At 37.1% G+C, this 56,698-nt stretch carries 69 protein-coding genes and 1 riboswitch (1 of these 70 cut by a window edge); of the genes, 26 read left to right on the top strand and 43 right to left on the bottom strand.

Annotation, left to right across the window (positions count from 1 at the left end; all coding sequences use genetic code 11):
- The 3 genes from C502_RS0112925 to C502_RS18915 form a co-directional block, all read right to left on the bottom strand.
- A protein-coding gene (locus C502_RS0112925) for a phospholipase A (RefSeq protein ID WP_018679243.1) crosses the window boundary here: on the bottom strand, positions 1–48 show its start. It extends 1,116 nt beyond the left edge of the window; the window shows 48 of its 1,164 coding nt (coding positions 1–48); it begins with the start codon at positions 46–48; the stop codon falls past the left edge of the window.
- Positions 49–71: 23 nt separating this feature from the next.
- A complete protein-coding gene (locus C502_RS0112920; protein ID WP_018679242.1) occupies positions 72–3,011 on the bottom strand; it encodes an insulinase family protein in 2,940 nt (979 codons plus the stop codon).
- Positions 3,012–3,265: 254 nt separating this feature from the next.
- The gene (locus tag C502_RS18915) at positions 3,266–3,511 is read right to left on the bottom strand and encodes a GNAT family N-acetyltransferase (protein WP_228129341.1); all 246 of its coding nucleotides are present in this window, start codon (positions 3,509–3,511) and stop codon (positions 3,266–3,268) included.
- Positions 3,512–3,702: 191 nt separating this feature from the next.
- Here C502_RS18915 and C502_RS0112910 point away from each other — a divergent pair, with 191 nt between their 5' ends.
- From C502_RS0112910 to C502_RS0112875, 8 genes are all read left to right on the top strand, one after another.
- The gene (locus C502_RS0112910; RefSeq protein ID WP_018679240.1) at positions 3,703–4,716 is read left to right on the top strand and encodes an adenosine kinase; all 1,014 of its coding nucleotides are present in this window, start codon (positions 3,703–3,705) and stop codon (positions 4,714–4,716) included.
- Between the two features lie 16 nt (positions 4,717–4,732).
- A complete protein-coding gene (locus tag C502_RS0112905) occupies positions 4,733–5,038 on the top strand; it encodes a Rieske (2Fe-2S) protein (RefSeq protein WP_018679239.1) in 306 nt (101 codons plus the stop codon).
- A gap of 22 nt (positions 5,039–5,060) precedes the next feature.
- On the top strand, positions 5,061–5,672 hold the full coding sequence (locus C502_RS0112900; RefSeq protein WP_162147121.1) for an OB-fold-containig protein: 612 nt from the start codon (positions 5,061–5,063) through the stop codon (positions 5,670–5,672).
- 569 nt (positions 5,673–6,241) lie between these two features.
- Positions 6,242–6,433 carry a cytochrome oxidase putative small subunit CydP gene (gene cydP / locus C502_RS0112895; protein ID WP_018679237.1) on the top strand — a complete coding sequence of 64 codons (192 nt, stop codon included), beginning with the start codon at positions 6,242–6,244 and terminating at the stop codon, positions 6,431–6,433.
- Complete coding sequence (locus C502_RS0112890; protein WP_018679236.1) at positions 6,433–8,010, top strand: cytochrome ubiquinol oxidase subunit I; 1,578 nt, start codon at positions 6,433–6,435, stop codon at positions 8,008–8,010. The genes cydP and C502_RS0112890 overlap by 1 nt, the downstream gene beginning before the upstream one ends.
- Positions 8,007–9,152 (top strand): cytochrome d ubiquinol oxidase subunit II, encoded by a 1,146-nt coding sequence (gene cydB, locus C502_RS0112885; protein WP_018679235.1) that lies wholly within the window; start codon positions 8,007–8,009, stop codon positions 9,150–9,152. Before C502_RS0112890 ends, cydB begins: the two co-directional genes overlap by 4 nt.
- Positions 9,153–9,166: 14 nt before the next feature.
- A complete protein-coding gene (gene cydX, locus C502_RS18910; RefSeq protein WP_002120988.1) occupies positions 9,167–9,268 on the top strand; it encodes a cytochrome bd-I oxidase subunit CydX in 102 nt (33 codons plus the stop codon).
- Positions 9,269–9,272: 4 nt separating this feature from the next.
- Positions 9,273–9,569 (top strand): cyd operon YbgE family protein, encoded by a 297-nt coding sequence (locus tag C502_RS0112875; protein WP_018679234.1) that lies wholly within the window; start codon positions 9,273–9,275, stop codon positions 9,567–9,569.
- A gap of 126 nt (positions 9,570–9,695) precedes the next feature.
- On the opposite strand, the gene C502_RS0112870 is transcribed toward C502_RS0112875, so the two are convergent.
- From C502_RS0112870 to C502_RS0112840, 7 genes are all read right to left on the bottom strand, one after another.
- The gene (locus C502_RS0112870) at positions 9,696–10,112 is read right to left on the bottom strand and encodes a hypothetical protein (protein ID WP_018679233.1); all 417 of its coding nucleotides are present in this window, start codon (positions 10,110–10,112) and stop codon (positions 9,696–9,698) included.
- A 145-nt stretch (positions 10,113–10,257) separates the two neighbouring features.
- A complete protein-coding gene (locus C502_RS0112865) occupies positions 10,258–10,779 on the bottom strand; it encodes a GNAT family N-acetyltransferase (protein WP_018679232.1) in 522 nt (173 codons plus the stop codon).
- A 64-nt stretch (positions 10,780–10,843) separates the two neighbouring features.
- The gene (locus C502_RS0112860; RefSeq protein ID WP_018679231.1) at positions 10,844–11,518 is read right to left on the bottom strand and encodes a YccT family protein; all 675 of its coding nucleotides are present in this window, start codon (positions 11,516–11,518) and stop codon (positions 10,844–10,846) included.
- Positions 11,519–11,741: 223 nt separating this feature from the next.
- Positions 11,742–12,338, bottom strand: a complete 597-nt coding sequence (locus tag C502_RS0112855) for a nitroreductase family protein (protein WP_018679230.1) — start codon at positions 12,336–12,338, stop codon at positions 11,742–11,744.
- A gap of 175 nt (positions 12,339–12,513) precedes the next feature.
- Positions 12,514–13,635: a signal recognition particle-docking protein FtsY gene (gene ftsY, locus C502_RS0112850; protein WP_018679229.1), complete on the bottom strand. Its 1,122-nt coding sequence runs from the start codon at positions 13,633–13,635 to the stop codon at positions 12,514–12,516.
- Positions 13,636–13,754: 119 nt separating this feature from the next.
- Positions 13,755–14,084, bottom strand: coding sequence for a hypothetical protein (locus tag C502_RS0112845; protein ID WP_018679228.1), 330 nt, complete (start codon positions 14,082–14,084; stop codon positions 13,755–13,757).
- 109 nt (positions 14,085–14,193) lie between these two features.
- On the bottom strand, positions 14,194–14,553 hold the full coding sequence (locus C502_RS0112840) for a hypothetical protein (protein WP_018679227.1): 360 nt from the start codon (positions 14,551–14,553) through the stop codon (positions 14,194–14,196).
- Between the two features lie 233 nt (positions 14,554–14,786).
- Here C502_RS0112840 and C502_RS0112835 point away from each other — a divergent pair, with 233 nt between their 5' ends.
- The 3 genes from C502_RS0112835 to C502_RS0112825 all read left to right on the top strand — a co-directional run bounded on the left by C502_RS0112835 (position 14,787) and on the right by C502_RS0112825 (position 16,306).
- Entirely contained in the window at positions 14,787–15,020 is a 234-nt protein-coding gene (locus C502_RS0112835; protein ID WP_018679226.1) for an SEL1-like repeat protein, read from the top strand.
- A 337-nt stretch (positions 15,021–15,357) separates the two neighbouring features.
- Positions 15,358–15,735, top strand: a complete 378-nt coding sequence (locus tag C502_RS0112830) for a DUF2750 domain-containing protein (RefSeq protein WP_018679225.1) — start codon at positions 15,358–15,360, stop codon at positions 15,733–15,735.
- Positions 15,736–15,874: 139 nt separating this feature from the next.
- Positions 15,875–16,306, top strand: coding sequence for a CBS domain-containing protein (locus C502_RS0112825; protein ID WP_018679224.1), 432 nt, complete (start codon positions 15,875–15,877; stop codon positions 16,304–16,306).
- A 63-nt stretch (positions 16,307–16,369) separates the two neighbouring features.
- Here C502_RS0112825 and C502_RS0112820 read toward each other — a convergent pair whose 3' ends face one another.
- Positions 16,370–17,584: an aspartate aminotransferase family protein gene (locus C502_RS0112820; RefSeq protein ID WP_018679223.1), complete on the bottom strand. Its 1,215-nt coding sequence runs from the start codon at positions 17,582–17,584 to the stop codon at positions 16,370–16,372.
- Positions 17,585–17,747: 163 nt separating this feature from the next.
- On the opposite strand from C502_RS0112820, the gene grxD reads away from it, so the two are divergent.
- A complete protein-coding gene (grxD, locus tag C502_RS0112815) occupies positions 17,748–18,089 on the top strand; it encodes a Grx4 family monothiol glutaredoxin (RefSeq protein ID WP_018679222.1) in 342 nt (113 codons plus the stop codon).
- 54 nt (positions 18,090–18,143) lie between these two features.
- Here the strand turns inward: grxD and C502_RS0112810 are convergent, their stop codons facing one another.
- Positions 18,144–18,695, bottom strand: coding sequence for a hypothetical protein (locus C502_RS0112810; protein ID WP_018679221.1), 552 nt, complete (start codon positions 18,693–18,695; stop codon positions 18,144–18,146).
- A gap of 101 nt (positions 18,696–18,796) precedes the next feature.
- Entirely contained in the window at positions 18,797–19,120 is a 324-nt protein-coding gene (locus C502_RS0112805) for a hypothetical protein (RefSeq protein WP_018679220.1), read from the bottom strand.
- 79 nt (positions 19,121–19,199) lie between these two features.
- On the opposite strand from C502_RS0112805, the gene C502_RS0112800 reads away from it, so the two are divergent.
- Positions 19,200–19,631, top strand: coding sequence for an HD domain-containing protein (locus tag C502_RS0112800; RefSeq protein ID WP_018679219.1), 432 nt, complete (start codon positions 19,200–19,202; stop codon positions 19,629–19,631).
- Between the two features lie 50 nt (positions 19,632–19,681).
- Positions 19,682–20,605: a LysR family transcriptional regulator gene (locus tag C502_RS0112795; RefSeq protein WP_018679218.1), complete on the top strand. Its 924-nt coding sequence runs from the start codon at positions 19,682–19,684 to the stop codon at positions 20,603–20,605.
- A 55-nt stretch (positions 20,606–20,660) separates the two neighbouring features.
- Here C502_RS0112795 and map read toward each other — a convergent pair whose 3' ends face one another.
- Positions 20,661–21,458: a type I methionyl aminopeptidase gene (gene map / locus C502_RS0112790; RefSeq protein ID WP_018679217.1), complete on the bottom strand. Its 798-nt coding sequence runs from the start codon at positions 21,456–21,458 to the stop codon at positions 20,661–20,663.
- A gap of 353 nt (positions 21,459–21,811) precedes the next feature.
- Here map and brnQ point away from each other — a divergent pair, with 353 nt between their 5' ends.
- On the top strand, positions 21,812–23,116 hold the full coding sequence (brnQ, locus tag C502_RS0112785; protein ID WP_023274612.1) for a branched-chain amino acid transport system II carrier protein: 1,305 nt from the start codon (positions 21,812–21,814) through the stop codon (positions 23,114–23,116).
- 399 nt (positions 23,117–23,515) lie between these two features.
- Positions 23,516–23,749, top strand: a complete 234-nt coding sequence (locus tag C502_RS0112780; protein ID WP_018679215.1) for a hypothetical protein — start codon at positions 23,516–23,518, stop codon at positions 23,747–23,749.
- A 38-nt stretch (positions 23,750–23,787) separates the two neighbouring features.
- Here the strand turns inward: C502_RS0112780 and C502_RS0112775 are convergent, their stop codons facing one another.
- Positions 23,788–24,243 carry a hypothetical protein gene (locus C502_RS0112775; RefSeq protein ID WP_018679214.1) on the bottom strand — a complete coding sequence of 152 codons (456 nt, stop codon included), beginning with the start codon at positions 24,241–24,243 and terminating at the stop codon, positions 23,788–23,790.
- A 134-nt stretch (positions 24,244–24,377) separates the two neighbouring features.
- Here C502_RS0112775 and C502_RS0112770 point away from each other — a divergent pair, with 134 nt between their 5' ends.
- Positions 24,378–25,235, top strand: a complete 858-nt coding sequence (locus tag C502_RS0112770; protein WP_018679213.1) for an alpha/beta hydrolase family protein — start codon at positions 24,378–24,380, stop codon at positions 25,233–25,235.
- A gap of 716 nt (positions 25,236–25,951) precedes the next feature.
- Complete coding sequence (locus C502_RS0112765) at positions 25,952–26,416, top strand: MarR family winged helix-turn-helix transcriptional regulator (protein WP_018679212.1); 465 nt, start codon at positions 25,952–25,954, stop codon at positions 26,414–26,416.
- 55 nt (positions 26,417–26,471) lie between these two features.
- On the opposite strand, the gene C502_RS0112760 is transcribed toward C502_RS0112765, so the two are convergent.
- From C502_RS0112760 to C502_RS0112740, 5 genes are all read right to left on the bottom strand, one after another.
- Positions 26,472–27,140, bottom strand: coding sequence for an SOS response-associated peptidase family protein (locus C502_RS0112760; RefSeq protein WP_018679211.1), 669 nt, complete (start codon positions 27,138–27,140; stop codon positions 26,472–26,474).
- A gap of 24 nt (positions 27,141–27,164) precedes the next feature.
- The gene (locus C502_RS0112755) at positions 27,165–27,647 is read right to left on the bottom strand and encodes a hypothetical protein (protein ID WP_018679210.1); all 483 of its coding nucleotides are present in this window, start codon (positions 27,645–27,647) and stop codon (positions 27,165–27,167) included.
- 71 nt (positions 27,648–27,718) lie between these two features.
- Positions 27,719–29,881 carry a malate synthase G gene (locus C502_RS0112750; protein WP_018679209.1) on the bottom strand — a complete coding sequence of 721 codons (2,163 nt, stop codon included), beginning with the start codon at positions 29,879–29,881 and terminating at the stop codon, positions 27,719–27,721.
- Between the two features lie 290 nt (positions 29,882–30,171).
- Complete coding sequence (gene zapE / locus C502_RS0112745) at positions 30,172–31,317, bottom strand: cell division protein ZapE (protein ID WP_023274611.1); 1,146 nt, start codon at positions 31,315–31,317, stop codon at positions 30,172–30,174.
- Positions 31,318–31,434: 117 nt separating this feature from the next.
- Positions 31,435–32,454: an AraC family transcriptional regulator gene (locus C502_RS0112740; protein WP_026315801.1), complete on the bottom strand. Its 1,020-nt coding sequence runs from the start codon at positions 32,452–32,454 to the stop codon at positions 31,435–31,437.
- A gap of 156 nt (positions 32,455–32,610) precedes the next feature.
- Here C502_RS0112740 and C502_RS0112735 point away from each other — a divergent pair, with 156 nt between their 5' ends.
- Together C502_RS0112735 and C502_RS0112730 are read left to right on the top strand one after the other, a co-directional pair.
- Positions 32,611–34,125 carry a flavin-containing monooxygenase gene (locus C502_RS0112735; RefSeq protein WP_018679206.1) on the top strand — a complete coding sequence of 505 codons (1,515 nt, stop codon included), beginning with the start codon at positions 32,611–32,613 and terminating at the stop codon, positions 34,123–34,125.
- A gap of 47 nt (positions 34,126–34,172) precedes the next feature.
- A complete protein-coding gene (locus C502_RS0112730) occupies positions 34,173–35,090 on the top strand; it encodes a LysO family transporter (protein ID WP_018679205.1) in 918 nt (305 codons plus the stop codon).
- Positions 35,091–35,331: 241 nt separating this feature from the next.
- Here the strand turns inward: C502_RS0112730 and pyrF are convergent, their stop codons facing one another.
- The 17 genes from pyrF to C502_RS0112645 form a co-directional block, all read right to left on the bottom strand.
- Positions 35,332–36,012 carry an orotidine-5'-phosphate decarboxylase gene (pyrF, locus tag C502_RS0112725; protein WP_018679204.1) on the bottom strand — a complete coding sequence of 227 codons (681 nt, stop codon included), beginning with the start codon at positions 36,010–36,012 and terminating at the stop codon, positions 35,332–35,334.
- Between the two features lie 33 nt (positions 36,013–36,045).
- Positions 36,046–36,405, bottom strand: coding sequence for a lipopolysaccharide assembly protein LapA domain-containing protein (locus tag C502_RS0112720; protein WP_018679203.1), 360 nt, complete (start codon positions 36,403–36,405; stop codon positions 36,046–36,048).
- Positions 36,406–36,419: 14 nt separating this feature from the next.
- Complete coding sequence (locus C502_RS0112715; protein ID WP_018679202.1) at positions 36,420–36,722, bottom strand: integration host factor subunit beta; 303 nt, start codon at positions 36,720–36,722, stop codon at positions 36,420–36,422.
- A 156-nt stretch (positions 36,723–36,878) separates the two neighbouring features.
- On the bottom strand, positions 36,879–38,561 hold the full coding sequence (gene rpsA / locus C502_RS0112710) for a 30S ribosomal protein S1 (RefSeq protein ID WP_018679201.1): 1,683 nt from the start codon (positions 38,559–38,561) through the stop codon (positions 36,879–36,881).
- A 114-nt stretch (positions 38,562–38,675) separates the two neighbouring features.
- Positions 38,676–39,356 carry a (d)CMP kinase gene (gene cmk, locus C502_RS0112705; RefSeq protein WP_018679200.1) on the bottom strand — a complete coding sequence of 227 codons (681 nt, stop codon included), beginning with the start codon at positions 39,354–39,356 and terminating at the stop codon, positions 38,676–38,678.
- Positions 39,357–39,365: 9 nt separating this feature from the next.
- Positions 39,366–39,806: an SRPBCC family protein gene (locus C502_RS0112700; RefSeq protein ID WP_018679199.1), complete on the bottom strand. Its 441-nt coding sequence runs from the start codon at positions 39,804–39,806 to the stop codon at positions 39,366–39,368.
- A gap of 66 nt (positions 39,807–39,872) precedes the next feature.
- Positions 39,873–40,397, bottom strand: coding sequence for a tRNA adenosine(34) deaminase TadA (tadA, locus tag C502_RS0112695; RefSeq protein WP_018679198.1), 525 nt, complete (start codon positions 40,395–40,397; stop codon positions 39,873–39,875).
- Between the two features lie 5 nt (positions 40,398–40,402).
- The gene (locus tag C502_RS0112690) at positions 40,403–41,527 is read right to left on the bottom strand and encodes an enoyl-CoA hydratase/isomerase family protein (RefSeq protein ID WP_171067636.1); all 1,125 of its coding nucleotides are present in this window, start codon (positions 41,525–41,527) and stop codon (positions 40,403–40,405) included.
- Positions 41,524–42,237, bottom strand: a complete 714-nt coding sequence (ung, locus tag C502_RS0112685) for a uracil-DNA glycosylase (RefSeq protein WP_018679196.1) — start codon at positions 42,235–42,237, stop codon at positions 41,524–41,526. The genes C502_RS0112690 and ung overlap by 4 nt, the downstream gene beginning before the upstream one ends.
- 45 nt (positions 42,238–42,282) lie before the next feature.
- Positions 42,283–42,879: a 6-pyruvoyl trahydropterin synthase family protein gene (locus tag C502_RS0112680; protein ID WP_018679195.1), complete on the bottom strand. Its 597-nt coding sequence runs from the start codon at positions 42,877–42,879 to the stop codon at positions 42,283–42,285.
- Between the two features lie 109 nt (positions 42,880–42,988).
- Positions 42,989–43,942 carry a type II secretion system minor pseudopilin GspK gene (gene gspK / locus C502_RS0112675; RefSeq protein WP_018679194.1) on the bottom strand — a complete coding sequence of 318 codons (954 nt, stop codon included), beginning with the start codon at positions 43,940–43,942 and terminating at the stop codon, positions 42,989–42,991.
- Positions 43,939–44,568, bottom strand: a complete 630-nt coding sequence (locus tag C502_RS0112670) for a type II secretion system protein GspJ (protein ID WP_018679193.1) — start codon at positions 44,566–44,568, stop codon at positions 43,939–43,941. Before C502_RS0112670 ends, gspK begins: the two co-directional genes overlap by 4 nt.
- Complete coding sequence (gene gspI / locus C502_RS0112665; RefSeq protein ID WP_018679192.1) at positions 44,568–44,954, bottom strand: type II secretion system minor pseudopilin GspI; 387 nt, start codon at positions 44,952–44,954, stop codon at positions 44,568–44,570. The genes C502_RS0112670 and gspI overlap by 1 nt, the downstream gene beginning before the upstream one ends.
- Positions 44,941–45,492 carry a prepilin-type N-terminal cleavage/methylation domain-containing protein gene (locus C502_RS0112660; RefSeq protein ID WP_018679191.1) on the bottom strand — a complete coding sequence of 184 codons (552 nt, stop codon included), beginning with the start codon at positions 45,490–45,492 and terminating at the stop codon, positions 44,941–44,943. Before C502_RS0112660 ends, gspI begins: the two co-directional genes overlap by 14 nt.
- An 8-nt stretch (positions 45,493–45,500) precedes the next feature.
- Positions 45,501–46,112 carry a TetR/AcrR family transcriptional regulator gene (locus C502_RS0112655; protein WP_018679190.1) on the bottom strand — a complete coding sequence of 204 codons (612 nt, stop codon included), beginning with the start codon at positions 46,110–46,112 and terminating at the stop codon, positions 45,501–45,503.
- A 40-nt stretch (positions 46,113–46,152) separates the two neighbouring features.
- Complete coding sequence (locus C502_RS0112650; protein ID WP_018679189.1) at positions 46,153–46,926, bottom strand: TatD family hydrolase; 774 nt, start codon at positions 46,924–46,926, stop codon at positions 46,153–46,155.
- Between the two features lie 16 nt (positions 46,927–46,942).
- Positions 46,943–47,287, bottom strand: a complete 345-nt coding sequence (locus C502_RS0112645) for a PilZ domain-containing protein (protein ID WP_018679188.1) — start codon at positions 47,285–47,287, stop codon at positions 46,943–46,945.
- Between the two features lie 474 nt (positions 47,288–47,761).
- Between C502_RS0112645 and C502_RS0112640 the strand changes: the two genes are divergently transcribed.
- Positions 47,762–48,286, top strand: coding sequence for a protein tyrosine phosphatase family protein (locus C502_RS0112640; RefSeq protein WP_018679187.1), 525 nt, complete (start codon positions 47,762–47,764; stop codon positions 48,284–48,286).
- Here C502_RS0112640 and ispF read toward each other — a convergent pair.
- Positions 48,274–48,765, bottom strand: a complete 492-nt coding sequence (ispF, locus tag C502_RS0112635; RefSeq protein ID WP_018679186.1) for a 2-C-methyl-D-erythritol 2,4-cyclodiphosphate synthase — start codon at positions 48,763–48,765, stop codon at positions 48,274–48,276. The two genes, C502_RS0112640 and ispF, sit on opposite strands and share 13 nt — an antisense overlap.
- A gap of 98 nt (positions 48,766–48,863) precedes the next feature.
- Here ispF and C502_RS0112630 point away from each other — a divergent pair, with 98 nt between their 5' ends.
- A complete protein-coding gene (locus C502_RS0112630) occupies positions 48,864–49,511 on the top strand; it encodes an A1S_1983 family putative colistin resistance protein (protein ID WP_018679185.1) in 648 nt (215 codons plus the stop codon).
- A gap of 39 nt (positions 49,512–49,550) precedes the next feature.
- Here the strand turns inward: C502_RS0112630 and C502_RS0112625 are convergent, their stop codons facing one another.
- From C502_RS0112625 to C502_RS0112610, 4 genes are all read right to left on the bottom strand, one after another.
- A complete protein-coding gene (locus tag C502_RS0112625; RefSeq protein WP_018679184.1) occupies positions 49,551–50,795 on the bottom strand; it encodes a D-amino acid dehydrogenase in 1,245 nt (414 codons plus the stop codon).
- 183 nt (positions 50,796–50,978) lie between these two features.
- Positions 50,979–51,068, bottom strand: a riboswitch (glycine riboswitch).
- Between the two features lie 139 nt (positions 51,069–51,207).
- Complete coding sequence (locus C502_RS0112620; RefSeq protein ID WP_162147120.1) at positions 51,208–51,699, bottom strand: hypothetical protein; 492 nt, start codon at positions 51,697–51,699, stop codon at positions 51,208–51,210.
- Between the two features lie 115 nt (positions 51,700–51,814).
- Positions 51,815–53,209 (bottom strand): class II fumarate hydratase, encoded by a 1,395-nt coding sequence (fumC, locus tag C502_RS0112615; RefSeq protein ID WP_018679182.1) that lies wholly within the window; start codon positions 53,207–53,209, stop codon positions 51,815–51,817.
- Positions 53,210–53,353: 144 nt separating this feature from the next.
- On the bottom strand, positions 53,354–54,361 hold the full coding sequence (locus tag C502_RS0112610; RefSeq protein ID WP_026315800.1) for an SDR family NAD(P)-dependent oxidoreductase: 1,008 nt from the start codon (positions 54,359–54,361) through the stop codon (positions 53,354–53,356).
- Between the two features lie 64 nt (positions 54,362–54,425).
- Here C502_RS0112610 and tusD point away from each other — a divergent pair, with 64 nt between their 5' ends.
- From tusD to C502_RS0112590, 4 genes are read left to right on the top strand one after another with little or no spacing between them, the layout of a single operon-like run.
- Entirely contained in the window at positions 54,426–54,794 is a 369-nt protein-coding gene (gene tusD, locus C502_RS0112605; protein WP_026315799.1) for a sulfurtransferase complex subunit TusD, read from the top strand.
- Between the two features lie 43 nt (positions 54,795–54,837).
- Positions 54,838–55,188, top strand: a complete 351-nt coding sequence (locus tag C502_RS0112600; RefSeq protein ID WP_018679179.1) for a hypothetical protein — start codon at positions 54,838–54,840, stop codon at positions 55,186–55,188.
- A gap of 11 nt (positions 55,189–55,199) precedes the next feature.
- On the top strand, positions 55,200–55,484 hold the full coding sequence (locus tag C502_RS0112595; protein ID WP_018679178.1) for a hypothetical protein: 285 nt from the start codon (positions 55,200–55,202) through the stop codon (positions 55,482–55,484).
- 37 nt (positions 55,485–55,521) lie between these two features.
- Positions 55,522–55,833, top strand: a complete 312-nt coding sequence (locus C502_RS0112590) for a TusE/DsrC/DsvC family sulfur relay protein (protein ID WP_018679177.1) — start codon at positions 55,522–55,524, stop codon at positions 55,831–55,833.
- 51 nt (positions 55,834–55,884) lie between these two features.
- Here C502_RS0112590 and C502_RS18325 read toward each other — a convergent pair.
- Positions 55,885–56,698: calcium-binding protein (locus tag C502_RS18325; protein WP_018679176.1), on the bottom strand; the 814-nt coding region annotated here is incomplete at its 5' end.

Below are 56,698 nucleotides of genomic sequence, written 5' to 3'. Positions count from 1 at the left end.
AAACACACCAAGTTCTAAATAAGTATACTCCAAAGATTTAAACATCATATATAGTCTCCCACCGCTCTATTTTAGTTGGCTTGTTGAATACTAAATCCGAGAGCCTGCAATTCTTCGCGTTTTGCAAATGGTGCAACCACTGCTTTCACAGGTTTTTGCTCCAGTAGATACTGTTTTGCAACACGTTTTAAATCATCCAAACTCACATTCAATAAACGTTCACGTAAAACTCTACGGAATTTAGGTGTACGTGCATGCAATAAAGCATAACAAGCGGTAATCGCTTCTCCAGCAGGTGAACCAGGTTTATCCATACCGGCAACCAAGCCTAAAATCGCCTCTTCAAGCTGGTAGGCTTGCTGTTCTACATTAAATAACCATTGCACACTTGCTTCAAAATCATTAAATGTTTCAAGCAAACGCGGGTCACGATAGCTATAAAAACGGAATGAACAGGCATTACCATCGTAGCTTGCCCCACCACCATAAGCACCGCCCTTTTCACGGATCGCGCTATGTAAGAAACCATTACGCAGATACGCAGCCAATACCATCAATGGTGCTGCATCTGCATGTGCAACATCGACGGCTTGATAAGCAGAGCAGCAGAATTGAACATTCGTCTGAATGAGCCAAGCTTCATCATTTTCTGTATTGATTTGCTCAACTTGGGTTAAGCTTACAGGTGATTTATCGACAGCCAATTTATCCCAAACGTTTTGAATCTCTTCAACTAAACGATCCGATTGATGCTCTTCACAGACCAACAAGAATTGTTTAGGTGCTTGTAATAACTTGCGATGAATCGCCTGTAATTCCGTAATCAAGGCTTGATAAGCCTCATCATCTTGGTCAATCTTATTGACAAGATCACTCAACCAGTTCAATGCACCTAAACCTGTGTTGTGATAATCACGGCGAGCTAAAGCACTCATCTGACGTGATGCAGCCTGCATCGCATAGCTATGCCCAGAACCAGACAAACGTGACTGCCAACGGGTTTTACGTTGCTGCAATAATTCGATGATACGGTCTTTTTCATCAAAACGGAGCTGTTCAAATGCAAGTTTCAATAATTGGATTGAATCTAACTTTTGAGTCAATGATTTAGTCGTCAACGTCAACCAAGCACTGATACGATCTTTATTATCTACTTTGCTGCGTAAAGATGCCCCCATGCCTAGACCACCACTCACCGCAGTTTGGATCTGCTGTAGTTCAAGGTAACCATATTCACCTGCACCAACTTCTCCCATCAAAATAGAAAGTAAATTGAAGTAAGGTGATTGTACGATTTCATCAGGAATTTGAATCAATACTTGTTGATAATAAATACCGTTTGTACCTGCATGGTAAAGGTTTAAAGGCGTGTCTAAACCATTACTAATAATTTCACGAAGTTGCCCTTGCACAATTTGTAAATCTGCAGGTACATCCTCCAAACCAACTTTCGGCAATAACTCAAGATCATCAGGTGTATCTTGACGTTGTTTCAGCGCTTCCGTTTTTTCCTGAATTTCGACTTTCTGCGCATCGGTTAAATTCGCCGTAATTTCAGCCAATCGTGCTTGCTCAGCTTGCTGCTCTTTGACCGATTTAGTTGCATCAGGCACTAAAGTCATTTGCACACGATGTGGATTATCTAACAAATGAATTTGAATCAAGTTAGACAACCACATTGGGTCTTTCAGTTCTTCTTTGACTTGCTCAATCGCAGCATCCACATCCCAGACATGGATTGGATCATTATGATGAATTGCACTGCCTAAACCATTTAAAATGAGGCTTAAACCATATGGCGTACCATCACCATTGATTTCACGTTGATGCAGTTCAATTTGATGCAAAATCGCATCGACCAAATCAGTATCAATCGGTTTTGATGCTGCTTCTTTCAGAATATCTAAAACACCGTTTTTAAATGTTTCAGCATGTTCTTCATTCGAACCTTGTACACCACAATAGAATGTCATTTCAAAGTTACTATCATCAACGCCCATCAATGGGCCAGTTGATTGTGCATAACCACACGTTTCCAAATAATGACGCAATGGTGAAGCCGAATTTTCTAATAGAATTCCTTCAACCAAACGCATTCCTAAACGTAATTTAATATCGCTTGTTTCAGGCAATAACCATGACATTACATGATAGGTTTTATCTTTAAGCTCTTCACTATCTACGGCATAGCTTTCAGTAACTTCAATCGCTGCTGCTAGACGTTTTTCAGGTTTTGAATACAGTGTTGTACCCTGAGAAAACTTATGCAAAGCGAGCTTTTCAAACTGCTCTTGTAAGTCATAGGCAGTTTGATTACCAAAGGTCATAAAAACTGCATTACTTGGGTGATAATGGACTTTATAGAAATCGACCAGTTGTTCATACGTTAAATCAGGAATATCTTTTGGATCACCACCCGAATTATAATGATAAGTCGTTTCAGGAAATAAATGATGCGCCAACTGATGATAAAGTTGATCTGTTGGTGAACTCATAGCCCCTTTCATTTCATTGAAAACGACACCTTTATAAACCGCTTGATCATTTTCCAACTCAATGCGGATGCCTTCTTGAGCAAAATCTAAAGGATTCAAATTTGCAGCAAACGCAGCATCCAAATATACAGATAATAAATTTTGAAAATCTTTTTTATTTTGAGTCGCGAAAGGATATGCCGTCCAATCTGCTGCAGTGAACGCATTCATAAAGGTATTTAGTGAACGACGAATCATTAAAAAGAATGGATCACGTACAGGAAACTTTTCTGAACCACATAAAGCGGTATGCTCTAAAATATGCGCAGCGCCTTTTGAGTCCATTGGTTGCGTTCTAAAAGCCACTAAAAACACATTTTCATCATGGTTCGTAGCTAAATGATAGTGAACTGCACCAGTAATTTTGTGCTTATATTCTGAAACTTGAATATCGAGTGCTTCTACATGGTGTTGACGTAATAGCTGAAACGCAGGGTGAATCGGTTGAGTAATGCTTTCAGAAACATCGACCGTCATGTGATCTCCAATTTATCTATTTAAATAATTACAATTGATGGTAGAGAGTCTACCGAAGAATACGTGAGGATATCCATGTAAATTACTATGTTTTTGTAGGAAAATGCAGCGAGCAATCAAAGATGATTTCTTAAAATCTTTCAGAAATTAGTCTTTAGCAATGCTATGGACTAACAATCATTGCTTTGAGAAAAACAAGCAGCATGGCATGTATCGCTAAACAAATGCAGCTCACAAAAATAGAATTTTGCATATTATTCAATATATTCAAGCAAATAAGCTCCAATTCCTTTTCTACGATATTGAGGATGAATATAGAAACGGCATAAACGACCAATTTTTTCTTGTGCCTCATGATATGGATCATGATTCAATCCACCAATTGCAATCAAATGCTTTTGTTCATAGACAACAAATAGAGCCTCACCGAACTGATTAAAACAATTTTCACCTTTTTTTAAATCTTGTTCTAAGCGATGTAGAAAATGAAAGCCTTTAATCTGTGAAAACGCTATTCGTCAATCTAATTTCTAAGATAAACCTACGACTTTTTCTATTCTAAAATGATTCAATGACAAGATATTCCTCAAAAATATTACCCTATACCGCACCTGAATTCTTTTCAACAAACTACTGTAATCCTGAGCATTAGTGTAAACTTTGCTTTTTGATTTTTAATGTGATGACAAACATGGCAACTGTTGATCTTTTTGCAATTGGTAATGCGCTGATTGACCAAGAATTTAAAGTCTCAAATGAGTTTTTAACACAACAAGCGTTGCAAAAAGGCACAATGCAGTTGACTGATGGCGACACTCAAGCGGCTTTATATCAACAATTACAAGATACGCAAAGCTATAAAGGTCAAGCAAGTGGCGGTTCTGCTGCAAATACAACGGTTGCCTTTGGTGCTTTAGGCGGTACAGCTTTTTATGGATGCCGTGTAGGTAATGATGACCTCGGTGCAATCTATTTAAATGGCTTAAATGCGGCAGGCATTCAAACAACAACGCAATCTATCAGTGAAGGCGTAACAGGTACATGTATGGTTCTGATCAGTCCTGATTCAGAACGTACCATGCACACATATCTTGGTATCACGGCGGAACTCACAGCAGAACAAATCGACTTTGAACCATTAAAAACCGCAAAATGGCTCTACATCGAAGGTTATTTATCAACGAGTGATACTGCACGTGTCGCAGTTAAACAAGCTCGTGAACTTGCCAAAGCACATGGCGTTAAAATTGCCCTCTCACTGTCTGATCCTGCAATGGTGCAATATGCGCGTCAAGGTCTAGAAGAACTCTTAGATGATGGCGTTGACTTATTGTTCTGTAATGAACAAGAAGCGTTGATGTTTACCAACACAGAAAATCTTGATGCTGCAATTGAAATCTTAAAATTAAAAAATCAACATATTGTCATCACCCAAGGCGCAAATGGTGCAGTCATCATTGATCCAGCTCAGCAATTTAATGTTGCTGGTCGTCATGTCGATGCCGTAGATACCAATGGTGCTGGTGATGCCTTTGCTGGTGCATTCTTATATGCAGTCAATGCAGGTCTCAATTTAGAAACTGCTGCTCAACTTGCAATTTTGATCTCAAGTGAGGTTGTAGCACAGTTCGGTCCACGCTTAGCGATCGAAAGCTACACTGAACTATTTGAACAATTTAAAAATGCTCAACAGGAATGTGCTTAAAATGGAAAAAATTTGCATGACAGAGGAAGTTCCTGATCGCGAGTCTCGTGCATACGACACCATGAAAGGAACAACAATTTTCGTTACTCAAAAAGATGGCAGCTTTTATGCTTATCAAAATGTTTGCCCACATTTGCAAACAGAACTTGAGTATTTAGAAAATCAATTTTTAGATCAGGATCGCGAATATATCCAATGCTCTACTCATGGCGCATTGTTCTCTGTGGAAACAGGTGAATGTGTTTCAGGGCCTTGCTTAGGTGAATTCCTCGAAAAAGTAAATTTGGAAGTCCACTCCGATGGTGGTATTTATATTGATTAGTGCCTAAACCATGAATTCTGCAATGACTGAGTTTTTCTTAAATTATTACCTAATGCCATTTCACATGAGTGTAGTTGCATTGATTTTGCTCAGCATTGCAGAAACGATCGGTATTTTTATCGGCTTACGCCCCAGTCACCTTGTGAAAAGAATGACACCTGAATGGTTATTAAACTCGCCACTCTTGGACGTAAAATTTTCTAAATACCTCATTTTTGTATTTTTACTCATCAATTTTAGTTTTGCAGGTTATTTCTTAGAGCTTTCTTTTTTTGCCTTACAGCATTATTTCATCTCACCTTACTACTTATTTGTTCCAGCCCTAATCATCGACATCTTTTTTACCGTGTTTATGATCCATTGCTTAGACCAAGTGATTAGACCCAAAGTCACGCACACTCACATTAACTTAGTGGGTCGTTTAGCAACAATCTCAACAGGAAATGCACGTCCAGGCTTCTCTGCACAAGCACGTGTTCGTAATGAATTTGGTCAACTGTATTATGTACAAGTAGAGCCAGAATATGGTGAACTAGAGTTACAATCCCAAGTGTTGTTAATCAGTCAGAAATCCAATTCATACTATATTGCTAAAAAAATCTCTATTTCAAATAAACTATTTACCGCAGACTGAACGCAAAATCTGTTGAAATCTAATTGAAGCGATTAGGATTTTTTTCATTCATCATTAAAATTACAATTTGTTACATAAAAAAAAAGTAAAAAACGTGTAATCACCTCTTCCATTTCTATCAACTTATTGATCTAACGATCTATCAAAAATGAATTGTGATATTTCACATATTTTTCACACGAAACTCTACTAATACACTAGGTTTTACCCAAAATTCATTATAAAAATTACTTAATTATGTAATCAGTTCTTTAAATGATTGTAAATATTATGTTTTTTATATTCATACCATTTTGGTTGGTTTAATATTTTTTTAATTAATTATAAACCAAACCTTTTTAATCAGGTTTTAAAATATAAATACAACTGTTTTAATCAGCTTTTTAAGTTAATTCATATTATTTTAGTTGGATAACCACAATATTTTAATTATTTTCAATAAAAACATATAAGATATTGATATTAATCACTTATTTTACATAAAATATTTTAAAACTCTTAAAGGTTTATTTTTAATGAATTTTATTTAATAATGTTTTACATCTTTTTAAAATATGAGGCGAAGTTCTATGAACATGAGTTCTCAAGATTCAAATCGGAGATTAATCAGAGAAATTACGATTATTCTTATTATTAAAGTTGCCCTTCTCATGGTGATTAAACATATCTGGTTTGATGCCCCAACGATTCCAAAAGATTTTAACAATGAAGTTGCCGAGCGTATTGCTGGTGACATGTCCAAAACTCAGGAGACACGTTGATGATTTCTGAAAGCGTGGTCGATCTTTCGCGGTTCCAATTTGCAATGACCGCAATGTATCACTTTCTTTTCGTCCCTCTAACTTTAGGCCTCGCTTTTATTCTTGCCATTATGGAAACCACTTACGTGATTTCTGGCAAAGAAATTTATAAAGACATGACTAAATTTTGGGGGAAACTCTTCGGGATTAACTTTGCCTTAGGTGTAACCACTGGTTTAACCATGGAATTCCAGTTCGGTACAAACTGGGCATATTATTCTCACTATGTAGGCGACATCTTTGGTGCCCCGCTTGCAATTGAAGGCTTAATGGCTTTCTTCCTAGAATCGACTTTTATCGGTCTATTCTTCTTTGGCTGGGATCGCCTTTCTAAAGTTCAGCACTTAGGTGTAACTTGGTTAGTCGCGATTGGCTCAAATATGTCGGCATTATGGATTTTGATCGCCAATGGTTGGATGCAAAACCCAGTTGGTGCTGCGTTTAACTACGAAACCATGCGTATGGAGCTTGTGGACTTCGGTGCATTGATTTTTAACCCAGTCGCTCAAGTAAAATTTGTACATACCGTTTCTGCTGGTTATGTCACAGGTGCAGTTTTTGTACTCGCTATCTCAAGCTATTATATGCTAAAGAAACGTGATATGCCCTTTGCTCGTCGCTCTTTCGCGATTGCTGCAATTTTTGGTTTAGCTTCAACTTTCTGCGTCATTTTACTTGGTGATGAATCAGGTTATGAATTGGGTGATGTGCAAAGAACTAAACTCGCTGCAATTGAAGCTGAATGGCACACTGAACCCGCACCTGCCGCATTTACTTTATTTGGTATTCCTAACCAAAAAGAAATGCGTACCGATTATGCAATTAAAATTCCATATGTTATGGGAATCATTGCAACTCGCTCGACAGACAAAGAAGTTACTGGCTTACATGACTTGATGAAAGAGCATGAAATCCGTATTCGTAATGGTATGGTGGCGTATAGCGAATTAATAAAACTCCGTGCAGGCGATCAGTCCCCAGAGTTACTTGCATCATTTGAAAAAAATCAAAAAGACTTAGGCTATGGTCTGCTATTAAAGAAATATACACCGAATGTTGTTGACGCAACTGAAGAACATATCAAAGCAGCAACTAAAGATACCATTCCAAATGTCGCTGCATTGTTCTTCTCGTTCCGTGCGATGGTGGCTTCTGGTGCATTAATGTTATTACTTTTCCTACTGGCTGCGTGGTCAGTCGCTAAACGTAATGCCGAAACAAAACCGTGGTTACTTAAATTTGCTCTATTTGCTCTTCCACTACCATGGATTGCAATTCAAACAGGTTGGTATGTAGCTGAAGGTGGTCGTCAACCATGGTCTATTGGTGAAGTTTTACCAACACATCTATCTGCATCTTCTTTAAGCACAGGTGATGTATGGGGATCAATTATTGCACTTGCTGCGTTCTATACGGTACTGCTCATTATTGAAATGTACTTAATGATCAAATTTGCTCGTTTAGGTCCAAGTTCCTTGCATACTGGTAAATATCATTTTGAGAAACTAGCAGCAAAAACTGGGGAGGCTCAATCATGATCGAATATGAACTCCTAAAAATTATTTGGTGGGTATTGGTGGGTGTTTTACTCATTGGCTTTGCACTCACCGATGGTTTTGATATGGGCTCAATGGCACTGATGCCATTTGTAGGTAAAACTGACTCTGAACGCCGTGCTGCAATCAATACGATTGCACCCCACTGGGATGGCAACCAAGTTTGGTTCATTACAGCGGGTGGTGCATTATTTGCTGCATGGCCAATGGTCTATGCCGTCGCTTTCTCTGGTATGTATTGGGCATTATTACTCGTCCTCTTTGCCTTGTTCCTAAGACCTGTTGGATTTGACTATCGTTCCAAGTTAGAAAATACCCAATGGCGTACTTCTTGGGATTGGGGTCTCTGTATTGGTGGTGCTGTACCTGCACTGGTGTTTGGTGTTGCATTTGGTAACTTATTCTTGGGCGTACCATTTAGCTTAGATGACACTTTGCGTTCACAATACACAGGTAGCTTCTTTGCTTTATTGAATCCTTTTGCACTAATTTGCGGTATCGTCAGCTTATCGATGTTATCTGCTCACGGCGGTGCATGGTTAATGCTTCGTACTGATGGTAATTTACACAACCGCTCTGCAAAAGCAACGCAAATTATGGCAATAGTATTCCTTGTATGCTTCTTAGCTGCTGGTGCTTGGTTATTCTTTGGAAATATCTCAGGCTATAGCTATGCAACTGCGGTGAATACCAATGCTGCACTTAACCCACTCGCAAAAGAAGTTGTCACGAATGCTAACCATGGTTGGATGAATAATTACTCAACTTATCCAATTACTATAGCTGCACCAATTGTTGCAATCTTAGGTGCATTATTGGTGATCATTAGTGCAGGCAAACGCAAAGCTGCTGCAAGTTTTACTGGTACAAGCATGATGATTGTGGGTGCAATCTTAACCGCTGGTTTTGCATTATTCCCATTTTTATTACCATCAAGTATAGATCCAACGTCAAGCTTAACAATGTGGGATGCTGTTTCTAGTCGTAAAACCCTTGGTGTAATGACGGTTGCTGCATGTATTTTTGTTCCTCTCATTTTGATCTATACCTCTTGGTCTTATTACAAAATGTGGGGTGTCATCACTAACAAACACATTGAAGAAAATTCACATAGTTTGTACTAATGAGGAGATGTGAAATGTGGTATTTTGCATGGATTCTAGGCATTTTGATGGCATGCTTCGCAGGTGTACTCAGTGCGCTGTATATCGAACACCATCAAGATTTAGATGAGGAATAATAAAATGGCTGAAGCAATGACAACACCGAAGAATAGTAAAGCGCAAGTGCTTGCAATGACCGTTTCGTTTTTGTTGGCATTGCCGCTTGCTGCTATTTTATTGGTACACCCATCACTGATGTTAGATGCCAATGGTCACTATAACCACAGCATACTTATGCTTGTCATGATAGGTATTTCTGGCGGTTTTATTCATGGTGTTGGGTTTATACCAAGATTCTGGTTATGGAAATGGTTATTTAGTCCTTATATTGCATGGCCTCTGATGATCTTAGGTTATTACATTTGGATTGGTAATTAATCCTTAATAAATCAAATAGAAAGAGGAAGCTATGCTTCCTCTTTTTTACTTCATAAGCACATTGTCATTACAAAGTAATGATAAATTATGAATAAAATTTCTATGATTCTGGTTATTGAACATCTTTTAGTTTTTTTGGTACAAAGCTGATTGTATGGATATACACATACTCTCTGGGTTATTTACTAGAATAACTGTCAGTGGCGTAAGATAATTATTAGCAAAGAAATAAAGATAAAAAGCTTTTAAAAACCCATATGGTCTACCGCCTACCCCAATTTCATTTGCGTACGGGATATGATAAGTATAAAGTTTTCTTTGTTCATTTAAAGCATCCTTTCCGTACAAACGAATAATCTCGTGACGTGCTATATTTTTCAATCCTTCATCAGATTGATATCGATAGCAACCCTTTTCCACTTCATCCATATCAGTCAATTGATAAAAGTCTCTTTGACCCAACCATAAAAAATAATAAGCGATGAATAAAATACCAAGAGTGAAAATGACGATATATTTTCTTCTATTTTTCAAATTCCCCATGTTTGAACTCTCTATTTTTTATTTAACATTCCTAACTAGCCTAATCAGAAAATGATAAAAAATCCTAGACTATTGTGAAGTTATCTAAAAACTTGTTGAATTCCATCAAAGCCCTAGAAACAAAACACTATTGAAGACAAATTTCTTATACAATCACTTTTTCCATTTCAATCAGCTGAATTGGTACTAATGGTTGACCAACATCAGCATCTATAGGATAAGACTCTGTAAGACCTGTGATCTGATAACCACGACGTTGATAATATGCCATCAACTCAGTACGAACATCTAGAACATACATAATTAAGCGTCGAACACTCGAATAGTTCTGAGTAATATAAGTTTCAACATAATTAAGCATTTCTCTGCCATAACCTAAATTTTGAATTGTTGGATCAATCGCAAAAGTTCCAATTTCAACAGAGCTATTATCAAAAGTTAATCCAATGCAACCAACCAAAGAACCTTGTTCATTTTCACCAACAAGTAATTCAAAATTTGATTGATTTAGGTCTCTACTTAGTTGCTCTTTGGTAATACGTGTTCCATCTACAAATGCTTTTTCTGTCGTCCAACTTCGATCAGCCTGAGCCCGATAAGCCAAATTAACTAATTTAACCAATTGCTCTACATCATCAGTCTTTGCTGTTCTAATATTTAAAGACATTTCTATTTTATACATTTAATAAAAAACCGATGATAACATCGGTTTTTTAAAATGGGTGAGTTAATTAGTTGGTTTGACCAGCTAACCACGCCATAAATTTTTGACGCTCAGCTTTCGATGCTTTTTGCCACAATTCTGCTAATTGTTGATCCGTTGTTTTTACAGCACCTGATACAGTTGTTGTCGTTACTGCAACAGAAGCGGCATTTGCTGTCCCTGCTGCATAAACAGGTGCAGGTTGATTCACGGTATTGTTCTTATTTTTTTGCGTTAGATCTAGCGTACGCCCAAGTAAACTACTACCTGTAAACCAAGGCTGTACTTCATTGTTAGCACCTGTTTGCTGCACAACAAGCTGCTTGCTTTGATCATATAAAGCAACAGTTGGTTGTTCAGCATATTTTTTTGCTTCACTAAAGCTCTTTGGAGCATTTATCAATGCTAAATTATACGCTTGATTGTCTTTTAGATCTGTTGCTTGAATTGTTACAACACCTGATTTAACAATATCATGCTCACCATTTAAATGATCAAAATATTCACGATAACGCACATTGACTGTTAGATTTCCAGCATCAACCTGATAGTTATTTTTCTTAGAAGGAATTAACCCACTATTTACTTCTTGACCATTTACCGCAAGAATCACGATTTCTTCAGGTGCAGTGATTGTGACTGCTGAAAAAACTGAACTACTTAATAATAACCCTAAAGCAGCAACACCAACTCTTAAAGACATTCGACTCTTCTCGATATAAATAACGTATGAAACCGTATGCACTATGCAACGCGATTATGACTATTTTATGACAATAAGCCAAACTGTCTATTCTAACAATTTAGCTTTTTTCAGATATATACATCATTTTTAAAGATATCGTCTATAGTTCTTTAGCCAACAATCCTACTTACCAAATAAAAAAAGCACGTTAACGTGCTTTTCTACTGATACTTGTCACAACTTAGTTAAAAGTTTTAAAACGAGCCGCATCATCCATATAAGTTTTTTCGCCAGCCGCTGCTTCAATAGAACCGAATACTAACTGCGCACGTAGTTTCCAATTTGATGGAATATCAAAAGTTTCAGCCACTTCTGCATCCACGATTGGATTATAGTGCTGTAAAGATGCACCCACGCCAATTTCAGATAATGCAGTCCATGTTGCGAACTGTGCAATCGCACTTGAATGTTCAGACCAAACTGGGAAGTTATCCGCATACAGTGCGAATTGCTCTTGTAAACCTTTTACAACATCTTGATCTTCATAAAATAACGCTGTACCAAAACCTGCTGAGAAACTATCAATTTTCGCGCTAGTATTTGCAAATGCTTCTGCTGGAACCATTTTACGTAAAGTTTCGCGAACAATTTCCCAAAATTTATGGTGTGATTCACCATATAAAGTTACAACACGTGAAGTTTGTGAGTTGAATGATGATGGGCTTTGTTTTACTGCTTCGCGAATTGTTTCTTCAATCGTTGCTTGGTCAACTGAAAGGTTTTTACCAATTGCATAAATAGTACGACGTGATTTAATGCTATTTAGAAAGTTACTCATGTTGTTATTCCTACTCTACCTTTTAAGGCGTTATCTTGGATTGAATGTAGTGTATAACGATACATTTTTTAGGAATAGTCTAAAAAATATGACAGATCGTTTTATTTTTGCAACAATATTATTTTCATAGCAATAAAAAACTCCACAGAGCGTGGAGTTTTTTAACATATATTAATTACTTATCTGTTTCAAATAATGCTGCAACGAATGATTTTGCTGAGAACGGACGTAAATCATCAATTTTCTCACCGACACCAATATAACGAATTGGTACATGCGTACGACTTGCGATATTGAAGAGTACACCGCCCTTGGCAGTACCATCTAATTTCGTAATCGTAATACCTGTTAAGCCAACAGCTTCATCAAAGAGTTGCACTTGATTAATCGCATTTTGACCTGTGCCTGCATCTACAATCAACATGATTTCATGGGGTGCAGTTGCATCAATCTTCTGCATTACACGTTTAACTTTTTTAAGTTCTTCCATCAAGTTTGCTTTATTTTGCAAACGTCCTGCTGTATCAGCAATCAGGACATCAATACCCTTCGCACGCGCACTTTCAAAAGCATCAAAAATTACTGAAGCACTGTCTGCACCATGCCCCTGGGCAACCACAGGAATCCCATTACGGTCACCCCAAATTTGGAGTTGTTCAGTTGCGGCTGCACGGAAGGTATCACCAGCAGCAAGCATCACTTTCTTACCTTCGCCTTGTAAACGCTTGGCGAGTTTACCAATGGTTGTCGTTTTACCAACACCATTTACACCCACCATCAAAATGACATAAGGTGATTTATTTGGATCAATATGCAAAGGCTTGACACGTGGTGCAAGTAAAGCAACTAATTCTTCTTGTAACGCCTTATACAAAGCATGTGAATAGATTAAGTCACCACGCGCTGTTCTTTCGGTCAGATTTCCAATAATCGTCTTGGTTGCTTCAACACCAATATCAGCGACAAGTAGCTGTTCTTCAACTTCTTCTAATAACTCATCATCAATTTCTTTACCACCAATCAAGATATTGACCATACCATCAGTAAAGCTACGGCGCGTTTTGGTCAAACCATCTTTCATACGACCAAAGAAACCACCAGTCGATTTAGTTTCTTCCGTAACAACAGGGACAGATGACTCTTCTACAGACACAGGTGATGGTGTCTCAACTGTATTTTTTACGACTGGCTCAATAATGGGAATATCGACAGCAGGTAAACTTGGCAATGTGACATCATCATCGCCAATATCAGCATTTATCAAGAATTTATTTTGCATATTCGATTGCTGTTGCATGTCGATTCCTTGAGAAAAAAGCAGCTTTTTTAAAAGATCGCCAGTCTAGCATAAATTGGTTTCTTTTTCCTGACCAAGACAACGTGTTCATTTATAAATAAAAATGAGTCGCTTAAAACTTATTCATCTTCTTGTGCCATTGCTGGATATTCTTTAATACGACTAGATTCAAATTGATAGGCATTGAGAAGCTTTAGATAATCTACACGACGAATCTGGGTATGTTCTAATATACCTTCTGCCATCTGTTGTGTTTTAGGATGACTCGCTTGCTGTGAAAATTGAATCATTTGCTGATATTGCAATTCATTTACAGGACGTTGTAATGCTTTATGTGCAAGCAGAAAAATAGAAAAAATAATAATACCGACCAAAATATTATAAAACTGGTCTATCTTTAATCCTAATTTGGATTGCAGAGCTTTATGTTTAGAAATTATAGACAGCATAATCTACCTCGAATTAGATGTAGTGTATGTGTCTGACTCACCTAGAACAAGTATAACGTTCAATAAATCAAGATAACAAATTTACTGAACGCATCTTGTTAAGGTAAATCTAACTCATAAGTGTTCGTACAAAAGCAAAATATAAAATGCAGGCAATGATTACAAGTGTAATAAATACAGCAAACATCCCTACACCACTTTCAGCATCAGCAGGATGTAAATCATCATCATCTGCAATACGTTTTAACTCGCCATTATAAATGTCATAAAACCAATCTTTTTGTTCAGGAGTCAAATGACTTGCAAAGTCATACACTCGTTTACGTTGGGCTAGACAATAATCACCTAAATGAATTTCTTGATGAAAAATTGCTTCATCAAGCAATTTACGGTGATAATCTGCCAATGCAATAATTTGGCTCTCTGAAGGTGGAACATCAAAGCTTAATCCATCAATTAGATGTGACATGTTTATTCTCCTTTTCTATTTCTATTATTCTCACTTTGATTTTACTTAAAAATATTTGCCGTAAATGTTTAATCGTGTAAGCTTTTAATTACACAATGACACTCAATATATTTGACAATTCAAGCAATTTTGTCATAATAACTTCATAATTCGAAGTTAAAGTGGCTTAAATTCAAAGTAAAGTATCTTTGAATAGAATTTGCAGTAATCATAATTAAAATAAGGAGTTACATATGATTCAACAATTTACACAACATGAACTAGAACATGTATATGCAAATGCGGTAAATACAATCCAATCGCAAAAAAACTTTCTAGATGCAGTGAAAGAGCTTGAACAAGTTGCTCAAGCAGGTCATGGCAAAGCAGCGTTATTTTTAGCAGAATTGTATTATCAAGGTTTTCGAGTTGAACGTGATTCATTGAAAGCACAATATTGGCAAAAGATGGCAACATTACAAGCTTAACAAAACGTCACCTAGGTGGCGTTTTTTAATACCAGCATAAAACGAATCAACACTGTTCTTTCATATTCCTGACTTGCGCTGCACCAAAGCTTAGTCGCTTTGTCTTGCTCAGGTGGCGTTTTTTAATGCCTGTTCATCCATAAAAGCATATTCATATAGAACTACGCTCTTCGTTTATCTTCCGCTGCGTATCAAAGCCTTAGCTACCATCACGAGCTCAACTGACATTTTGAATGCCTTGAATATTTGCTTACGATTTAGATGAATTGTTTAAACATAATTGCCATATAGATTTCTTATAATAAAACATGAGTTTAAATCAAATTAGTTTACGAACATGTACCGTTTTAATCACTTCCAACCAGTCTCACGAGAATTGATGATCAAAATTTCAATTCTAAAAACAATGATGTATTGTGGCGTACTATGGGGTCTATACCATCAAGGTTGGGCGATTAAGTCTGATCATGATGGTCATGTTTTCCCATTTTGGTTAAATGGTGTACAAGCACACCGTTATGCAAAATCAAACTGGAAAAATTACAAACCACGTAAAATTACACCAAAAGATTTTCACGAATCGCTTTTACCAACTTTAACGCGTTTACAGGTAGAACCTGCTCTTTTTAATTCATCTCATCGCAAATTTAAGCTATCAACGCAGCAAATGCAGCATTTCTTCTTTATGCCGCAACAATCTACAAGGATCGCTTAATTTATTTGCCAAGCGATAATGATGACTTTTTAAACATTCATGAGAAAAAGTTATCATTGAAGCTTAATTAGGACTTTGCAATTAAAAAAAATACCGTTAAGTTAAATGAAAATGACAATACAACAGAGGTAGATAAACAATGACAATCGTTGCCCAAGTCATCAAAAATAAAACCGTACAATCAATTTTTACAATTTCACCGAATGCGACTGTACTTGAAGCAATTAAGATAATGGCAGATAAAGGCGTGGGAGCTTTGGTTGTTGCAGAAGATGAAAAACTGGTTGGTATTTTCTCTGAACGCGACTACACACGCAAAGTAACTTTGATGGAACGTTCATCAAATACAACACCAGTATCAGACATTATGACATCTAAGGTCATCACTGTTGGTTTAAATCATACGGTTGAGGAATGCTTACAATTAATGACAGATCGTCATTTACGTCATTTACCTGTTTTAGATAAAGAAAAATTAGTCGGTTTTATTTCGATTGGTGACTTGGTCAAAGCCGCAATGGAAGATCAACGCGTACTGATTGAACAACTTCAACAATATATTTCAGGCTAACTTTCTCGCTGAAATAAGAAAAGGGCAAATTAATTGCCCTTTTCTTATCGTGCGGAATAATGTTTATGCTGTTAAAAAGTTTTTAATCACAGGTACGAGACGCTGCAATAATTCATCCGCTTGAGTCTGTGTCATATTCAATGGTGGTAATAAACGCACGACTGACCCAGCTGTTACATTGATAATTAACTTATATTCATCACGTGCAATCGCAACAAGTTCAGCACAATCTTTTGGCAATTGAATACCAATCATCATACCAAAACCACGGACTTGCACATTCTGATCAATCAATTCAGCTCGTAGTTGATCAACAATATAAGCTCCAATTGTTGCTGCATTTTCAACAGCATTTTCTTTTTCCAATGTATCAAGTACTGTGTACACCACACGTGAACCAAGCACTGTGCCGCCATAAGTCGAACCGTGGCTGCCCGCACCAAGTAAGCCTACCGCTTTACCTTGAGTCATCACAGCACCAACAGGAAAACCATTCCCTAGACCTTTAGCTGTAGTCATTACATCAGGAATAATATTGGTATGTTGGTAAGCAAAGTATTTACCTGTACGCCCATTACCCGTTTGAATTTCATCAAGCATCATTAACCAATTGTGTTGGTTACATAAAGCACGTACTTCATCTAAATAACTAAAGCCTTGTGGTGCGGTATTCACTCCACCTTCGCCTTGAATCGGCTCAATCAGAATTGCAACGATGTCTGGATTGTTAATCGCTGCTTCTTGAATCGCTTCAACATCACCAAATGGGACACGAATAAAGCCTTCAACCAATGGTGCAAAACCTTCTTGAACTTTTTTATTTCCTGTCGCAGATAAAGTCGCCAAAGTACGACCGTGGAAAGATTGTTCAGCAACAATAATTTTAGGGTTACTGATGCCCTGTTGAAAGCCAAATTTACGTGCGATCTTGATCGCACCTTCATTTGATTCAGCACCACTGTTTGAGAAGAAAATTTCTTCCATTCCTGAAACTTGAGCAAGTTTCTGCGCAGCAGCCGTTTGCCAAGGAATTTCAAATAAATTACTGGTATGTACTAAAGTTGCAGCTTGCTCCGCAATCGCTTCTGCAACCACTGGATGTGCATGCCCTAAACCACAAACAGCAATCCCTGTTAAAGCATCTAAATATTCCGTACCATCTGCCGTATATAAATACGCCCCTCGTCCTCGTACAAAGCTGATCGCTTGGCGACCATAAGTTGCCATAAGATGTGATGGTTGATCAGGTTGCACAGGAGCAAGAGTGATATTAGTCATAACAAACTCAATCTATCATTAGTTGTGGTGAAAAAACTTATATAAGCAAAAACTTGCATAGATTGAAAGCTCAAACTCACATTTATATAAGAAAAATCTTTAGCAATAGCCGTTCAACGATTTTTCGGTATATAATTTAGGGAGATTAGTTGAGGATCTATCTATGACGGAACAAGCGCGTGATACAGTAGCGTTAATTCGTGATCAAATTGCGAAACACCCTGTTTTACTTTACATGAAAGGCACTCCACAATTCCCGCAATGTGGTTTTTCTGCACGTGCAGTTGAAGCACTTAGCCAAATTGGTCGTCCATTTGCCTATGTAAATATCTTGGAAAATCAAGATATTCGTACAACATTACCTCAAATTGCAAACTGGCCTACTTTCCCACAGTTATGGGTAAACGGCGAGCTTGTTGGTGGTAGCGATATCATGCTTGAAATGTTCCAAAATGGCGAGTTAAAACCATTAGTTGAACAGTATAGCCCTGCTCCTGAAGCATAAGCTATACAAGCGAAAGCCAATCACATGATTGGCTTTTTTATTGCAAGACAAACTTTATTTTAAATATAAATATTCTATACCTTTTTGTGGGGTTGCTCTGCCAATCATATTACCTTTCGAATCAAAAATATAAATCGTTCTTGGTCTAGCATTTAAACAAAAATCTGTATTAGCGATTGCTTCAATTATTTGCTGTCTTTCTGCACCTGTTTTGGGAAAACTATCATTCCAGTAATTAGGTTTAAACGTAGCAATAACAGGCTCTTTTCCTGATTTTTCCCATACAACCATTTCTAGCATTGACCAATACAATCTGTCTGTTTCTTCCTTAGACCCACATTTTTCATGCGCTTCATGGTACGGAGAAGATGCTGCTACCGAATTAGAACTATCAGAAGATGAAGGAGTATTATTTTTTAAGCCTAAAGCCTTTGAAAGAATAATAGCAACAATGTAAACCGCTAATAAAATGAGCAGCAGTTTTCCCAGTCTTCTAAAATCTGTAGGTTTTTTATGCTTTGTCGGTTTTTTTGCACCACAATTTGGACATACTTTAGCATCTTGACTTAATGGTTTTTCACAACTACGACATGGTATAAGTGACATAATTTATCCAATGAAAATTTTTTATAGCTACAAAGTTGATTTTAAAAATAAATATTTACTAAATGTATCCTTTTGATATTGATTTTGCAAACCTAACAGAATCAAAATAAGCTAAAGCCCACATAACGAAACATACCTTCTACACCTAAATCTGCTTTGTAAATTTGCATGTTTGGATAGTCTGCCTGAGTGATCGTCTCATAAATGTTCATGCTTAGGTCTTCATGAATTTCATCAACCGATTGTGGCAAAATCGCCTCAAAACGATCAGCAATAAACTCAAAACCTAAATCCATTGCCATGAATAATGTATGCTCACACGGCTGAATATATTGTTCTTGCTGCCAGTCCAAAACGGCATGTTGGCAAAAAGGACATAAAATGTTTTGAGTTGCATCGACAATGTTGATGAGTTGATATGACATAATATTACAGCGTAAAAAATTTGATTCAGTGTAAAAGAATATGATGTATGAATCTATCTTGAATAGAAGGATTTAGCTTATGGCAACACTTGAACAAGCCATTGCACTGGCAGCACAACAACACGCAGGTCAAGTTGACAAAGCCAATGCCCCTTATATATTACATCCGTTAAGAGTCATGCTGAATGTTCCAACGATTGAGCATAAAATTGTTGCTATTTTACACGATGTTTTAGAAGACACAGAAACAAGCACTGAAGATTTACGCAAGTTAGGATTTCAACAACAGATCATTGACGCTATTCTCGCACTCACTAAAAAAGCAGGCGAATCTCGATTACAAGCGGCTCAACGAACTGTACAAAACCCGATTGCCCGTGTTGTGAAATTAGCAGATATCGCTGACAATATGGACTTATCTCGAATTCAATCACCAACAATCAAAGATTTTGAACGCTTGAAAGAATATCAAAAGGTTCGAGATATATTATTATTTCAAAATGTTGAGTAATCGTATTTATACTGATTAACTTGCTCACAAAAGCTGGAGTTTATAGCGTAATGCTAACGGATTTAGATGATTTTTATTGCTTTGCGCTTGTTGTCGAGCATGGTGGTTTTAGTGCGGCTGAACGCGCAACTGATATTCCTAAATCCAAACTCAGTCGCAGAGTTTATAATCTAGAGGAACAACTCGGTGTACGTCTAATTCAGCGAAGTTCACGTCATTTTGCTGTAACAGACATTGGGATGGATGTCTATCGTCACGCACAAGTCATGATGAATGCAGCCCAAGCTGCACATGATGTCGTGAATCATTTAAGTAGCCAACCGCGTGGTGTCATCAAAGTAAGTGTGCCTGTCGACATTGCCCAAAATCAAATGGCAAAAATTCTGCCTGCTTTTTTGAAGAAGTACCCTGAGGTTCGGGTTCAGATGATGGTCAGCAATCGTAGAATAGATGTAATTAATGAAGGTATTGATCTAGCATTACGTGTTCGTTCTAAACTAGATGAAGACCCAAACCTTGTATTAAGACAATTTGAAGCAATTGAACAACGTCTTTTTGCGAGTCAAGCCTATTTAAATGAATTTGGACATTTATCAACACCTGAGCAACTCAGTGATCATCGCATCATCAGTATGGCAGAAGAACATTTAGACCAACACTTTTTATTATTTGGCCCAGAAAACCAGCAAAAGAAAATCAAAGTCAATCCTGTCATTATGGGTTCTAACTTATTAATGTTAGCTGAACTTGCGAGCCAAAATTGTGGTATTGCCCTATTACCTGACAGCATTGCACAAGACTTCATCAAATCAGGTCAATTGGTGAAAGTACTCCCTGAATGGACAGCACCACATGGTATTTTCCATGCAGTTTATCCATCACGTCGAGGTTTATTACCTGCAGTTCGTGTCTTCATTGACTATTTGGTCGAACAACTTACGCTATGCTCGACCCAAAAAAGACCTAATTTATAATCGAATTTCAGGTCTGTTGATAGTTCACAGATACTTGTGACAGCCCCTCGGATACTTATGAAATGGCAGGGTAATGCCCTGTTCCATTCGGCCAAGGTGTTAACAGCTCAAAACCATCATCGGTTACAGCAACCATATGTTCCCATTGTGCTGAAAGTGATTTATCTTGCGTCACGACAGTCCAACCATCATTTAATTCTTTTACATGCGGTTTACCCGCATTGACCATCGGCTCAATCGTAAAGACCATGCCTTTTTTCAAGACCATGCCCTGTCCTTTCTGACCATAATGCAGAATATTTGGCTGTTCATGATAAATACGCCCAATGCCATGACCGCAATATTCTCGAACAATACTATAGCCTTCACGCTGCGCAACCGATTGAATCGCATAACCAATATCACCCAATGTCGCACCAGGTTTTACAGCATGAATCCCTGCTAACATTGCAGCATAAGTCGTATCCACTAATTTTTTAGCTGCTGGATTCACTTCACCAACAAAGTACATACGACTAGTATCACCAAAGTAGCCATCTTTAATAACAGCAACATCAATATTTAAAATATCACCATCTTTCAATATTCTATGCGCAGAAGGAATTCCGTGACAGACTTCATCATTGATGGAAATACATGTCGTCTTGGTAAAACCATGATAACCAACATTGGCAGGAATCACCTGTAACGTATTTACAATATAATCATTACAGATATCATCTAAATATTCTGTCGAAACGCCAGACTTGATATAAGCACCAATCATTTCTAATACTTGTGCGGCCAAACGTCCTGAGATACGTAATTTCTCAATATCTTGTTCAGATTTAATGGTCACAGTAGAAGCTCTCATTCGAGATTTCCTTATTCAGATATTAGGTTAATGCAACATGCAGATTCATTTTTTTGTACTGCATTTAATATTTCAATAGTTGTACGCTGTAGTACACAAATCTTCAATCTTTTTAAGACTGACGATTAGTTTTTATTTTACATTTAATTTCAGCGCACAACATAAGAAAAAAGTCTAACAAGCGCATTTTATTACTTTTAAAACACTTTCAATAGATTAAGTTTACCAAAGCTAATTACATGATTTTAATAAGTTCTTTTTAGACAAAAATAAACCATTCTTCACATAAAATTAGTTTCAAATGAATACAATTTTGTTCTAGAATCCGCACTTTTATTTTATACCTCCCTTTTATGAACCATCTTCGTACAGGAGATATTATTGCTCTTGGCTTTATGACCTTTGCACTTTTCATTGGTGCAGGCAATATTATTTTCCCTCCCATTGTTGCACAACAAGCTGGTGAACATGTCTGGCTCGCCGCTTTTGGATTCTTAATTACCGCAGTCGGTCTTCCCGTGATTACGATTATGGCGTTGTCTCGTATGCAAGGCTCTATCGAATTGATCAGCTCGCCTTTAGGGCGCTTTTTTAGCTTACTTCTAACAATTGTTTGCTATTTATCTGTTGGGCCACTCTTCGCAACACCACGGACCGCTACTGTCTCTTATGAGATAGGATTTGCACCTTATTTTGGGACATCAAATAGCAGCCTGTTGATTTACAGTATTATCTATTTTGCCTTTGTGACTGCCATCTCACTTTATCCAAATAAACTTTTGGACACCGTTGGTCATATACTTGCACCGTTAAAAATTGTTGCGCTTGCCATTTTGGGTATTGCAGCGGTTCTTATTCCAACGGGTTATATTTCTCCGCCAGTACACAAATATGTGACTAGCCCTGTTTCCGAAGGCTTCGTCAACGGTTACTTAACCATGGATACTTTGGGTGCTTTGGTTTTTGGTATCGTGATTATCCAAGCAATTCAATCACGTGGTGTTACCGACTCAAAACTTATTACGAAATATGCAATTATCGCAAGCCTCATTGCTGGTGTAGGTTTGACGCTGGTTTATATCAGCCTATTTAAACTTGGATTGGGCAGCCATGAAGTTGCCGCAAATGCTGCGAATGGCGCTGTCATTTTGCATGCTTATGTGCAACATGCGTTTGGTGATCTAGGCTCATTGTTCTTAACGGGTTTAATTTTCCTTGCCTGCATGGTGACTGCGATTGGTTTAACTTGTGCATGCGCAGAATACTTCACTGAGCTAACAGGCTTACCATATAAATTATTGGTTTTTATCCTCATTGGATTTTCATTATTTATTTCAAACCTAGGTTTAACCAAACTGATTGCATTCTCTGTTCCAGTATTAAGTGCTATTTATCCACCAGCTATTGTTGTGATTATGATGAGCTTTTTCTGGAAATATTGGAATAAGCCTTCAATTGTCGTGAGTTCTGTTACAGGCGTTGCTTTCCTGTTTGGCATCATTGAGGCACTTAAAGCTGCTGGATTGACCGAACAATTACCTCAGTTCATTAATAATCTCCCTTTAAATGAACAGAATCTTGCTTGGCTACTTCCGTCATTGATTGTTTTGGTTATCGCAATTGCAGTAGACCGACTTTCTTCCGTACTGAAGAATTAAAATGATTTGTCGTTAAAATGGTGTTTTATCCAAACATTATTTTAGCTATACAAAAAATGTTCTTTTATCCAACTTACACTTTTTGTTTACGACAAATTATTTCTTTTAATCAAAGCCAAATGTAATCCAAACAATCAATCCTGATATGACTAAACAGCATATGATTTTATCTCTGCATATTGATCAAAATGTAAAAAATACACTTAATATTTAATAAAAAAATAATATAAATATATTTAATAAATACTTAATTGGTATGGAAATCAACACCCTCATGAATTTATCTTAAAAAATAGTCAACTTAGCTCTTGAAATACGAGAAAATTCAAAGTACAACTTGAATAATAATTCTGACAAAAACGATTAGGTTTTGTCATCACACCGCAAGGAGGGATGGAGATGTTATCATTACATTTCAACAAGCAAGTCTTCATTGACACTCTGAAGACTAACGATTCAGTGGTATATGCAATTACAACACTTGCACTTATGGCAACATTGTTATTGCAAGGCACGATTAAGGGCAACTTAAAGCCCGAATATTTTGCATACGCTCTGATTGTGTCGCTAGCCTTTTGCATGTGGGGGATTATTGATCGAAAGTTCCGAAAGATAAGCGCCAAACGCCAATAGAATGATTTAAGAAAAATGGATGATGACTCATCCATTTTTTAGTTTGTAAACTTTACAATCGTTCCAAGTAGTAAAACAGTTGTCGCACCTAACTCAACAATAATTAAATTCAGCATTAAAAAGGTCATACACCAGCGAGGAATTGACCACCGCCCTAACTTATGTGGTTGCTTAAACTGATTGGTCGTATCCTTTAACATTCCATGAATGATATAGACCAAGATCGACATCGAAAAAAAGAATAAATTTGCAATTACACAAAATAAGCTCAAAGCATCAGATAGGCTCGTAAAAAAACTTAACGCAGCTAAAATTAAGCTCGCAGCGGCATAAAGCAAACTACTACGGTGTGCAATGTCTACATAATAATGCGCACGTGCCAGCTCTGTATTTCTAATTTGATAATATTTCCAAACACCCGTGATCATTCCAACCCAAAGAAATATCCCACTGAATATAATTGCCAATTCCGTTGCGCTAGTTAAAACTAACATTTCCCTTTTCCCTAAATCATGCTCCCTAAAGCAGCTATATTACATAAATTTTGACTTTTAAGTCATTTTTTACACGAGTTTCTTTTTAGAACTTGTGTAAAGTAGAAATATGCCTAGATACGAGTACTTCTCAAATGACGACATTTGAATCCTTCTGGATTAGCTGCAAAGATGGTTATCAACTTGCTGCACAATATTATCCTGCAACTGATCACACTAAAAAATTCCCGATCTTGATTTGTCCAGCGACAGGTATTACCAAAAGTTTTTATCACTCATTTGCAGAATGGTTAAATCAACAAGGCTATTGTGTTTTAAGTTTCGATTTTAGAGGCATTGGTCAGTCATTACATGGAGAATTGAAAGATTCAAATGCCAGTATTAATGATTGGGGACTATTAGATATTCCAGCAGCGATTGAGACCCTATTAAATCGTACTCAAGCCGAAAAAGTCATTATTCTTGGTCATAGTGCTGGTGGTCAACTACTGGGTATCAATCCAGATTACAACAAAGTTGCTAAGGTTGTCGCAATTGCGGGTTCAACAGGTCATGTAAAAGGATTAAAAGGCAAAACAAAGCTTCTTGCACCGCTAATGTTCAATGTTATTTTTCCAGTTTCAAGCTTATTTAAAGGTTATGGTGCTACCCAATTTATTGGGATGGGTGAAAATTTGCCAAAAAATGTGGCAAAACAATGGGCGGAATTCTGTAGCAAACCTGGTTATGTTATGAATGCAATTGGTAAAAGCATTTACAACGATTACCACCAAGAGATCAACTGCCCAATCACATCTATTTGGGCGAGTGACGATGAAATTGCAACGCAAGCAAATGTTAAGGATCTGTTGCGACTTTACCCAAATGCAACAACGCATTTGATTGAATTAAATCCTAAAGAACACGGTTATAAGCAAATTGGACATATGTCGATGTTCAAGAAATCACATCACAAACTATGGCCTATATTAGAAAATGAATTAAAACTTTAAACGTATCTTTGAGCGAACCGTTTTCACTTTTCACGCATCTAATTCGTAATCCAATTTAGATGCGTTTTTTTATGATTTAAAACTTATGCAATAGCAAAAAATAACGTTAAATCTAATACAACAACAAAATCTAGCCTGACAAGTTGATTTAAAAATAAGCAAACACCACGCAATAAAGCTACATTTGTATTCTTTTTAAGCAAGATATTTTAAAGATTTATCTATAAAATGTGATAAAGAATGTATTTATTCAACTTTTTAACAAACCATATAAATTCACTTTTTAACCAATTGTTAAATACAAACTACTGTATTAAATTTACTTTTTAAAACAATTTATTTTACAAATGTATTAATTTCATATCTTTATGACATTTTAGACAGAAGTTTTTGTAAAAAAGTCACGTCATAATTTGTATTTATTTTCTACAATACATTTGTTCTACAAATACGCTACAATGCAGCGCTGTGGAAATACCACTGGGGTAAAATAGATAGGTAAAACCATCATTAATAACAGTTTTATACAATTTACATGATGATTTTCTTATCTTTAATAAAGACGGTTTTATCACCACCTTTAGGAAGATTTGTTATAAATGGAATGTTAGAAAGAGCAAATCTAAGGTTTTTTCTAATATATAAATTGTAGACATTTCATGGAATCTAGGAGTTGTCTAAAACAACTCACTGTAACAAGCATAGGAAATAACTAAATGCCTAAAAAATATGCGCGTTTTTTACCTACAGCAGAATCATTCAACTTAGAAGACTTCCCCTATTACTGGATTTCTCAAGTAAATGCTCAGTACGTTCAGAATATCGACAACGTACTTAAAAAGTATGGTTTAGACAACTCTCGCCGTCGTATTTTAATTGCATTGAATGTAAAACCTCATGCAAGTGTGTCTGAACTTTCGGACATGGTCATTTCAAAAATGTCTACAACGACCAAAATCGTGTATCGCCTCAAAGATGAGGGATATATTGAAACATATTCATGTAAAGAAGATGGTCGTATTACTCGTGTTTATCTGACAGATAAAGGCAAAGAAATGATTATAAAAATTAACGATCTAACCTCTGTAATCTTAGAGCAATCATTCGATGGCTTAACACCATTACAAATCGAAAAAACGATGGAAATTTTGAAACATATGTTTAAAAATCTTGCACGTTAATTTTACAAAATACTAAAACAAGGGCTTCTAAATAGAAGCCCTTGTTTTTTATGCCTTAAAAAAGGTCGAACATATTCATCTGAGGTGTTGGCTTTTCTATTTTGGTTTTAGGTACATGTAAACATTCAAACTCTTCTACTGGAAATCCCTGCATAAATTGAATCATTTGATGTGGCTGTTTTAAGCTTAACCAATCGTTCAAGTGGTCATGTGGAATAATGACGACGGATCGTTTTACATCACCAGGTTCATGAAACTCTTTCATCATCGGATGGTCTATTGCATCCATCGTAAGCATCGCTGCGGAACGAATGATTTCATTTTCGATTTTGCAAATCTCATAAAGTGCTGCAATATAAAATGCTTGTCCATCTTGACGGCGTACACCCCAGCGTTGTGGTTTATTGTCAAAATATTTACTTTCATAAAATTCAGTCACTGCAATCACACCGAACTTACATTTGTGTGCTGCTTCCTGAAATGTTGGTTTTTGAAAAATGGTTTCATGTCGAGCATTATAAGCACGTTTAGAGCTGTTAATATCCTCGGCCCATTTCGGCACTAATCCAAATAATACTTCTCGCCACTCCAATCCATGTTCAGATTTAAACAATAGTGGAGTTTTATAACTTGGATAAACTTCATCGGAATATTCAAATAAGATCGGTGGCAAATCCAATTGCTGTAATTGTTGCAAAGTTATAGACTTGAAATTCGCACACATCGTTGGGTCTACCAATATTTAGTTTTAGTCATTAATTTTTTTTAAAGCAACATAAAAACGCCAGTACATAATTGTTTGTATAAGCATTGAAGTCGCTAATGTGATCCAGCCTTGATATGGATCAAATATTTTTTTAGTTTGAGAGATATCTATAAATCTCGTTGAAAATACCAAAATAATGATCATAAAGATAAAGAATAAAAAATATACTAAAAGTATTCTTATGCTAATTGGCAAAACGATACAGATTAAACGATTAAGAAATTGCCTCCCTTGATTTCCACCATTGACCCTAAAACAAAGATTAATACCGATTATTAGCATTATGATACTAAGTACAATATCTATTGTACTTAGTATCATATTAGTAACTGGTGAAAACCGCATACAAAATACCATTAGCAATCCACCAACACCGCCCGCAAGGTAATAATTTTTATAATCACTAGTAGCTAAACGCTCATTTTTTAAATCATCTATTAATTTATTAGTATTCCAAAAATACATTTTTTCTCTCTATTTTATAAAAAAAGAGGTATCTATAGAATAGATACCTCTGGTAAACCTAAAAGGTAATATTAATCACCTGTATAACCTTTAAGTTTTAAACGTGCAGCGTGTAACAATGGCTCTGTATAACCAGATGGTTGCTCTGCACCTTTGAAGATCAAGTCAGCAGCCGCTTGGAATGCAATACCATCGAAGTTTGGTGCCATTGCCGTATATAGTGGATCGTTCGCATTTTGCTGATCTACAATTACAGCCATACGCTTAAGCACTTCTTCAACTTGCTCACGTGTTACGATATTGTGACGTAACCAGTTTGCAACGTGTTGAGAAGAAATACGTAAAGTTGCACGGTCTTCCATTAAACCAACGTTGTTGATATCTGGAACTTTAGAACAACCTACACCCAAGTCAACCCAACGAACAACATAACCCAAGATACCTTGACAGTTATTTTCAAGCTCATTGTTTAGCTCTTCAGCCGTCCAGTTTGTTTCTGGTGCAAAAGGAGGAGTTAGCAAGTCATCTAAAGACAACATTGCTTCAGCAAGCAATTCATCTTGACGTGCTTTTACATTGATTTGGTGGTAATGCATGGCATGAAGTGCAGCACCAGTTGGTGATGGAACCCACGCACAAGAAGCACCAGCATTCGGATGAGCTGTCTTAGTCGCCAACATATCTTTCATGCTATCTGGTTTTGGCCACATGCCTTTACCAATTTGCGCTTTACCTTGTAAACCACATGCTAAACCAATTGCAACGTTACGATTTTCGTAAGCAGCAATCCATTTTTGCGCTTTAACAGCTTCTTTACGTACCATTGGCGCTGCTTCCATAGAGGTATGGATTTCATCACCCGTACGATCCATGAAACCTGTGTTAATGAAAATTGTACGGTCTTTTGCAGCAGCGATACAATTTTTCAAGTTAACAGAAGTACGACGCTCTTCGTCCATGATACCGATTTTGAGTGTTTTTGCAGGTAAACCAAGCGCTTGTTCTGCACGTTCAAACAACTCTACCGCAAATGCAACTTCTTCTGGGCCGTGCATTTTTGGTTTAACGATATACATTGAACCTTTACGAGAGTTTTTATTCTCATTTTCGCCACGAATATCAGCAACCGTAAGCAATGGTGTAACCAATGCATCCATGATGCCTTCAAATACTTCTTCACCTTCGACAAGGATCGCTGGGTTAGTCATCAAGTGACCAACATTACGAAGAAGCATCAATGAACGACCATGTAAAGTTGTTGTACCACCGATTAAGTTCTGAATTGTACGGTCTTTGTTTAGAGAACGAGTAACTGTTTTACCATTTTTCTCGATTGACTCTTGCAAATCACCTTTCATTAAGCCTAACCAGTTACGGTAGCCTTCAACTTTTTCTTCTGCATCAACAGCAGCAACCGAATCTTCCAAATCTTGGATCGTTGTGATTGCTGCTTCGAGTGTTAAGTCTTTTACACCAGCCGCATCTGTCTTACCAATTGGGCTATTTGCATCGATATCAATAATAACGTGCAAGCCATTATTTAATAAAACGATTTCAACTGGGTTTGCAGCTTCACCATTAAAGCCAACAAATTGAGCTTCATGTGCTAAAGACGTCGTAGAACCATCTTTTAAAGTCACAACTAAACGATTGTGATCAACCGCATAGTTAGTCGCATCGGCATGAGAACCTTGCGCAAGTGGGAATGTCTGATTAAGAAAATCTTTAGCGAAAGCAATTACTTTATCGCCACGAACAGGGTTATAGCCCTTGCCTTTTTCTGCACCATTTTCTTCAGAAATTACATCTGTACCATAAAGTGCATCATATAATGAACCCCAACGTGCATTTGCAGCATTTAGGCAGTAACGTGCATTACGTACAGGTACAACAAGCTGTGGACCAGCTAATAGTGCAATTTCTTCATCTACATTTTCAGTTGTTACTTGGAAATCAGCAACTTCTGGTACTAAGTAACCAATTTCAGTTAAAAATGCTTTATACGCATTTAACTCAAATTCATTATTACGATGCCATTCATCAATCTTAGCTTGAATTTCATCACGCTTCGCTAATAGTGCTTTATTCTTTGGGCTAAGATCGACAACGACTTGCTCGAAATTTTTCCAGTAAGTTTCACTGTTTAGACCAGAACCTGGTAAAGCTTCATTTTCGATGAAATCGTAAAGTTCTTTAGCAATCGCTAGCTTGCCTTGTTGAATACGTACAGTCATTGTCTTTCCTGATGGTGCTAACTTTTTATAACAAGAAACCTAGTATACCGATTTATACTAGCCTGAATAGTAATATCACATTGCTAAATAGTAAGCATTTTCTTTATAAAGGTATTGACAACTTATGACTTTATCTAATTACCAAAACCGAATTATAGCCTTGCTTACAATTTAGATGAGAGCCTTACTTTCTTTGTAAACCTAATTAGTTATAGCAAAAATCAAATAAGAATAAAGCTTTCTCTATCTAAATTTATAAAAAAAGACATTCCGAAGAATGCCTTTTAAATTTATGAAGTTTTTTCAACTTGAATTTGATGATGTTCTGAATGCAGATAATCATCCGATTGCATTTCTAATAACCGTGAACGGGTTCGCTCAATTTCGAAAGCTAATCGCTCACCCTCATACAAATTAACAATTGAATCTTCGGATGTTAATAATAGCTTCACACCCCGATCATAAAATTCATCAACTAAATAAATAAAACGACGTGTTCCTTCAGATAAAAAATCTGTTAAATGAGGAAGATTACTCACTAGTACCGTATTGTAAATATTAGCTATTTCAATAAAATCAGCTGGGCTACGTGGCTTAAAACACAACTCAGAGAATTCACACCACAACACATCTTCAGTATGCCCCAGCGTTTCTACGACACGATTATTAATCAATATGGGTGTATTTGAGAGTGTTTGTGTATGTGTTAATGCCTGAAAACGCTCTGTCATCCAAGATTGTGCATCACTAGTCAACGGATATTTGAATAATTGAGCTTGCTTTAAAACACGCAACCGGTAATCAACGCCAGCATCCACGTTTAAAATAGTACAATTCTTTTGCACTAATTCAATTGTAGGGATAAAACGATCTCGATGAATACCATTTTTATATAAACCTTCGGGTGCAATGTTAGAAGTTGCAATCAAAGTAATTCCACGTTCAAATAATTTCTGGAATAAATCACTAATAATCATTGCATCAGTTACATTTGATACAAAAAACTCATCAAAACAGATAACTACAGCATTTTTATAAATTTGATCAGCAACAGAATCTAAAGGATTACGTTGACCTGAAAGTTTATTCAATTCTTTATGCACATGTTGCATAAAGTGATGAAAATGCATCCGTGTTTTACGGCGAAATGGAACAGATTCATAGAATTGATCCATTAACCATGTTTTTCCACGACCTACCCCACCCCACATATAAACGCCTTTTGGATAAGTCTGACGACGAAAACGTCGAAATGCTTTTTTAGAGGCTTTATAACGAGTGAGTAACTCTTTCCATACTCGATCTAATTCTTGCACTGCCTGAGCTTGAGCTTCATCTGGCATAAATTGTCCTGACTCAATTGCTTGAGCATAACGCTCTGCAGGTGAAGTCGGCATAAATGAAGTGCTATGTGAGTCTGGTTTAGAATTTGACATAAGGTGTTATTACAATTTTAATTGGTGAAAATTATATCGAACATTGAGTCCAAAGACATTAGATTTTAGGCTGAATTATCATGCAGTTTAAACATCATAATGTACCATTTTTATCATTTAATGATTTCGATTATATTGACGAGGGCTTTGACCAAACCAGCGTTTAAAAGCATGATTAAACGCAGCAGGCTCAGAATAACCGAGCATTTCCGCAACTTGTTCTATCGAATATGCACTATCTTCAATAAATTTTAATGCCTTCTGCTTAATCAATCTTTCACGAATTTCTTTATAACTGGTTTGTAATTGCTGCAATTTATGTCTTAAAGTCCTCTCAGGAATCTTTAATGCACATGCTGTTTCAGACATCGTGGGTATTACACCATTTTGCATTTCAAGATATTCCTCGACATATTCTAAAATGGTCAACTTTGCACGGGTACTTCGTTCTAATTTATTCAGATCTTGTAGGCATTTTTCTTCATAAACACGATAAGTTAAGGCATCAGCAGATGGAATTTTAATATTTAAAATTTGAGTGTTTTTTAGAATAAATGAGGCATGCAGACATTCAAACTTAACATCTAGACCATAATATTGCTGATAGGCTTTTATTAATTCCATTTCTCTTGGTATTTGAAATGGTAGCTCTATTTGAATATCAGGAATTTCAAGCCCCATCATCTTAAAAATATCTTGTAGAAATTTATATGTACCAGATATTTCACATTGGGCACGGAATTGCCCTAAATGTGTATTCAAATCAATTGGTTGATAATGTAAATGGATGAAGTCTTTTTCAATATTTAGTTGTAATGAACCAAATAGATGAGTCAATTGTTGAAAACGTACACCATTTAATAGTGCATTATGTAAAGTATCACTTGTGACAAGTAGCATCAGGAATGGACCATACCCTGCAAGTGCATAATGCTGTCCAATCACTAAACCTTGTTCTGGAGAAATATCCTGACTAATATATTGTAAGATATCCCATTCAATTTCATCAGCAATGATCGAACTCGGATCTAAAGCATCGGCGAGGATCCCCATATCTGCTAAACGAGCATCTACATCTATACCTACATGACGCATGCCCTGAATTAAATACATCAATCCGAGGATAGATCTCTTCATAATTCTGAATGCAATTCTGAAAACTTCAGATGTTGTACTACAAAAAAACATAGAAATGAATTGCCGAAATGATCAAGTTCTGCGTCTATATAATCATATTTAATCTTGGTAAAACCTTTAAACTTGCACGAAATTTAGATGTATAGGGCGTGGACTATGCGTGATGTAACCCAAAATGCTATTCAAAAAACCAAAGTTGCAATTATCGGTGCAGGTTTTGGTGGTTTAGCAATGTCTATTCGACTATTACAAAGTCAAATCAAAGATTTTGTAATTTTAGAAAAAACCAATGACGTTGGTGGCACATGGCGTGAAAACCAATACCCAGGCGCAGCGTGTGATGTTCAATCACATATGTATTCGCTTTCATTTGCACCAAAAACAGATTGGTCTAAACGCTACGCTGAAGCAGATGAAATTTTCGAATATATTCAGGATATTACTGAACAGTATAAATTAAAAGATTATTGCAAATTCAATCATGAAGTTACCCATGCTGAATTTGATGAAAATCGTAATATTTGGACTTTAGAATTTAAAGATCAACCAACGATTGAAGCGCAATTCGTGATCTTTGCTTCTGGCCCTTTACACGTCCCACAAATTCCTCATTTAAAAGGCATTGAGAAATTTAAAGGTAAAGTTTTCCATTCTTCACAATGGGATCATCAATACAGCTTAGAAGGCAAAGCCGTTGCTTCTATTGGTACGGGTGGTAGTGCGATTCAATATATTCCAGAAATCGCACAAGAAGTGAAACAGCTTTATGTATTCCAACGTACTGCGGCTTGGGTAATTCCACGTGATGAGCGTAAATATTCACAATTAAGCAAGTCTCTGTTTAAAGCATCTAATATTTATCGTCAAATCCATCGTACTCGTTTATACTGGACCAATGAATCACGTGTTGTACCAATCGTACAACCACAGATCATGAAATATGGTCAAAAACTTGCTGAAGCGTTCATTCGCTTCCAAGTGAAAGACAAAGAACTCGCTAAAAAGCTGACTCCTGATTTTGTTATGGGTTGTAAGCGTATTTTGATTTCAAATAAGTACTTCCCTACATTCAATCGTAAAAATGTTGAATTAATTACCGATGGTGTTCAAGAAATCACAGCAAACGGCATTATCACCAAAGATGGTAAAGAGCGTCAGATTGACTGTTTGATTTATGGTACAGGCTTTATTACCGATCCACGCATTTACTTAAAACATTTCGATTGTGTTGGTCGTAATGGAGTTGAGCTTAAACAAGCTTGGAAAGATGGTGCAGAAAGCTACTATGGTATGAGCACGAAAAACTTTCCGAACCTATTCCAACTTTTAGGTCCAAATACGATTTTAGGTCATAACTCTGTTATTTTCATGATTGAATCTCAAGTAAACTATATCTTGCAATTGATTCAAACCGTAGACAAAACAGGCTCCCAAGCTGTTGAAATTAAGCAGGAAGTTCAAGATCAGTTCAATGAACGCGTACAAGAACAGCTTAAAGGAACAGTTTGGCAAGCAGGTGGATGCAGTAGTTGGTATCAAGCAGCTGATGGTAAAAACTTCTCATTATGGCCAACATATACTTGGAAATATTGGTTAGAAACTCGCAAAGTAAATGTCGCTGATTATAATTTTATCAGTACGACAGCAAATGCAAAAAACAATGCAGCCTAATCAATAATTATTCATAATAAGCAGGTTATTCGTAACCTGCTTTTTTTATGCAATCTTTTGTACTTATTTTCCAAATTTTTCTCGCAATAAGCTTAGGCTATTTTGTAGCACCTCAACTATCTCAGCAGATTAAACAATTTGTATTTAAAATTCTCCCCTACTTTTCTTATCTACTATTGATCAGTGTTGCATTTGAACTCACCCAAGCCTTAAATCATATTTCAAATCCAATTGCAATTTTACCCCCTGCATTGCTAATTGCATTTACCACCTCAATCGGCTCATTCTTTATCTGTTTAATTACCTACACATTGATAGACCGCCAAAGCGTGCAAGGAAAAATTTCATTACATCTATTTATGAATGCATTAAAGAATATTACTAAAGCATTCTTCGCTTTAGGTATTGGAATTTTGCTTGGAATACTAGTAAACGCATCAAATATACAAATTGTATTTAACAGTTGGTATTTATTGCTTGTGTTTATCTTTCTAATCGGTGTTGAACTTGCTTTTACACAATTTGATCGCAGTTGGTTAAGTTGGAGAGTACTACTTGTTCCTACCGCAGCCTTTATTGGTTCTTGTCTGGCTGCAATTATCAATTATCTCATTCTATCTCATGATTATACCCTGAATGAAATGATGGCTTTAGCTCAAGGTTATGGTTGGTATTCCATGTCTGGAATTTTATTTACTGAATTACATTCAGCCAAGCTCGGTGGTATTGCATTATTAACAGATTTATTTAGAGAAATTTTCGCCATTTTACTTATGTATTGTTTAGGTTGGCGATTTCCACGGTCAGCAATTTCAAGCGCAGGTGCGACTTCAATGGATGTTACGCTTGCAATGGTTAAACAGTCATGTGGCACACATTACATACCACATGCAATGATGAGCGGATTAATTCTGTCACTACTTGCACCACTCTTAATCAGCTTATTTTTAAATTTGAAATTCTAGTGATACGTCTCATCAGCTACAAATGGACTCATTATCTCTATTATCTTGGCGGCATACACGTCGCCCATCGCTATTTTGTACTGATTCAAAAATAATACTTTGGAATGACTTGAATATATCATCAGCTAAATAAAAGACTTTTATTACTTTTCATCCATGAAAAGTAAAGCATTGTCTATACAAAAAGTACTCGACAATTTTAGCTGATGAGATTGTATTCAGATTGATAAAAATCTGTGGCTTAAATCGAGGCGAGAATCGACTTCAACATTTCAGTTGGATTTTCAGCCTTGGTAATTGGACGACCAATCACCAAATGTGTAGAACCATCGAGCATTGCTTGTTTAGGTGTCACAATACGTTTTTGATCATCTGCATTTGAGCCTTCAGGGCGAATACCAGGCGTCACCAATCCAAAATCAGCGTTCAATATCTCACGAAGAATTTTTGCTTCTTGTGCAGAACAAACCACGCCATCTAAGCCACTTTCTTGCGTCAGTTTAGCTAAGCGTTTTACATGTTCTACAGGTTCAATATCCAAACCGATATCACGTAAATCTTCACGCCCCATTGACGTCAACACAGTAACAGCAATAAGCTGAGTCTGATAGTTCCCTGCTTTGAGTCTTTCAACACAAGTTTCCATCATTTTACGACCACCTGAAGCATGAACATTCACCATCCACACACCAAGATCTGCCGCAGCACAGACAGCTTGCGCTGTTGTATTCGGAATATCATGAAATTTTAAATCAAGAAAAACCTCAAAACCTTTATCTTGTAAGGTTTTAACAACACTTGGACCTTCATGAGTAAAAAGCTCTTTGCCCACTTTGACACGACATAAAGCAGGATCAAGCTGATCCACAATCGTTAAAGCGTCGTACTCGCTTTTTGCATCTAGCGCAACAATGATACTCAAGAGCTTGCCTTCCTGATAAAAATAAAGCCCATATTATAATGGGCTTTTATTTTCATTGGTAATATCCAATACAGTTTTTTCGTGTTTTACACTTGCAGCAGCTTCTGCGGCTGCTTGCTGAGCAAGCTGAATTTGCTCTTTCCTAAGGTGATCTATATCTTTGCGTAATCGCTTAATTTCCCAATTTGTTTGGAAAACTCGGAAAACCTGCACACCTAGTAGCAAACCAACCAAAATACCCAATGCTAAAGTAAGTAAAAGTAATAAACCTAAGCGCATTGCTGGAACTTGGGTAAATAATAAATTTACAGCTAACTCTGTCGGGTTTTGAAGCACTAGAGCAAGTGAATAACCAAAAATGGCGATGAGTAATGCTATAAGGATATAACGCATGAACACCTCAATTTTTAGTCAGAAAACTCATTTACTGCATCACGAAGTGCTTTACCAGGTTTAAAATGCGGTACAGCTTTTGCTGCAACATCTACAGATTTACCTGTCTTCGGATTTCGCCCTAAACGTGGTTCACGATGGTGTAAAGCAAAACTGCCAAAACCACGAATCTCAATACGATCGCCGTTCGAAAGCGCTTCGATCATTTGATCAATCATAATTTTAACGGCATCTTCAACCAGAGGTTCTGCCAAGTGTGGGTTTTTAAGAGCAATCCGTTCAATTAAATCAGATTTGTTAAGTGCTTCAGTAGTCATTGATGACCTCTTTAATTATTGGTGCTTTTCAATGTTTTTAATAATAACCTGTTTAAATACAAAACGGTAGCGCAGTACATCAATACTACGCTACCGTTTACAGTATTTTTGTATAAAAAGTACGTTTCTGTTACAAGAAACCTACTTTTTAACAAATTACTTCATTTGAGCTTTAATCAAATCACCAATAGTCTTAGGACCATTCGCTTCAGAAACTTGAGTAGCAGCCGCTTGACGCGCATTGTTCACAGCTTCTTTCTCTTCAGCTTCGTCTTTCGCTTTGATAGACAAGTTGATAGAGCGAGATTTACGATCAACGTTGATGATCTTCGCTTCAACTTCTTGACCAACTTCTAAGAATTTAGTCGCATCTTCAACGCGGTCACGGTTGATTTCAGACGCTTTAAGCGTTGCTTCGATGTCATCAGCTAATTTAACTGTAGCACCTTTAGCATCAACAGCAGTTACAGTACCTTTAACTAAAGCACCACGTTCATTCGCTGCTAAGAAGTCATTGAATGGATCGCTGTTTAATTGCTTGATACCAAGGCTGATACGGTTACCTTCAGCGTCAACAGATAAGATAACTGCTTCAACTGTGTCGCCTTTCTTGTAACGACGAATCGCTTCTTCGCCTTGTTCGTTCCAAGAAATATCAGACAAGTGTACTAAACCGTCGATACCACCAGATAAACCGATGAAGATACCGAAGTCAGTGATTGACTTGATTGTACCAGCAACTTTTTCGCCTTTTTCATTTGCTTTAGCAAACTCTTCCCATGGGTTAGCACGAGTTTGTTTGATACCCAATGAAATGCGACGACGTTCTTCATCAACTTCAAGAACCATAACATCAACTTCATCACCAATCTGAACAACTTTAGATGGGTGGATGTTTTTGTTTGTGTGATCCATTTCTGAAACGTGTACTAAGCCTTCAACGCCTTCAGCGATTTCAGCAAAACAACCGTAGTCAGTTAAGTTCGTTACACGTGCTTTAACGATAGAACCTTTAGGGTAACGGCTCATGATCGCTAACCATGGATCTTCGCCTAATTGCTTAAGACCTAAAGATACGCGGTTACGCTCGCGGTCAAATTTAAGTACTTTAACAGTAACTTCTTGACCAACTTCAACAACTTCTGAAGGGTGCTTGATACGCTTCCAAGCCATATCTGTGATATGGAGAAGACCATCAATACCGCCAAGATCAACGAACGCGCCGTAATCAGTAAGGTTCTTAATAGTACCTGTAACTGTTTGACCTTCTTCAAGTTGAGCAAGTAATGCTTCACGGTCAGCTGAAGATTCAGCTTCCATAACTGCACGACGAGATACAACAACGTTGTTACGTTTAGCATCAAGTTTGATTACTTTGAACTCTAACTCTTTACCTTCAAGGTGAGTTGTGTCACGAATAGGACGAGTGTCAACTAAAGAACCTGGTAAGAATGCACGTACAGGACCGATGTCAACAGTGAAACCGCCTTTAACCTTACCAGAGATAACACCAGTAACGATTTCGCCGTCTTCAAAGATTTTCTCAAGTTTAGTCCAAGTTTCAGCACGTTTTGCTTTTTCACGTGATAAAACTGTTTGACCCATGCCGTTGTCAAGCGCTTCAACAACTACGTCAACAGTATCGCCAACTTGAACTTCAAGTTCACGTTGTTCATTTAAAAATTCAGCACGGTCAACAACACCTTCAGATTTAAGGCCAGTGTCAACAGTAACCCAGTCAGAATCGATACTAACAACAGTACCTTGGATGACTGCACCCTTTTCAACGTTGAGGTTTAATTCACTTTCTTCAAAGAGGGCTGCAAAAGATTCGGTCATGATATACCTGATAAAGTCCGCGGTCTTGGATCAGACAAGGCCGGTTTAGTTAAGTTGTTACATTGTCCAAAAGATCTGATCAAGCAATGCTTCAACTGATAAAAAATTGTGTATCTAATTTATACGGCTATTAATATAGTCAACCATCAACTGAAACACTTCATTGATACCTATTGTAGAACTATCAATGATATACGCATCTTCAGCGGGCTTGAGTGGAGCAACAGTTCGCTCCATATCTCTTTTATCTCTAGCCTGTATGTTAGATAAAATGTCGCTTATTTTAGCATCAAGACCTATGCCCTGCAACTGTTTTACACGTCGCTCTGCACGAGATTCAGCCGATGCTGTTAAGTAGATTTTCGCTTGAGCCTCTGGAAAAATCGCTGTCGCCATGTCACGACCATCTGCAACCAATCCAGGTGCTTGAATAAATGCACGCTGACGCTCAAATAATGCTTGTCTTAATTCAGGAACGGTTGCAACTTTAGAAGCATACTCACCAACTTGCTCAGTACGAATAGTGTTGGTCACGTCCTCGCCCTCAAGAAAAATAAGTGTCCCTGCATCTGTTGACTTAAACTCAATATCCAAATGGGTTGCAAAATCAACACATTGCACTAACTGTTCTTGAATTTTATTCAGTAGATCTCGCTGAAATAGCGACAGTCCAAGTAAACGATATAAAGCACCTGAGTCTAATAAATTAAAACCATAATGCGCAGCAATTTTAGCTGCCAATGTCCCTTTACCAGAGCCACTTGGACCATCAATCGTAATAATATGAACTGTCATTCCCATCTCTTATGAAGCAACTGACTTCGCTAATTTTGAAAAACCTAGTGTAATCGCTGCTTTGAGTTGTGCAAGAACTAATTTACTTACAAAAGGTGCTTTTGCCGTAAATTCAATCTTATAAGTCACTAAAGTAATAAACGGTGTGATTTCTTTAAAATCAATTTGTCCGAGATGGTGTTTCACCAAAGGATTATTAATCAATTTATATTCAATACGTTTATTCTCTTCTAGTAATGTGATTTCTTCTTGAAGAGGCTTGATTGGTCCAAAGCCCATACGGCGAATTGAACCGATTCCATCGGGACGCTGAGGATCAGCAGAATCTTTTACACGTACAACTTGTAAAGGAGCAAATGCTTTATTATAAGTTGCATGTTTTGACAATAAGTCAAAAACTTCAGAAATTGGTGCATTAAACTCTTTTTTTATGGTGATTGCATTACGCATAGCTTTGCCTTTTTGATCTAGCCAAAATCATTGGAGGCTTAGTTTGCCACAACTACAGTGACATTTTTAATCATTTAAGGACGTTTTTGATAAACGAATTTTCTTTTTTTCATCTCGTCTTTGTTTGAAAAACGCACTGAGTTGCAGTGAACACTGAGTTTGCATACAACCTTGATCAAAAACAAATTTGTGATTGTAGTAACCATTTTCCAATAACTGTCGAGCACTGACCAATGAACCAGCTTTAGGTTCGGTGGTTGCAAATACTACTTTTTTAATACGTGCATGAATCAATGCACCGACACACATCGTACAAGGCTCTAGTGTCACATACAGTACAGCATCGTCTGGTAAGCGATAGTTATTCAATGATTGACATGCTGCACGTAAAGCTTGAATCTCAGCATGGGCAGTCGGATCGGATTGTTTAATTGGTGCATTATAACCTGAACCAATCACTTTGCCCTGACTCACAATCACAGCACCCACGGGGATCTCTCCCTGCGCAGCAGCGAATGCAGCTTGTTCGTAAGCAAGCTGCATCCAACATTCATCATCTAGATTCTCTGAATCCGCAACACCAAGATTCATCTAATTTAAGCAACAACGCCATATTGTCTTAACAAGGCATTCCAACTATCAATTGTTGTAACTGGGGCGCAATCAGACAAGATATCCTTCAATGTGATCTTCTCAGCTGATTTCCATTCTGGTGATAAGTCTTTATCAACTAAACGCGCACGCACACCTTCAACAAAATCTGGGTGACGAATTTTCCAGTCAGAAATCTGAGACTCAAGTGCAAAAACTTCATCCCAAGCATGCCCTTGTTTACCCCATTGCCACAACAACCATGTAATCGCAGCCGTACTTGGAGAGCCTTTTTGTAAGTTCTCACTCGCCTGACGCAACCAATCGCTGCTTGCATCACTCAAACCAATAATCGCTTGATAGTCATATTCAAAATTTTGACCACGACAAACACTGTGAATCACGTCAATCGAGTTTTGTAACGGACCTGATGCGACAGGACGATGTAAACTATTCAACGTATCATCAATCGCACGGAAAGCACCTGCTGGATAATGATTCCAGTCAACACTTAAAACTTTTTGCAGAACATTATCTCGCTGAGCCTCACAGATATGAGTTGCCCAACCAATACTAAATGCACCCGCAGACGTCATAATTGACCCTGTCAAACCAGTAAATAGCCCGATTTGTCCACGATCTGCAAGGAAGCGACTGCCACCTACATCAGGATACAGACCTATATTAATTTCAGGCATTGCGAGACGCGAGTAAGGTGTTACCAAACGGAATGGTGCCGCCATGAATAAGCCCAAACCACCACCCATCACATAGCCTTCACCCCAAACCACGATCGGCTTAGCATAATTATGAAGTAGTAAATCAAGTGCATATTCTTGTTCAAAGAATTTATTTGCTGTATCAACCTCGTTATTGATCACAAGTTGACGAAGTTTACGTACATCACCGCCTGCACAGAATGCTTTCGGTGTGGTTGAATCAAACCAAATCGCTTTGACGCTATCATCTTCATGAAAATGTTCAAACACTTTCAACAAAGCACTCACAATCGACTCATCCAATGCGTGCAAAGATTTTGGTCGATTTAAGCGAACAATGCGCCAGCCATTTTTAGCTTGTTCAATGATTAAATCTGGGTGATAACTATTTAAATCGGGAGAAGTCATTATGCGTCCAGTTGCCAGTCTATTGGCTCAATGCCATGTTGTTTCAAATAATGATTTGTTTTAGAAAATACTTTACAGCCGAAAAAACCACCTCGGTTTGCAGCAAGTGGGGATGGATGAGCTGCGGTTAGCACAAGATGTTTATTACGATCAATTCGCTGCCCCTTACGTTGTGCATATGCACCCCATAAAATAAACACAACATGCTCTCGCTGCTCATTCAGTACATCAATCACAGCATCAGTAAACTCTTCCCATCCTTGTTTTTGATGAGAAGTTGGTTGTCCTGCTTCAACAGTCAATACGCTATTTAACAGCAAAACCCCTTGTGCAGCCCATTTACTCAAATCCCCATGACGAGAAATAGGTACTGTGAGATCAGTATGTAATTCATGAAAAATATTACGCAAAGATGGTGGTAATGCAACCCCTCTTTGTACAGAAAAACTTAGACCATTGGCTTGATTCGGACCATGATATGGGTCTTGTCCTAAGATCACGACCTTCACACCATTTAATGGCGTTGTATTCAATGCATTAAAAATTTGCTTACTCGGTGGATAAATCGTTTTCTGTGCAAGAATTTGTTGTTGCAAAAACTCACGTAAACCATCCATCTTTTGGCTGAGCAGAAAATCTGACAAAGAGATTTTCCATGACTCATCCAACTGAACTTTATTGAGTTTTTCCTGCTGTTGTTCAGTAAATTGCATCAACATTCCTTGAAATAACGATTCCAATATTTAAACCCGTATGACTTAAATATTGACTTGTAACTCTACATTTGGGTTTTGGAATTTAATTCCACTTTTCAGATTTTCATACATTTGAGGATCACTCCACTCAGCTTGCACTTGCTCTGAGAAAATAATTTGTTCTAAGCTGAGTAATCCCATCTGCTCATTTTCAATATCTTCTAAGAAACTTTGTGCATAACCAGTATCCGTTTCATGCACGATAACGGAATAAACCTCAACATCACCTTCACCATTTTGTGTCATGGTTGAAGCAAGCACCTGTTGTGCCAAATAAAAGAAAATTCTTGAAAACTGTTCAGCCGATGGCGAAACAGGCAAAGCCACCCAACGCGCACTAAACGTTTCACATGCTTGAATATATTCAGGATCATCTTTTTGCCAATAACAAATTGCATGATCAAAACTATCAAAGAGTTCCTTGATGACACCTTTCAACAAGCCAAAATCATAAACCATTTGCCCATGATCTAACCTTGACGCTTTTAATAATAATTCAACTTTATAACTATGCCCATGAATCGAACGCTTACAGCGATCCGATGTACAATTCCGTACGATATGAGCATTTTCAAACTTAAATAATTTACGAATTAACATGCACCAAGCTGATCTATATCTGCAAACAAATTTTATTATAAAGCAAAAAATTCATCGATGGGATTGATTTTAAACCTTGTGATGATTCAATAATCCAATCTGTAAATCGTTAGAATGGTGCGAGACTTCTTGAATAAACAATCACTTGTTTATCTTTTCGCATCATTAGGCTAGTAAACTGGCGTTTTCGTTCGCTTAAAACAACTTCAATTTGAGCAGTAAAATAGTTCGACTTACTATCTAACAACGATGCAGCATCAGTTTTACTCTGTTCATCAATCCCAGAAAAAGCGCTTAATTTCCATAAATCATCAACATTATTAAAATGAGTTAACTCAGTTTCCTTGGCTTTCAATTGTTGTTCAACAGCCTTTATATCAACTTTAGGATCAATACTTGCTAACAGCAATGCAGGTGCTGTATTCATATTGACCTTCGTTTGCTCAGGTAATGCAGTGACATACTGCTTGATTAAATCGTAGTTTTTGCCTTCAAAACCGCGTACCAATTTTAACTCTTCAACACTATGAAACTTGGTATTCGGTGTTAAATATGCAGGATCTAATCCTTGATAATAATTACTTTCTGCACCCATTGCACCAATCGTTTCATCATCAGCATCTTGCCAATCAATCACCGCTTGACTGAGTTCAGCTGGTAGACCTACGCGTTGCAACAACTTTTCAAACCAACGTCGTGCAGAATCATCGACCTTACCATCTGCTTTAACCAAGTTATTCAGATTAAACTTACCAGACTCATCTAATAATTTCCCCGACACAGAACCATCCTCAACAGGAAATGGCGGCATCGGTTTCGCCCAGTTTTCCTGTAAGTGATCTATACTGCTACTATTATCATTATCTTGAATGAGTAACTCAGAAAAAAAAGCTTCCGCACTTTTTGCGTACAATAACGATTGATTCTGACGCATCAGATAGCCTGTATTTTCAGCAGTATTCGTCTGTCGTTTAGCGATCGTTGCAGCCAGAATCGTTGCCAAAGCAACCATGACTAAAATCGTTAATAAAGCTACGCCACGCTGAGATGAATAATTTTTCATGGTGGTGACTGATTACCCAACAATTGATTTGCATTCAATAGACTATAAATCCACTCATAATTTGTACCCGCAACCGTAAGCTGTATTTTTAAGCCTAGTGGTAATTTTTTTAACTCAGTAGCATTGTTAGGATCACCAACATTTTCAGGCCATTGTGTCAGTTCCTGTGGGTTTAAAACCAGCACTTTAAACTGATCAACATTTTCTAGCAAAGTACTTGAGATAGGCTGCACACGATTTGGAATATTTAAGTTCGAATACTTGAGACGATATACTTTTTTTTGCGCTGAGTCATAACGATATTCAATACGTTCATATGGCGATAAACCTTGTTTCAGCGGATCAGACACCCCTGCTTTACTAAACATGAAACCACGCTCATTTAACACCAAAGCTGCTTGTAATTGTCGACCATCATTTGCCGTTAATGGAATGATTTGCAAACTATCTCTTAAAATCTGCTGATAAGTATCTTGTAGTGCAAATAAATGTGTTTCGTGTTCCGCATTACGATCTTTTACTTTTAATAAATAATCAAAGACTTTCCATCCAAGCATTGAAAGTACTGCAAAGATAGCAATCGCAACCAATAATTCAATGAGGGTAAAGCCATTTTTAATTTTCATCATGTCTTAGCTTTTGCAGGATAATTAAAGAATACGAGATTGGTAATACCTGCTTCAATCTTACCTTGCTCAGTATTAAATAAACTCACTTGTAATTCGATACGTTGTATTTTTGGACTAATCGTTGATTGTGCTTTTTTATCAATCTGCCAAGTCTCACCTTGTGAAGTCACTTGTTTCAACTGCGTTCCATCTAACCACTCTTGATTCATCTCCATCATTGCAACCTCATTCATTGCAACAAACTGTGCTTTCGTCCGTAGAATTGCACTCGATGTAGATTGGGTATATTGCATCGCAATTTTCGTTAATGCAATTGCTGCAACAGCAAATATTGCCAATGCAACCATCACTTCAAGCAAGGTAAAGCCTTTAATCTTCTTCATTTACTTTACCCAAGTGATCCATTTTCAACTCATGTCCAATAGGTTGCTGTTCATAATAAAATTGAATGCGAACAGGCTTCACTTCACCATTACCAAACCATATGAGTTGTGGTGCCTTCCCCCCCAATAGGTCTTCATTTCTCGCTTTTCGATGCTCTTCAGCGTCTAAGGCTTGAATACTAAAAGAAACATTATTGGGCAGTTCACGAACTTTAAACTCTTTATAAAGTTGCCAAGTACGATCAGCTTGCTGGATTTGTTCATGACTCTGATCATGATATTCAAATAAATTATAGCGAAATGGTGCAACGTCACTGGCATTTTGAGTATTTAAAGCAAAGACTTTGGCTTGATCTGTGGATTCTTTATTAATCTTTTTAAGATCAAGAATAAACATTTCTCTCGCTTGCATTGCGCGACGTTGATCTACACCACCAATATTCAAAACCACCAAGGATGTCATAATGGTCATGATTACAATCACCACCATGATCTCAATGAGGGTAAAACCTTGTTGTAATCTATGTGGTGATTTCATTTTATCTATCAGCCATTCGCTAAATATTCAATTTGTTTTGGCAAACCTAAAGCTTGTTCAATGTAAGCAACACGTAAAGTGTCTCTAGAACCGAGATAACGCTGATAAAAACTCGAATTTAGAATGACTGCCGCACCATAGGTCAACGACCAAATCGAAGCTAAATAATCACGTGTTGTCATCGTACTATGAATATCCAGTAAATAACTTTCTGTCATTCTAATAATAATACGCAGACGTTGACGGCGGACTTTGTAAAGTTCACTGAATAATAATTGAATTCCTTGACCTGTCGTTGATAAACGCTCTTCAATCTGATGAAACAAAGCGGTGCGCTCAGGATGATGTAAATGATGCAGCATGAAAAAAGCCAAATGCTCAGGAAAAGCTTTCTCTGTATCCTGAATCATTTCGAGCAGCATTCGTTCATTACGAATAATCAGCAACATATACAACTCATCTTTACTTTGAAAGTGTTTATATAATGTGCCTTTTGCAAGATCCAATTCCGCCGCTAAAGCGTCTAGGGTCATGCCTGCTTCACCATTTTCTAATAGGAGTTGCTCAGCGATTTGAAAAATTAAGGCTTCTCGTGCTCTAAACTGAGCTTGGCGATCCATTTTCACATGATAACTCTCTTTCCTAATACAACAAAACCGTTTACTTCAAATGAAGAAGATTCTCAAAATTCTGTGTGGTAATCATACCAATTTCTTCAACTGACTTTTGATATACATCACCCAATGCTTTTGCGACATAAGGTACATATTTAGGCTCATTGGTTTTACCACGATATGGCATTGGGGCTAAATATGGGCTATCTGTTTCAATCAATACACGATCAAGCGGAACTTGCTTCGCAACATCACGTAAAGCTTGTGCATTTTTAAATGAGACAATCCCAGAAAAAGAAATATAGTAACCACAATCTAAAACTGCCTTTGCTGTTTCCCAATCTTCAGTGAAACAATGCAAAATACCATGTGTCGACTGCTCTGCTCTTATAATATCGACTGTATCGTGTTTGGCTGATCGTGTGTGTACAACAACTGGTTTTTTTACAATTTTTGATGCTTGAATATGGCGTGCAAAACATTGCTTTTGCTCTGCAATAAAATCTGTACTGTGATAATAATCCAAGCCTGTTTCACCTAATGCCCAAACTTTTTCAGATTGGGCCAGTTCCACCAAGTAGTCTGTTGTCGCCCGCGCCATAATATGATCATCTTCACATGGATGAACACCTACAGAATATCCCACGTCATCATGTCGAGAAGCGATTTCAGCCAATTTAATATGATCATCTAAATCAACTGAGATGCCCATAAATCTTAAAACACCAGCCAGACGAGCTTGGGCAAGCGCTTGATCTAAACTCCCATCATAAGGACTTAGATCTAACATGGTTAAATGGCAATGGGTATCAACAAACACGCTTATTTCCTATCACTTACATTGTATAACTTGGACGATCCATACTTTTTGAGCCAGCCAATAATTTCTCTGCCTCATTTTTATAATACACACCTTTTTCACCACCAAGCTGAATTGCAAAACCTTGAGGCTTAAAATGTGTTTGCTTATGTGAGATCCAAATCACCTTACCTGTCAATGGAATTTTTTGAGATTGCTCTGGCAAAGTTGCCAAAATAAAGACTTCTTGCCCCATTTTGACAGCTTGTTTGGTCGAAATAAATAAACCACCACCCTGCACAAAAGGCATATAACTCGATTGCAACGTTGCTTTATCAGGAATATTAACCTGTATAATTCCGCCCATCATCTGTGGTTGCATAACATTCCCCTGTCAAATACAAATAATTTGAAACACCAATATTTTCACACCACTGATAAATCTATAAACATATCAATCACATTTATATGTTTCTCAAACCAATCATTGGCTACCGTCAACTTTTAAAAATTTATAAAAAATACTCTTTTGATTATAGGAAACAATCCGACAAACAACAAATAATGTTTAAGGAAAACTGTTCGAAAACAAACAAAAATGGCTTTTATTTATACAATAGTACTAATAGATGTTTTAGATGCTAAAATAAATCATTAAACGTAAAAATGATATTGTCTTATAAGATACATCATAAAATCTAATATTTTACATCTTAGAACAGCATCACGATGATGCTGTTTTTATTTTTACGATCTAAATTGAACACTTAAATAAAAACACTTATAGTAGGGTGAATCCTTTATTAGAAGAAGTTCCGCCTATTTGGGGAATTTTAATCACTACACAGCGGACGTTATGACCTCACTCGAACAAGCACTGTCTGAAATACCTAGTTTTTCTTTGGTGCACGAGCATCTATTTAGTTCTGCTCAGCCAACCGCTGAACAACTACAGCAGATTAAAGAATATGGCTGTAGTACAGTGATCAATCTTGCAACGAGCAAATCAGAAAATCATTTAGCCAAACAAGACCAAATCTGTTTAGACTTAGGATTAAACTACATTCACATTCCGATTGACTGGGACATCCCTTGCGCAGAACAGTGTTTATTGGTTTTAGATCTCATTGCCCATCTTGTCCAAAATGAAATTATTTGGCTGCATTGTGCTAAAAACATGCGCGTAAGTAGTTTGATGTACTTATATCGTCAATTTTATATGGATATGGATATGCCCACAGCTCAAGCATTACTTCATGAAATTTGGGAACCGAATGAGACTTGGACTGGTTTAATGCATAGTATTACTTTACAACTGCAAGGTCGTAAAGCAACACTTGAACTTGAACAATCATTAAACAACATCGATCATCTTGCTTGATGTGAAACCAAAACTGTCGCTGTTGCTAAAATACCTTCTTGACGACCTGTAAAACCCAGTTGTTCAGTCGTTGTTGCTTTGATACTAATTTGAGTGGTATCAACATCAAGCACATCCGCAATGCTTTGGCGCATTTCTAAATTATGTTTTGCAAGCTTTGGTCGTTCACACGCAACCGTAATATCTGCATTATTTAGATGATAACCACGATCTAAAATCAATTGATACACATGTTTAAGCAGCATACGACTATCTGCCCCTTTATATTCAGGGTCGGTATCTGGAAAATGTTGCCCAATATCACCCAATGCCAATGTACCTAATAAAGCATCACTCAAGGCATGTAAAACAACATCACCATCTGAATGTGCTTTTAAACCATGCGTATGTGGGATTCTAATTCCTGCCAAAGTAACAAAATCACCTGCTTCAAAAGCATGTACATCAATCCCTTGTCCAATACGAATTTGAGCAACCATATGATTTTCCTTTTACAATATACCGAACAAATCTTGTATTCAGGCTTTCTATTTCGCTATAGTACGGCGAGCAAATTAGACTGAACATATAAGTGATTATGCTGTTGAACGCCTTAAGAAATCAATTAAAGAAATCTAGTTATATCATCACATTGAGTTGTTTTTGCTCATCATTTGTATTTGCAGACACAATTGACTGTACAACCAACAGTTCTCAACTTAAAAGAATCTGCTCCAAACAATACGATGAACAACGCTCTAAACTCAATAATAAGTTTTTAACTGCTTATTTGGTCACTGATGCCCCATTACAACTCTTACATGACACACAAAAGCTTTGGCTCAATCAAATACAACAGTGCAAATCAAAAAACTGTTATCAACAACAATTTGATGCTCGTTTAGATGACTTGAATTTTTATACATCAATGAATCAAACCTTAACACAGCATTATTTAAAATTTGAACAGGGTCAATTATCAAAACAGCCCGTTCACTTACAAATTCATCAACTTGATAAAGATAAGCTGAAAATCGAAGGGATCGCCTATCGCAACCCCAATAATCGGATAGAAACTCAGACATTCTCGTTACTTGCTTACAGCACACCTGAGCAAAAGAATCAAATTATTGATAATGAAAAGAAATGCCAATATCATTTTGACTTTCAAAAAGCCCTATTAATTATAAAAAGTGAACAAAAGGGTTGTGAACGATTTACCGGGATTTATCGTTTGTATGATTGATAAATAAAAAGCCGATGTTTTCACATCGGCTTTTTAGCTTTAGCGAGGGAATTTTTGCGCAATTTCCTCGCTGATAAGTACTGCTGTTGCAGCAGATAATGTCCATCCCAAATGCCCATGTCCTGTATTATAGAAAACACGGGGCTGCTTACCTTGCTTCACAACAGGCAACATATTTGGCATCATCGGACGTAGACCTGCCCACGGCACAGAATGCTCAGTTGAAATATCAAAGTTTTGGTTAACCCAGTTAATTAAAGGTTGAATTCGATCTGCTCGAATATCACGATTATAGCCATTAAACTCGGCTGTACCTGCGACACGAAAGCGATCAGCACCTAAACGAGAAGTAACAATTTTTGCACTTTCATCAAGCAGACTCACCCACGGTGCATTTTGTACACTTCGCTCATCTTTAAGTTGCACTGTAATAGAATAACCTTTTACTGGATAAACATTTACAGTATCACCGAGCATATCGGCTAATTGGTAACTTCCAACGCCACCACACACAACGATTAAATCTGCTTCTATTATGGTCTGCTCATCTGCTGTTGAGTTCATATTCTCAGAACTATTTTTACAGCTAACAATCACTTTATCTTGCAAACATTTAACATCAACAACATCCAAACCAAAGCGATATTTCACACCATACGCTTGTGTTCTTTCCGCTAAACCAACAGAATACTTATGAATATCACCTGTTGCATCGCCTGCTGTGTAATATCCACCATAATAATTACCTGTTAAATTTGGCTCAATTGCCTTCATTTCTTCAGGTGTAATCGCATGACGTTCAAGTTTACCTTCCACTAAAACATCATTCACTTTTTTTGCAACATCAAAGTCTTCTTTGCTGTGGTACATATGCAAAATACCACGTTTCTCCAAATCAAAAGAAATATTCTCTTTTTCTGCAACTTCAAATAATCGCTGTCTTGCTAACAGCGCTAAACGCACTGTTTCAATCGTATTTACTTTATAATCCTTAATATGAGTCAAAAACTCGACCAGCCAGCGATATTTATGCACACTAAAAGACGGATTGAGCAATAATGGTGCATCTTTCTTACTCATCCACTTAATGCCTTTAAGCACAGTTGACTTCTGATTCCAGACTTCTGCATTACACGCAGATAACTGCCCGCCATTCGCAAAAGAGGTTTCCATTGCAGGAAATAGATGACGATCAATCACCGTCACTTCATAACCCAATTTAATTAATTCATAGGCAGATGTTACACCTGTAATCCCCGCACCAATGACTACTACATGTGGCATAGAAAACTCCTAGAAATGCAATACATTTCATAAGCATAGCCCCATCTGTCACGGTACCTGAGAGTTTCGGCAGATGATTACCAATTAATCATTAAGCCTTCCCCTTCGGTGAGTGCGTTCGTGTAAAGAAGTTATTTTACGACTAATTTTCTACACTTTAAGCACTACTCTCCAGATTGTATTTCTATTATTACAGTCCTTCTGCCTGAGAGTTTCCGGGGTCGTTGCTCCTTCGGCGAGTTCTTGGAAGAACTTCTCTCCCGCAATAATATTTATATCCCTATAAGCAATATATATGCCGACTAAAAATACCAACACTAAATTCTTGTAATTCTTTGTAGATCAAGTGTCTCGTTCAGCGCTAATCAAAATAAATCAACAAAAAAGCAGACTTTAACGTCTGCTTTTAAAATTAAAATTTACATTGTAAAATCTGCTCTGAGAATTTTCCTTTCCACAATTCTCGCAAAGTAGGTAAATAGAATTTTTCTCCTATCATCACCAACTCAGCGTCAATCAAAGCATGGATCTCATGCATTAATACATAGTCCAATGCAATTAAGGAAAGTTGTGATTGTTTTTGTGAAACTTGTTTACGTTTAATTTGAGCTTTTTTGACCAACTCGTTAGAAAAGTTCTTATCTTTATAAGCAGTAAGTGCGCTTAACCGCAATTCAATAATGCCCCAACCTTCTAATAATTTCTTAAAAATTTCAAAGTCTTTTGAAGTTGCCTCCCAAGTCACATTCTCCAAATCATTGTCTTCTGGCAATACAGGCAACAACAAATCAGCCGTACTTGGAAAAATTTTCTTTAAATTCAATACAAATTTAACAGGATTTTCATTTGGAAGATCAGCAAACTGGATATGGGTTTTGGTGTCTGTCAAATAAATATTGAGCATAATGAAGCAACAATCAGGTAAATCAAAAGCGTATTGTACGCAGTTCACTTTATAAAAACTACTCATAAAAAATCCCTCTAAATAAAAGAAGGATTTTTTATTTCACAGATACAGCTTACTTACTATTTGGAGAAACCATATTTTCAGGTCTAACCACTTCATCGAACTGCTCTGCTGTGACTAGACCTAGTTCAATAGCAACTTGTTTTAAGGTTTTATTTTCTTTATAAGCAGTTTTGGCAACTTTGGCTGAGTTCTCATAACCAATTACTGGATTGAGTGCTGTTACCAACATCAATGAGTTATGTAAGAAGTGGTCGATTTTCTCACGATTTGGCTCAATTCCTACTGCACAATGATCATCAAAACTATTACATGCATCACCTAAAAGCTGAATAGATTGCAATAAGTTATAAGCAATTACAGGCATAAATACGTTGAGTTCAAAGTTACCAGATGCACCTGCAACATTAATCGTCGTGTCATTCCCTAAGACTTGAGCAACCACCATGGTCATGGCTTCACTTTGTGTTGGATTAACTTTACCCGGCATAATACTTGAACCAGGTTCATTTTCTGGAATACGAATTTCACCAAATCCACAACGTGGGCCACTCGCTAACCATCGAATATCATTGGCAATCTTATTTAAGCTTGCAGCCAATGTTTTTAAAGCGCCAGAAGCAAATACCGCTGCGTCTCGCCCTGCCAAAGCTTCAAACTTATTAGGTGCTGTCACGAATGGTAAATCTGTAAGTCTAGCCAATTGTTCAGCTGCTTTCACAGCATAATCAGGATGTGCATTTAATCCCGTGCCCACTGCCGTACCACCTAGTGGTAACTCATACAAACCCTCAAGCGCCTGATCTAAACGTTTCAAGCCATGCTCAAGTTGTGACACATAACCACTAAACTCTTGTCCTAAAGTCAAAGGCGTTGCATCTTGTAAATGTGTACGACCAATTTTAACAATACTGTCAAATTCTTCAGACTTGCGTTGTAGGGTCACTTTTAACTTTTCAACAGCAGGAATAAGCAATTCATTGATCTGAATACTTGCAGCAACATGAATTGCCGTTGGAAATGAATCATTGGTCGATTGCGCGCGATTCACATGATCATTGGGGTGAACAGGTTTTTGTGCACCGAGTACCTGTCCTAATTTTTGATTGGCAATATTTGCAATGACTTCATTGCAGTTCATGTTACTTTGCGTACCTGAACCTGTTTGCCAAACCACCAATGGAAATTGAGAATCCCATTGTCCAGCAATCACCTCTTCCGCTGCACCGACGATATATTGACTTAAATCTTCAGGGAGCTGTTGTAATTCAGCATTGGTTATTGCAGCTGCTTTCTTCACCAAACCCATTGCTCGGATCATTGCTCGTGGTAAGCGCTCTTGACCAATCTTGAAGTTCTGTAAACTTCGTTGCGTTTGCGCGCCCCATAGGGCTTCATTGGGAACTTCAATTTCACCCATTGTGTCATGTTCAATTCGCATTTGCATAAACAACCTCTGCTCTATTTGGTTAAAATTTTCACGGGCTGGAGCAAATAGATGCTTTGGCTAGCGAGGACTTAACGATCTATAGCCGATAAATCGCATCAATCCTAAACAAAGCAATCACAATTGTAAATAAGAATCATTATCCTATTTACCGTTTAGCGTATTTCGGTAAAAGCGCCATTCATCTTCAATCATCTGCGATAAAGCACGTTTAGGTATCCAATTCAGTATTTTTTTAGCCTTATCAATATTTGCCCCAAGTTGTGCTAACTCTTGGTTTTGATATACGGCAGGTTGAACTCGAATTTCAGCCTGAGTCACCTTTGCAACCTCATCAAGTAAAGTCTGAATAGATGTCAGTTGAGGGTGTGCAATATTAAATGCTTCCAAACAACTACTTTGTGCTTTTAACCAACTCAAAGCGATTAATACCGCATCACAAGCATCTAGCACATGTAAAAAACTTCGCTCTACCGTTCCATCTGCTGTCTGTGCTTGGTTCTGAAGCTCTATACAATCTCGCTGCATTGCTGCAACCTGTAATGCTAAAGGCACGATATTTTTGGGTAATTGAGTAACATATTCACCTAATACCCCATGTTCAAATGCACCAGCGATATTGGATAAGCGCAAATTCACGATTTTCCATTCATGATCAACTTTATAGGTATCTGCAATAATGTCTTCAACCATTTGCTGAGAGCGAATGTACGGATTCGGGTACCGATAGTTAAATTCTGTTTCTTCACTAAAATTCGGACTGGATTGACCATACACGGCCAAACTAGAGATATTGATTAACTCTCTTACACCCATACGCTGCATGGCTCTTAATAAGCTCATGATGCTACTGACATTATCATTATAATATTCAAGTGGTTTTAGTGCTGATTCCTCAAGCGATTTAAAACTTGCTGTATGAATAACCGTATCAATTGAATATTGTTCAAATACTTTATTTAAAGCAGGCGTATTTCGAACATCCACTTTCACAAAAGGAATGTACATTCCTGAAATGTATTCTAAGCGTTCCAAGGTTTGCAAAGTCGAATTGGCTAGATTATCAACAATGACTATTTCTTGTCCACGTGCTAATAAACTCAAAGCGATATGTGAACCGATAAAGCCTAAACCACCTGTCACCAAAATCATTGTATACTTACCTTCTTTTCTAATTTGTCCATCATTTTGCTTACATGACCCTAGTGAATGTTCAATGAGTACACTACTTCTAATTACTTCTGCACCCACTTCCACAATGGCTTGGCATGCTTTTGGTTTAGCTCAAGCGCTAAGAAATAAGTATGAAGATTTTCGTGTCTTCTTTTACCAAGATGGTGTTCAGGTGGCAAATGATCTACAGTGGTTTCCTGATGATCAACGTAACCTAAAACAAGAATGGCAAAAACTTGGCATTCGACTCCCTGTCTGTGTCAGTGCTGCCCTTGCTCGGGGAATCACTGATGCGAGCAATGCACAACGCCACTCACTTCAACATCACAACTTGGCACAAGGTTTTGAGCTGGTTGGACTTGGAGAGTTAGCTGATGCCGTGCAAAGCTGTTCTCGTTTAATTCAATTTTAGTTTAAGTTCATTAATAGAGTGTTGCTTTTAAAAGGTAAATTGTGTGAAATCTGTACTCGTCATCCTAACGCAGCCCAATCTAACCAGTTTGCAGGTCAATGAAAGCTTGTCTGCAACTATGGTTTTAGCAACCTTTGGTATTTCTGTCAAAGTATTATTAAAAGACGCCGCATTAAGCTTATTGAACAATCAATTAGAATTTGACCAATTCAAACAAGCTTTTAAAATTGCCGCCAATATGGTGGAAAGTTTTGAGTTTTACGATTTAACCCCGATTTTGGTTGAAATAAAAAATCAACAACTTCCTATCATTCAAAATACAGAGCAGGAAATTGAGTTTATTGAAATCAAACCTGAATTTATTCAGTCCTTTGATCACATTTTGTATTGGTAGAGCAGTCAACTATGGTAAATACAACTTTATTTTTAATTCAAGCAGCTTATAGCAATACTGAGAAAGTGTGGAATGATTTGGCAGAAATGGCACAAACAGATGATTCCATCGTTGTATTAGGTGATGCTGTATTACAGGTAACACCTAACATCGTAAAGGACTATTCCAACCTTTATTGTCTAAGTAATGAACAAACCCTACTCAATGATGACGCTAAAGAACATATCAGCGTGATTGAATATACAGAATTTGCTGATTTAGTTTTACAATTCAGACGCTGTGTAACTTTAAAATAAATTTTTAAGTTAATTTAAATCCTATTTAGGCTATTTCATGCAATTAGAGTTAGATCAAGACGGTCATTTAGTCGATTATACAATTTGGAATCATGAGGTTGCTCAGCAACTTGCCGTATCTCTTGATTTAGAATTAACAGATTGGCATTTTGAAGTTCTCCATGCTGTACGCCAATTTTATCAACAATTTGGACATTCACCTGCCACACGTCCATTGATTAAATTCTTAATGAAAACCATCAGTCCTGAGATGAATAATGCCGTATTACAGCAAAGATTTAACACAGGTTTAGTCGCCCGACATCTTAGTCGTTTGGCTGGCGTTCCTAAACCTGCAAATTGTTTATAGTGAGTAATGCTTTACTTGATAAAGATACCGTTAAGTGAAGCAATAAAAAGTTTATACAATCAACTGGTGATTATCTAATAAAGTAATCAAATCGACATTCACTTTTGATAATAACAATAGATTTTCACTGGTGTAAGTAGTTTGAGTTCCATCCCTATCAATGCTTAAAACCGTGTTCCCATTTTGGGTATATAAATCTAAATACGCATCTAGCGATTGATCTTTAGTATATCCAATCAATAGACTGCTAACATCAATTTTATCCGCATTAAGATTTAACAATGTATCTCCAATCGTGAAATCATACCATGTATCAAAACCATTACCTGCTGAGTTATTAGCATTATTAATAAGGTTAAATATCACAATATCTGAACCAGAACCACCTATTAATATATCATCCCCTGCTCCACCTATTAAAAGATCATTTCCAGCAGCACCATTTATAATATCATTTCCTGCACCACCATCTAGCGTATTATTTGCACTATTCCCTGTAAGCTTATTATTTGAATTATTTCCTATTCCATTAATATTTAATGCTCCTGACAGCATTAAATCTTCAATGTTACCACTGGCATCCAATGTATAACTAAATCCTGCTATAACAGTATCTAAACCTTCACCAGCCTTTTCTATAATTGTATCTAAATTATCTACATAATAAATATCATTTCCCAAACCTCCAATCAATGTGTCTGAGCCTAGATTCCCAATAAAAGTATCATTTCCTGCTCCACCATCTAAAATGTTATTACCATTGCTACCTGTTAGCTTGTTATTTGAACTATTTCCTGTTCCATTAATATTTAATGAACCAGATAGTGTTAAATCCTCTAAATTCCCAGCAACATCTAGCGTATAG

The sequence above is a fragment of the Acinetobacter tjernbergiae DSM 14971 = CIP 107465 genome, assembly GCF_000374425.1.
Classification (GTDB): Bacteria; Pseudomonadota; Gammaproteobacteria; order Pseudomonadales; family Moraxellaceae; genus Acinetobacter; species Acinetobacter tjernbergiae.
Note: the sequence above shows the minus strand (reverse complement) of the source record. Positions and strands in the feature narration are given on the sequence as shown.

Bases quoted from the DNA above. Each gene is read 5' to 3' on its own strand.
- C502_RS0112920 (WP_018679242.1), bottom strand. From the start codon at position 3,011: ATGACGGTCGATGTTTCTGAAAGCATTACTCAACCGATTCACCCTGCG.
- C502_RS0112910 (WP_018679240.1), top strand. From the start codon at position 3,703: ATGGCAACTGTTGATCTTTTTGCAATTGGTAATGCGCTGATTGACCAA.
- C502_RS0112905 (WP_018679239.1), top strand. From the start codon at position 4,733: ATGACAGAGGAAGTTCCTGATCGCGAGTCTCGTGCATACGACACCATG.
- C502_RS0112900 (WP_162147121.1), top strand. From the start codon at position 5,061: ATGACTGAGTTTTTCTTAAATTATTACCTAATGCCATTTCACATGAGT.
- cydP (WP_018679237.1), top strand. From the start codon at position 6,242: ATGAACATGAGTTCTCAAGATTCAAATCGGAGATTAATCAGAGAAATT.
- C502_RS0112890 (WP_018679236.1), top strand. From the start codon at position 6,433: ATGATTTCTGAAAGCGTGGTCGATCTTTCGCGGTTCCAATTTGCAATG.
- cydB (WP_018679235.1), top strand. From the start codon at position 8,007: ATGATCGAATATGAACTCCTAAAAATTATTTGGTGGGTATTGGTGGGT.
- cydX (WP_002120988.1), top strand. From the start codon at position 9,167: ATGTGGTATTTTGCATGGATTCTAGGCATTTTGATGGCATGCTTCGCA.
- C502_RS0112875 (WP_018679234.1), top strand. From the start codon at position 9,273: ATGGCTGAAGCAATGACAACACCGAAGAATAGTAAAGCGCAAGTGCTT.
- C502_RS0112870 (WP_018679233.1), bottom strand. From the start codon at position 10,112: ATGGGGAATTTGAAAAATAGAAGAAAATATATCGTCATTTTCACTCTT.
- C502_RS0112865 (WP_018679232.1), bottom strand. From the start codon at position 10,779: ATGTCTTTAAATATTAGAACAGCAAAGACTGATGATGTAGAGCAATTG.
- C502_RS0112860 (WP_018679231.1), bottom strand. From the start codon at position 11,518: ATGTCTTTAAGAGTTGGTGTTGCTGCTTTAGGGTTATTATTAAGTAGT.
- C502_RS0112855 (WP_018679230.1), bottom strand. From the start codon at position 12,338: ATGAGTAACTTTCTAAATAGCATTAAATCACGTCGTACTATTTATGCA.
- ftsY (WP_018679229.1), bottom strand. From the start codon at position 13,635: ATGCAACAGCAATCGAATATGCAAAATAAATTCTTGATAAATGCTGAT.
- C502_RS0112845 (WP_018679228.1), bottom strand. From the start codon at position 14,084: ATGCTGTCTATAATTTCTAAACATAAAGCTCTGCAATCCAAATTAGGA.
- C502_RS0112840 (WP_018679227.1), bottom strand. From the start codon at position 14,553: ATGTCACATCTAATTGATGGATTAAGCTTTGATGTTCCACCTTCAGAG.
- C502_RS0112835 (WP_018679226.1), top strand. From the start codon at position 14,787: ATGATTCAACAATTTACACAACATGAACTAGAACATGTATATGCAAAT.
- C502_RS0112830 (WP_018679225.1), top strand. From the start codon at position 15,358: ATGTACCGTTTTAATCACTTCCAACCAGTCTCACGAGAATTGATGATC.
- C502_RS0112825 (WP_018679224.1), top strand. From the start codon at position 15,875: ATGACAATCGTTGCCCAAGTCATCAAAAATAAAACCGTACAATCAATT.
- C502_RS0112820 (WP_018679223.1), bottom strand. From the start codon at position 17,584: ATGACTAATATCACTCTTGCTCCTGTGCAACCTGATCAACCATCACAT.
- grxD (WP_018679222.1), top strand. From the start codon at position 17,748: ATGACGGAACAAGCGCGTGATACAGTAGCGTTAATTCGTGATCAAATT.
- C502_RS0112810 (WP_018679221.1), bottom strand. From the start codon at position 18,695: ATGTCACTTATACCATGTCGTAGTTGTGAAAAACCATTAAGTCAAGAT.
- C502_RS0112805 (WP_018679220.1), bottom strand. From the start codon at position 19,120: ATGTCATATCAACTCATCAACATTGTCGATGCAACTCAAAACATTTTA.
- C502_RS0112800 (WP_018679219.1), top strand. From the start codon at position 19,200: ATGGCAACACTTGAACAAGCCATTGCACTGGCAGCACAACAACACGCA.
- C502_RS0112795 (WP_018679218.1), top strand. From the start codon at position 19,682: ATGCTAACGGATTTAGATGATTTTTATTGCTTTGCGCTTGTTGTCGAG.
- map (WP_018679217.1), bottom strand. From the start codon at position 21,458: ATGAGAGCTTCTACTGTGACCATTAAATCTGAACAAGATATTGAGAAA.
- brnQ (WP_023274612.1), top strand. From the start codon at position 21,812: ATGAACCATCTTCGTACAGGAGATATTATTGCTCTTGGCTTTATGACC.
- C502_RS0112780 (WP_018679215.1), top strand. From the start codon at position 23,516: ATGTTATCATTACATTTCAACAAGCAAGTCTTCATTGACACTCTGAAG.
- C502_RS0112775 (WP_018679214.1), bottom strand. From the start codon at position 24,243: ATGTTAGTTTTAACTAGCGCAACGGAATTGGCAATTATATTCAGTGGG.
- C502_RS0112770 (WP_018679213.1), top strand. From the start codon at position 24,378: ATGACGACATTTGAATCCTTCTGGATTAGCTGCAAAGATGGTTATCAA.
- C502_RS0112765 (WP_018679212.1), top strand. From the start codon at position 25,952: ATGCCTAAAAAATATGCGCGTTTTTTACCTACAGCAGAATCATTCAAC.
- C502_RS0112760 (WP_018679211.1), bottom strand. From the start codon at position 27,140: ATGTGTGCGAATTTCAAGTCTATAACTTTGCAACAATTACAGCAATTG.
- C502_RS0112755 (WP_018679210.1), bottom strand. From the start codon at position 27,647: ATGTATTTTTGGAATACTAATAAATTAATAGATGATTTAAAAAATGAG.
- C502_RS0112750 (WP_018679209.1), bottom strand. From the start codon at position 29,881: ATGACTGTACGTATTCAACAAGGCAAGCTAGCGATTGCTAAAGAACTT.
- zapE (WP_023274611.1), bottom strand. From the start codon at position 31,317: ATGTCAAATTCTAAACCAGACTCACATAGCACTTCATTTATGCCGACT.
- C502_RS0112740 (WP_026315801.1), bottom strand. From the start codon at position 32,454: ATGAAGAGATCTATCCTCGGATTGATGTATTTAATTCAGGGCATGCGT.
- C502_RS0112735 (WP_018679206.1), top strand. From the start codon at position 32,611: ATGCGTGATGTAACCCAAAATGCTATTCAAAAAACCAAAGTTGCAATT.
- C502_RS0112730 (WP_018679205.1), top strand. From the start codon at position 34,173: ATGCAATCTTTTGTACTTATTTTCCAAATTTTTCTCGCAATAAGCTTA.
- C502_RS0112720 (WP_018679203.1), bottom strand. From the start codon at position 36,405: ATGCGTTATATCCTTATAGCATTACTCATCGCCATTTTTGGTTATTCA.
- C502_RS0112715 (WP_018679202.1), bottom strand. From the start codon at position 36,722: ATGACTACTGAAGCACTTAACAAATCTGATTTAATTGAACGGATTGCT.
- rpsA (WP_018679201.1), bottom strand. From the start codon at position 38,561: ATGACCGAATCTTTTGCAGCCCTCTTTGAAGAAAGTGAATTAAACCTC.
- cmk (WP_018679200.1), bottom strand. From the start codon at position 39,356: ATGACAGTTCATATTATTACGATTGATGGTCCAAGTGGCTCTGGTAAA.
- C502_RS0112700 (WP_018679199.1), bottom strand. From the start codon at position 39,806: ATGCGTAATGCAATCACCATAAAAAAAGAGTTTAATGCACCAATTTCT.
- tadA (WP_018679198.1), bottom strand. From the start codon at position 40,397: ATGAATCTTGGTGTTGCGGATTCAGAGAATCTAGATGATGAATGTTGG.
- ung (WP_018679196.1), bottom strand. From the start codon at position 42,237: ATGCAATTTACTGAACAACAGCAGGAAAAACTCAATAAAGTTCAGTTG.
- C502_RS0112680 (WP_018679195.1), bottom strand. From the start codon at position 42,879: ATGTTAATTCGTAAATTATTTAAGTTTGAAAATGCTCATATCGTACGG.
- gspK (WP_018679194.1), bottom strand. From the start codon at position 43,942: ATGAAAAATTATTCATCTCAGCGTGGCGTAGCTTTATTAACGATTTTA.
- C502_RS0112670 (WP_018679193.1), bottom strand. From the start codon at position 44,568: ATGAAAATTAAAAATGGCTTTACCCTCATTGAATTATTGGTTGCGATT.
- gspI (WP_018679192.1), bottom strand. From the start codon at position 44,954: ATGAAGAAGATTAAAGGCTTTACCTTGCTTGAAGTGATGGTTGCATTG.
- C502_RS0112660 (WP_018679191.1), bottom strand. From the start codon at position 45,492: ATGAAATCACCACATAGATTACAACAAGGTTTTACCCTCATTGAGATC.
- C502_RS0112655 (WP_018679190.1), bottom strand. From the start codon at position 46,112: ATGGATCGCCAAGCTCAGTTTAGAGCACGAGAAGCCTTAATTTTTCAA.
- C502_RS0112645 (WP_018679188.1), bottom strand. From the start codon at position 47,287: ATGCAACCACAGATGATGGGCGGAATTATACAGGTTAATATTCCTGAT.
- C502_RS0112640 (WP_018679187.1), top strand. From the start codon at position 47,762: ATGACCTCACTCGAACAAGCACTGTCTGAAATACCTAGTTTTTCTTTG.
- ispF (WP_018679186.1), bottom strand. From the start codon at position 48,765: ATGGTTGCTCAAATTCGTATTGGACAAGGGATTGATGTACATGCTTTT.
- C502_RS0112630 (WP_018679185.1), top strand. From the start codon at position 48,864: ATGCTGTTGAACGCCTTAAGAAATCAATTAAAGAAATCTAGTTATATC.
- C502_RS0112625 (WP_018679184.1), bottom strand. From the start codon at position 50,795: ATGCCACATGTAGTAGTCATTGGTGCGGGGATTACAGGTGTAACATCT.
- C502_RS0112620 (WP_162147120.1), bottom strand. From the start codon at position 51,699: ATGCTCAATATTTATTTGACAGACACCAAAACCCATATCCAGTTTGCT.
- fumC (WP_018679182.1), bottom strand. From the start codon at position 53,209: ATGCAAATGCGAATTGAACATGACACAATGGGTGAAATTGAAGTTCCC.
- C502_RS0112610 (WP_026315800.1), bottom strand. From the start codon at position 54,361: ATGATTTTGGTGACAGGTGGTTTAGGCTTTATCGGTTCACATATCGCT.
- tusD (WP_026315799.1), top strand. From the start codon at position 54,426: ATGAGTACACTACTTCTAATTACTTCTGCACCCACTTCCACAATGGCT.
- C502_RS0112595 (WP_018679178.1), top strand. From the start codon at position 55,200: ATGGTAAATACAACTTTATTTTTAATTCAAGCAGCTTATAGCAATACT.
- C502_RS0112590 (WP_018679177.1), top strand. From the start codon at position 55,522: ATGCAATTAGAGTTAGATCAAGACGGTCATTTAGTCGATTATACAATT.